This window comes from Rhizobium sp. AG207R, assembly GCF_027109195.1.
GTDB classification, from domain to species: Bacteria; Pseudomonadota; Alphaproteobacteria; order Rhizobiales; family Rhizobiaceae; genus Rhizobium; species Rhizobium dioscoreae.
Window position 1 is genome coordinate 113,194 of record NZ_JAEPVT010000009.1, and the last position, 56,874, is coordinate 170,067.

Here is a 56,874-nt window from a genome sequence, read left to right on the forward strand (position 1 = left end):
GCGGCCCTCGATAGCGTCGGACATTATTCATCTCCCGTTTTGTTGTAAAAACTTCAAAAATCCGGCATCAAGACTAAATTCGGTCACTTAGGATCGGCAGCCTCGTTCAGCCGAAAGCGTTCTTATAACATCGCGTGCGAGTCCAACAGGAGATAATGAATGTTCCGCTCGAGTCTTGCTGCTACCGTCGTTTCGGGCCTGAGCATTCTGTCACTGGGAACCTCGGCAGCCCATGCTGCCGGTCCGAGCGGGCTGATCGCGCATCGCGCCGTCTATGATCTTGAACTGAAGGATGCCTCCGATCGCTCCGGCATCTCCGGCATGGTCGGCCGCATGGTCTATGAGTTCGAAGGCTCCGATTGCACCGGATTCACCACCAATTTCCGCTTCGTGACGAAGATCGATACGGGGGACTCAACGCGCGTCAGCGACCAGCAGACGACGACCTTCGAGGATCTCGGCAAGCGGCTGTTCCGCTTCGAGACCAAGTCCTATACTGACAGCCAGCTCGACAAGGATGTGCGCGGCGCCGCAAGCGACGACCAGAAGGGCATCAAGGTCGACCTCACCCAGCCGCAGAACAAGCAGGTCCAGATCATCGAGAGCCGTTTCCCGACGGAGCACATGCTCGACATCATCCACAACGCCAAGCTCGGCAAGAACTTTTTCGAGGCGCAGGTTTTCGACGGTTCCGACGATGGGGACAAGCCGCTGATCGCCACCACCGTCGTCGGCAAGGAACAGACGCCGGCGACCGATGATCCCGATGCCGACAAGGCTGGCGCCTTCTCCAAGACGCCTTTTTGGCCGGTGACCGTGGCTTATTTCAACGAAAAGTCCACCGGCGACGCCATGCCCGTCTACCGGATGTCCTTCAAGCTCTACGAAAACGGTATCACGCGCGACCTCACCATGGATTATGGTGACTTCGTGCTGACCGGCAAGCTCACCAAGCTTGAAGTTCTCGGTACGAAGGCGTGCCAATAGACTCTCGTTCAACGTGCAAAACCTCTGTCATAAAACTGTGATCCAAGTTTCACTATTGTGTGAAACGATCGACACGCAGAAGTAAGTGCATATTCCCTCTGCTTCGATCTGAAATTGTAGTGGGGCGCGCGAGGGCATCGTCTTGGGGCGATTGGCAATTTTTGCGGTCGGCTCCCGAGTCTATGGACGAGAAAGCACGACCTATGAGCAATACCGGTATCTCCACGAGTTCCAATAACACGCTGCCGGTCGTCACGGCCGATCCGGCGGAAATCGCCCGCATCGGCGACAGCATAGATCTGACCGACAGGGCCGGCATTTCCGTCTATGGCGACCGTGCCCAGCAGGCCGTTTCCGATTATTCCGATCGTATCCTGCGCGAGGTGCGCAACCGCGATCTCGGCGAAGTCGGCAAGTTGCTGACCGATATCATCGTCAAGTCGAAGAAGCTCGATCCTGCCTCGTTGAAGGACGAGGGCTTTCTATCGCGGATGTTTTCCTCGTTCAGGGCGAAGCTGGAGCGTTTCAAGGAGCAGTTCGAGGACGTGGCTGGCCAGATCGACCGCATCGGACTGGAGCTTGATCGCCACAAAGACATTCTGCGCCGCGATATCGCTCTCCTCGATGACCTGCATGAGGAGACCAAGCAATCCATCGTACAGCTCGACGCCTATGTGCAGGCTGGAAAGACGTTTGCCGAGCGCTTCCGCGCGACGGAGCTTCCCCGGCTGAAAAGTGCCGCTGATGCGGCTTCGGCCAATCCCGGCGGCGGCATGCTGGAAGCGCAGGTCTATCAGGACAGCCTCCAGGCTCTCGACCGGTTGGAAAAGCGGGTCTTCTACCTGCAGCAGGCGCGCCAACTCGGCATTCAGCAATTGCCGCAGATCCGTATCGTTCAGGCCGGTGACGAAACCCTGATCGAGAACCTGCAGGCGACGTCGGCACTGACCGTGCCGGCCTGGAAGCAGAAGATGGTGATCCTGCTGGGCCTGACCCAGCAGAAGTCCGCGCTCGAACTGCAGAGGACCGTCACCGACGCCACCAACGACATGATCCGCCAGGCATCGAAAATGATGAAGGATCAGGCGATTGCCATAGAACAGCAATCGCAGCGCGGTATCGTCGACATCGACACGCTTGCTGCCGCCAACCGCGATCTGATCGACACGATCGGTGGCGTCCTGAAGGTGCAGGAGGATGGCCGCGCCAAGCGGGCCGAGGCCGAGCAGCGAATGCAGAAAATGACCATTGAGCTCAAGAAGGCGATGATCGAGGCGCGGTGAACCCATGGCAATCCGCACTTTTGCTACCGCGCTGACGCTGGCAGGCACACTCCTGTTGAGCAGCTGCAATGTCGGCGAGCAGGTCTCGAAATTCTCGATCATTTCCGGTTCTGAAAACACCGTCCTGCAGCCGATCGTCGAAGAGTTCTGCAAGGAGAAGAAGGCGACTTGCAGCTTCAGCTATGAGGGTACGCTGGATATCGGTCTGGCACTCCAGAGCGAACAGGGCGTCGAACAGGATGCCGTCTGGCCGGCGTCGAGCGTCTGGGTCGATATGTTCGACACCAAGCGTCGCGTGAAGTCGCTGACATCGGTCGCGCAGATGCCTGTTATTCTCGGCGTGCGCAAATCCAAAGCCGAGGCGCTCGGCTGGGTCGGCAAGCCGGTCTATATGAAGGACATACTGGCGGCAGTGAAAAGCGGTTCGCTGAAGTTTCTCATGACATCGGCCACGCAATCCAATTCCGGCGCCAGTGCCTATCTTGCCATGCTGTCGAGTGCGCTCGGCAACAAACCGGTGATAGAGCCGGGCGATCTCGACAAGCCGGATGTCCAGAGCACGGTTCGCGCGCTGCTTGGCGGTGTGGAGCGTTCTTCGGGCTCGTCGGGCTGGCTTGCAGATCTCTATACCGACTCCGCCGGCAAGGGTGTGCTTTACGACGCCATGTGGAATTACGAAGCGATTCTGAAGGAAACCAATGACAAGCTTGCCGGCATGGGCAAGGAGCCACTCTATGCCATCTACCCCGCCGATGGCGTCGTCGTCGCCGATTCGCCTATCGGCTTTGTCGATCATGGGCGAGGGCAGGAGCTCGAGACCTTCTTCAACCAGCTCGTCGACTATCTGCGTTCCGCGCCAGTGCAGAAACGCATTGCCGATACGGGTCGCCGCATCCCGCTCTCCGATATTGCCGCCAAGCCGGACCTGACTTGGAATTTCGATCCGACCCGGATCGTGACGGCCATCCGCATGCCGGAGCCTGCCATGATCCGCCAGGCGCTTGATCTTTATCAGGTGGCGCTGCGCAAGCCTTCGCTGACGGCTCTCTGCCTCGATTTTTCCGGCTCGATGGCGGGCAAGGGCGAAGAACAGCTTCAGGCGGCCATGCAATTCCTGTTCAACCCGGAAGAAACAGGCAAGGTCCTGGCGCAATGGACGCCAGCCGATCGCATCCTGGTCATTCCCTTTGACGCCAATGTGCGCACCACGATCGAGGCGACCGGGAGGCCCGATCAGCAAAAGATGTTGGTCGAAAGGGTCTCGCGTCAGCATGCGGGTGGAGGTACTGATATGTATGCCTGTGCGAGCAAGGCGCTCGACTGGATGAAGTCGACGCAAGAGCTGTCATCCTACTTGCCCGCGATCGTCATCATGACGGATGGAAAATCCGATGATGGCAATGGCTATTTCATGAGCCGCTGGGCATCTGTAAGCCCGCATGTGCCAGTGTTCGGCATCACCTTCGGCGATGCCGACAAGCGGCAGCTCGATGCCCTCGCGCAGGAGACCTCGGCGCGCGTCTTCGAGGGCCGTGGTGATCTGGTCAGCGCATTCCGGGCGGTGCGCGGCTATAACTAGAGCATTTCTGTTCTGACCGGAGTCACAGAAATGCTCTATCTCTTTCTTTTCACGCAATTCCAGCCAAACCGCTTCGCGCTTTTGCTGGAATTGCTCTAGGACGATAATGCGCAATTGGTTCGGCAATGACTGGAATTGGATCGTGGCGGGGCTTGCCGCCGCGATCGTCGTTCCCGTGCTCAGCTTTCTTGCCGGCATGCCGATATGGATTGCCGCCATCATCGGTCTTTTGGTCTTCGTCGGCCTGATTTTCGTCCTTGCACCTAAGCGCATGTTCGAGGGGCTGGATGCGAAGGCGATCGGCAGGGGGCGTCTGGAGTTCGCCCGCGACCTGTTGAGCACGGCTGCTCCCGCGGCCGAAAGGCTGGAAGCATCGGCCAACCAGATCGGCAGCAAGGATGTGGCAAAACGGGTGCGGCATCTGGCGGAGATCGCCGCGGACGTCTTTGCGAAGGTGGAAGCCAATCCGGAAAGCGCCGGCACCGTCAGGCGGTTCCTCAGCTACTATCTGCCGCGGGCCGCGGAGGTGGCGGAGGGCTTTGCCGTCATCGAAGCGAAACGCCAGCCGGATGTTGCGCGCCTTCAGGAGGTCGGTCTCGTTCTGACCAAACTGGAAGATGCTTTCGTACACTATTCCGACAGCCTGATCGAAGACAGGCTCGATACGCTTGATACGGAGCTGCGCCTCATACAGGCCTCACTCAAAGAGGATATAGGACGCTGATGGCCATTTCTCGCCGCGCTTTTGGAGTAGGGCTTCTTGCCGCCGGTGTCGCAGGGACCGGAGGCTATTTCGCCGTCAAGGACAGGCCGGAGCTGCAGGGGCTGCTCGGCAACAGCAGCAAGCTCTTCGGCTTCATCGGCGGCGAGAAGGAGGCATTCCTTGCCGATGCCGACGTGGTATCGGCACTGCACAGTCATGGCCTTGAGATCAACAGCCGCGTCGCAGGCTCCGTGGAAATGGTGCGGGAGCAGGCGCTTCTGTCGCAGAATCCCGCCTTCCTCTGGCCATCCTCGTCGATCATGGTCGATATCGCCCGGCAGAATAGCATTAAGATCCGCAACGACCGCGTCATCCTCAACACGCCCGTCGTCGTCTATTCCTGGCAGCCGGTCGTCGATGGATTGACCAAGGCGGGGCTCGTCAACACGACGCCGGAGGGGCAGCACCAGCTTGATCTCAAGGCGCTGCTGGATGCCGTGCTTGCCGGCACGAACTGGTCGAAGCTCGGTGTCAACTCGCTCTATGGCCAGGCCCGAATCGTGTCGACCGATCCGAATCGCTCCAATTCCGGCTTCATGTTTTCCGGCCTGGTGCTCAGCCTCCTGAGCGGCAACGTCGCAGGCCCGGACGCTCTGGCGCAGTTCGGGGACAAGGCCCAGGCGATCTTCCGCAACATGGGTTTCAAGTCGTCTTCGTCGGGCAAGTTGTTCGAACAGTATCTCGCGGGCGGCATTGGCGGCGAACCGATGATCGTCGGCTATGAGAATCAGCTGGTGGAATGGATCATCGCCGATCCGCAGCGTTGGAAGAGAGTTCAGGCGAGCAACAGCGCCAAGCCCGTCGTGCTCTATCCGCATCCAACCGTCTATTCCGCGCATCCGTTGATCGCGATCGACGAACAGGTCGATCGCATGATCGAAGCTCTCGTCAGCCCGCGATTGCAGGAGCTCGCCTGGACCAGGCACGGTTTCCGCGGACCGCTCGGCACCGCGACCGGCGATGCCGACAATGCCATCGCCGGCCTGCTGCCGGCCGAGATCGATGCCGTATTGCCTATGCCGGATGCCAATGTCATGCTGGCGCTTCTTGATAAATTGGCCAGCTGAGGGCATGGCGAGATTGCTTTTTTGATCCAAAAGCCTTGCATTGCAAGCGAATCGCAGGTATGGGCACCCGCATTCCACACGTAAGGCATGGGATTGTCCGGGAGAAATCCGGATTTTTCCGCCCGGTGGCATTCTCGAAGAGGATGCTGTTCGCCTTGCGGAGGTTCAACCGGAAAAGGATACAAAGGCATGGCATTGCCCGATTTTTCTATGCGCCAGCTTCTCGAAGCAGGTGTTCACTTCGGTCACCAGACGCACCGCTGGAACCCGAAGATGAAGCCGTACATTTTCGGCGATCGTAACAACATCCACATCATCGACCTCGCCCAGACGGTTCCGATGCTGAGCCGCGCTCTGCAGGTTGTCAGCGACACCGTTGCTCGCGGCGGCCGCGTCCTGTTCGTCGGCACCAAGCGCCAGGCGTCCGAACTGATCGCCGACAGCGCGAAGCGTTCGGCTCAGTACTACGTCAACGCCCGCTGGCTCGGCGGCATGATGACTAACTGGAAGACGATCTCCAACTCGATCCAGCGCCTGCGCAAGCTCGACGAAATCCTCTCCGGCGAAGCCCAGGGCTTCACCAAGAAGGAGCGTCTGAACCTCGAGCGCGAGCGCGAAAAGCTCGACAAGGCCCTCGGCGGTATCAAGGACATGGGCGGCACGCCGGACCTGATGTTCATCATCGACACCAACAAGGAAAAGATCGCAATCGACGAAGCCAAGCGCCTCGGCATCCCGGTCGTCGCCATCATCGACTCGAACTGCGATCCGGACCTGATCGACTATCCGATCCCGGGCAACGACGACGCCTCGCGCGCCATCGCTCTTTACTGCGACCTGATCTCGCGTGCTGCCATCGACGGTATCGCTCGCCAGCAGAGCGCATCGGGCCGTGACCTCGGCGCTTCCGAAGAAGCTCCGGTCGAGCCGACCCTGGCGGACGGCACCGAAGCCTGATCGCGCCAAGTGGCGGGCAGAAGATTGCCCGCCCAAGCGCATTGATATCCGGGATAAGGCCGTTTGCGACTTCAAGAAGTTCGAGCGGCCTTATCGCGTTTTTGATAACGCCTCGCCTGGGCGGAAAATCCAGGCATGTTCCAATCAAGAATTCCACAGTATGACGCGGTTTCATAACGCTGTCATACTTACGGGTACATTTCGTCCCTCAAATCGGTGCCGCTTCGGCTCAAGCCGTTTGCCGCACCGTATGAACCGACAAGAGGAAGCTTATGACCGAGATTACGGCTGCACTGGTGAAAGAACTGCGCGAAAAGTCTGGCGCAGGCATGATGGACTGCAAGAAGGCGCTGACCGAGACGAACGGCGATATCGAAGCCGCGATCGACTGGCTGCGCGCCAAGGGCATCTCCAAGGCCGACAAGAAGTCCGGCCGCACCGCCGCTGAAGGCCTGATCGCCATTGCCGGCGCTGGTCACAAGGCCGTTGTTGTCGAGCTCAACTCCGAAACCGACTTCGTTGCCCGTAACGATGCCTTCCAGGACCTCGCTCGCGGCATTGCCGAAGTTGCGCTGTCCACCGACGGTACCGTTGAAGCCATTTCGGCTGCGACCTATCCCGCATCCGGCAAGCCGGTCGCCGACGCCATCAAGGACGCGATTGCTACCATCGGCGAGAACATGACGCTCCGTCGTGCCGCCAAGCTGGAAGTCGAGCATGGCGTTGTGGCGACCTACATCCATAACGCTGCTGGCGACGGTATCGGCAAGCTCGGCGTTCTGGTCGCCCTGAAGTCGGTCGGTGACAAGGCTGTTCTGACCTCGATCGGCCGCCAGATCGCCATGCACATCGCTGCTACGAACCCGCTGGCTATCCGCGCCGAAGAAGTCGACGCAGCCGTCGCCGAGCGCGAACGCAACGTCTTCATCGAACAGTCCCGCGAATCCGGCAAGCCGGAAGCCATCATCGAAAAGATGGTCGAAGGCCGTATGCGCAAGTTCTTCGAGGAAGTCGCTCTTCTCTCGCAGGCTTTCGTCATCAATCCGGACCTGACGGTCGGTGCTGCCCTCAAGGAAGCTGAAAAGACCGCCGGCGCCCCGATCGAAATCACCGGCATGGCCCGCCTGCTGCTCGGCGAAGGCGTCGAGAAGGAAGAAAGTGACTTCGCCGCAGAAGTTGCGGCTGTCGCCAAAGGCTGATCTGAGGATTTCCAGGAAAATTGCGTAGCGGTTTTCCGTTCGGAATGCGTAAGGAAACAAAACGATAGGGCTTTTCCGCAATTTGAAGAGGTGCGGAAAAGCACGGTCGAAAAGAGACATATCTCGGTTTGGTGAAACCATATCAGGGAAAACGTATGGGCATCGCGTGACAACGCGGTGCCCTTCGTGTATCCGGCTTTCACAATCATTCCCCCGGTGATCACTTCAAGGAGCTACGATGTCCCAGCCGATCTACAAGCGCGTGTTGCTCAAGGCCTCTGGTGAAGCTCTGATGGGCAGCCAGGGTTTTGGTATCGATGTCACCGTCGCCGACCGGATTGCCGGTGATATCGCACAGGCGCGCGCCATGGGTGTCGAAGTCGGCGTCGTAGTCGGCGGCGGCAATATCTTCCGCGGGGTAGCCGTGGCTTCCAAGGGCGGTGACCGCGTGACCGGCGACCATATGGGCATGCTGGGCACCGTCATCAATGCGCTGGCGCTGGCGACCTCGCTGCGCAAGCTCAATATCGATACCGTCGTGCTCTCGGCCATCTCCATGCCGGAAATCTGCGAAAGCTTCTCGCAACGCGCCACGCTCTACCACCTCTCGCTCGGCCGCGTGGTCATCTTCGCCGGTGGCACCGGCAATCCGTTTTTCACGACGGATTCTGCAGCTGCGCTGCGTGCCGCCGAAATGGGCGCTGAAGCGATCTTTAAGGGAACGCAGGTCGATGGCATCTATTCCGCCGATCCGAAGAAGTTCCCCGATGCCGAACGCTTCGATCATCTGACCCATAGTCAGGTGCTCGAAAAGGGGCTGGCCGTCATGGACGTCGCCGCCGTGGCGCTTGCACGCGAAAACTCCATTCCGATCGTCGTCTTCTCCATACACGAGAAGGGCGGCTTTGCGGAAATCTTGACCGGCGGCGGCCGCAAGACCATCGTATCAGACAACTGACATTCCTGTGACGCCGGGTCAGCCCCGGTGTCGCCTCATTACAGGGGAGTATAGACATGAGTGAAGCCAGCGATCTCAAGGAACTGAAGCGCCGCATGGATGGCGCCATTGCGGCATTCAAGAGCGACATAGCCTCACTGCGCACCGGGCGCGCATCCGCCAACATCCTCGATCCTGTGACGATCGAAGCCTACGGCTCGCGCATGCCGCTGAACCAGGTGGCCAATATCACCGTGCCGGAGCCGCGCATGCTGACTGTGTCGGTGTGGGACAAATCGATGGTCAGCGCTGTCGAGCGCGCCATCCGCGAATCCAATCTCGGCCTCAATCCGATCGTCGATGGCCAGAACCTGCGCATCCCGCTGCCGGAACTCAACGAAGAGCGTCGCCGTTCGCTGGTGAAGGTCGCGCATGAATATGCCGAAAAGGCGAAGGTGGCGATTCGCCACGTGCGCCGTGATGGCATGGATGGCCTCAAAAAGGCCGAAAAGGATGGCGTAATCGGTCAGGACGAGAGCCGCTCTCTCTCTGAACGTGTGCAGAAGATGACGGATGAGACGATTTCGGAAATCGACCGCTTGCTAGCCGACAAAGAAAAGGAAATCATGCACGTCTGATCGCATGCTGGGGAGTGTCGCGCTTTCGATTTTCGCAATATTGAAAGCGGTGGCTGCGCCCTAGATTATGAGGCCAGAGCATCTTTCCGCCGAACGAAACCGGACCCATATGTCAGCTCCTACGTTCTCTGTCGTACCTGAACACGTTGCCATCATCATGGATGGCAACGGACGCTGGGCCAATGCGCGCGGTCTGCCGCGCACCATGGGCCACCGCAAGGGCGTGGAGGCGGTTCGGGAGACGGTGCGGGCTGCCGGCGATATCGGCATAAAATATCTGACGCTGTTCGCCTTCTCCTCGGAGAACTGGCGCCGGCCCGAGGCGGAGGTGAGCGATCTCCTCGGCCTCCTCAAGGCCTTCATCCGGAGGGACCTTGCCGAGCTTCATCGCCAGAATGTGCGCATCCGCGTCATCGGCGATCGCAGCGGCCTGCGTGGCGATATCCTGCCCTTGCTGCTCGAGGCAGAGGAGACCACTAGGAACAACACGGCCCTGACGCTGATCATTGCCTTCAACTATGGCTCGCGTGACGAAATCACGCGTGCCTTCGTAAGTCTTGCCAAGGATGTCGAAGCCGGAAGGCTGCGCCCGCAGGACATTACTTCGGACCTGGTCGATGCCCGTCTCGACACGGCCGGTATTCCCGATCCGGATCTCATCATTCGCACGAGCGGCGAAGAGCGGCTCTCGAATTTCCTGCTCTGGCAGGCCGCTTATTCGGAGTTCATGTTCGTGCCGGACTACTGGCCCGATTTCAGCCGCGAGCTCTTCTTCTCGGCGTTGGAGAAATATGCTGCGCGCGACCGGCGTTTTGGCGGCCTTTCCGCCAAGCAGGCGGCGGCCGTGGGGTCCTGATGAGCCGCGAACTCAGGCTGCGCATTATTTCCGGCATCATTCTCGCCGCCATCGTTCTTGCTGCCACCTGGTATGGCGGCTCAGGCTTTCGTCTGCTGGCCGCCGTGATCGGTCTGCTCGTCTATTATGAATGGTCGACGATATCGGATCTGCATGGCCGCGATCCTCAGGGAAACGCGCTCGGCTGGCTTGGGCTCGTATTGATCGCCGGTGCGACGGCTTTAAGCGAATCCGTCTACTCCATCGAGGTTCTGGCCGCCTTCGTTGCTGTTACCGCGATCATGGTCGCCATACGTGGAAAGAGCTGGTGGCTGCCGGGCGGCATATTCTATTCCGGATTGACGGCAATTGCCCTTGCCGAGATCCGTGATGACGATTTTCGCGGCTTCGTGCTGATGCTGTTCGTCTTTGCCACGGTATGGGCGACGGACATCTTTGCCTATTTCGTCGGCCGCGCTATCGGGGGGCCGAAGCTTGCGCCGAGCATATCGCCGGGCAAGACCTGGTCGGGCGCCATCGGCGGTGCTATCGCGGCCGTCATCGCGGGAACGGCGGTCGTGTGGAGCTTCTTTTCAGCCGAAGACCTGTGGATTCCTCTTCTTGCCCTGGTGCTTTCCGTCTGCAGTCAGATTGGTGACCTGTTCGAATCGTTCGTCAAGCGCAAGTTTGGTGTGAAAGACTCGAGCCATCTGATTCCCGGACATGGCGGCGTCATGGATCGGGTCGATGGACTAATTTTTGCTTGTTTTGCAGCGTTTTTGTTGGCTATCGTAATAACGCTGACAATGAGCGGCGAGACCTTTTCATTGGGTGGCGTTCTGCTCGGGGTCTGATACTGGAGCAATTCCAGGAAAAGTGCGCAGCGGTTTTCCGTCTGGAATTGCGAGAAAACAGAAAGATGGAATGGTTCGGAGCTTCCGTGAAAGCTGAACCGCTCTAACACGAACAGGATCGTTGCATGGGTAGCGCGGCTGGCTTCATCGGTTTCTTGACGAACAACGTCATCACATTTGTCTTTGTGCTGTCGTTGCTCGTTTTTGTGCACGAGATGGGCCACTATCTGGTCGGTCGTTGGTCGGGCATTCGCATCATGGCTTTTTCGATCGGCTTCGGGCCGGAGATTGCCGGATTTACCGATACACACGGTACGCGCTGGAAGCTCTCCCTCATTCCGCTCGGCGGTTATGTGCGATTCTTCGGCGACGAGGACGCCTCCAGCAAGACCGATGTGGATCAGCTCTCGGCGATGACGGAGGAGGAGCGCGCCCAATCCTTCGCCGGAGCCAGGCTCTGGAAGCGGGCTGCAACCGTTGCGGCCGGACCGATCGCCAATTTCCTGCTCGCCATTGTAATCTTCGCAGTCCTTTTCAGCGTTTACGGCCGCACGGTTGCCGATCCGGTCGTGGCCATGGTGACGCGCGACGGTGCTGCCGCGGAGGCTGGCATCGAGCCAGGCGACCGCCTGATCGCCGTCGATGGCAACAAGGTGACGACTTTCGATGAAGTGCAGCGCTATGTCGGCCTGCGCCCGGGCCGCACTATAGTACTGACCGTCGACCGCGACGGCCAGAATCGCGATTTCCGGATCGTTCCGAAACTGGTCGAGGACACCGATCAGTTCGGCAACAAGATGGAAATGGGTCGTATCGGTATCGCGCTCGTCGATCCGGTGGTGACTGCGGTGGAACCGGCCGGACCCGCGGCAAAGGCCGGTGTGCAGGCGGGAGACCGTCTGATTGCTGTCGATGGCAATAATGCCGCTACTTATTACGATATCGGCCGTTATATCGCCGAGCGCCCCGGCAAGAGCATCGTGCTGACCATCCAGCGCGATGGCGTGATCCGCGATTTGCCGATCGTGACCGCAACATTGACGGATACGGACGCATCCGGAAACAAGAAGGATGTCGGCAGTATCGGCATCGCCCCGATCGATCCGTTGATCGCGTCGATTGGGGCTGACAGTCCGGCTCAGACGGCGGGCTTGGAACTTGGTGACCGCATTCTTTCTGTGGATGGACGGGAGATCGGCTCTGTCGGCGAAGTGCAGCGTTATGCGGCTGCCCATGCCGACAAGCCCATGGCACTGTCGATCGAGCGTAATGGCCAGACCCGTGACGTATCGGTGACGCCGAGAAAGTCGGAGGAGACCGATGTCTTCGGCGCACGGACGGAGATTGCCACGATCGGCATCAGCGATGGTCAGAAGCCGATCAGGCTGCGTTACGAGGCTTATGGGCCGCTGCAGGCGCTTACCGAAGGTGTGAAGCAGACTGGCAGTATCGTTTCCGGCACTTTCGAATATCTCGGCAACGTCATCGGCGGATATATGAAGGCCGATCAGCTCGGCGGGCCGATCCGGGTTGCACAACTCTCCGGGCAAATGGCAACTCTGGGTTTTGCCGCGGTGCTCCAATTCGCCGCCATACTTTCTGTTTCAATAGGGTTATTAAATTTGATGCCCGTCCCGGTACTTGATGGCGGCCATCTGATGTTCTATGCGATTGAAGCCGTAAGGGGAAAACCTCTGGGTGCACGAGCGCAGGATATCGCTTTCCGGATTGGATTTGCGATGGTGCTCTCACTCATGGTGTTTGCAACCTGGAACGATATTAGTTCCAGAATAGGCTAGTGGGGCGACGAGAGGAAAATTACGATTTATTTACGATGTTTCAAAGCCGTAGTGGCGAATGAGCCACGCTTTGAAATGAAGTAAACAGAAATTAACGTGCTCCCTTGCTTGTATGTCAAAAGCGGGTAAAACGACACACGTGGCCGGAATCGGGTTCGCTCGGGGCTGGGGACGATTGAAAAAAGGTAAGAAGTGAAATGAAGGCTGGTTCAAAATTTTTGAACGCAGTGTCGGCGGTAGCGCTGTCTGCAGGTGTTGTTGCGTCGGGCGCTGGTGTGATCACCCTTGCCTCTGCTTCTGTCGCTGAAGCAGCTGTTATTCAGCGGGTTGACGTTCGCGGTGCTGGACGCGTCGGCGAGACAGCCGTTCGCGATAATATCACGATCAAGCCCGGCAAGAGCTTCTCCGCCAGTGACATTGATGCTTCGGTGAAGCAGCTCTATGCCACCGGATATTTCTCTGATGTCCACATTACCGTTTCGGGTAGCACGCTGGTTGTATCGGTCAGCGAAAACAAGCTCATCAACGCCGTGGTCTTCAACGGCAACCGCAAGATCAAGGACGACAAGCTTCAGGGCATCGTCCAGACACATGCTGCCGGCCCGTATAACGAGGCGACCATTCAGGCTGATGTCAAGACCATCAAGGATGCCTATGCATCCATTGGTCGTAACGATGTGCAGGTGACGACGCAGACCGCCGAAGTCGCGCCGGGTCGTCTGAACGTGGCTTTCGTCATCAACGAGGGCGAGCGTACCAAGATCGACAAAATCAATTTCTCGGGCAACCAGGCCTATGGCAGCGGTCGCCTTGCTTCGGTCATCGGCACGAAAAAGAGCAACTTCCTGTCGTTCCTGACGCGCAAGGACGTCTACAGCCCCGAACGTCTGCAGGCCGACCAGGATCAGCTGCGTCAGTTCTACTACAATCACGGTTATGCCGACTTCCGTGTCGTCAGTGCCGATGCGACGCTGAACGAGCAGAGCAACGAATACACGCTGAATTTCAACGTCGACGAAGGTCCGCGTTATACTTACGGCGATATCAACGTCATCTCGACCGTCGAAGGTATCAATGCCGACGAGCTGAAAGGCCTTGTCATCACCCACAAGGGCGATGTCTACAGCGCCAAGGATATCCAGACTTCGATCGAGAACATTTCCAAGCGCGTCGCGGCTGCCGGCTATCCGTTCGCCCGCATCACGCCGCGCGGTAACCGCGATCTGTCCGGCCACACCATCGGCATCGAATATCTGGTCGACCAGGGCGAGCGCGCCTATGTCGAGCGTATCGAAATCCGTGGCAACACCCGCACGCGTGACTACGTCATCCGCCGCGAGTTCGACCTGAACGAAGGCGATGCCTTCAACCAGGAAATGATCACGCGTGCGAAGCGTCGCCTCGACGCGCTCGGCTATTTCACCAAGGTCGATATCTCGACGGCTCAGGGCAGTGCTCCGGACCGCGTCGTCGTCATCGTCAACGTCGAAGACCAGCCGACGGGCTCCTTCGGTATCGGCGCCGGTTACGCCGTTGGCAACAATGGCGGCTTGCTTCTGGAAGCTTCAGTTGAAGAAAAGAACTTCCTCGGTCGCGGTCAGTATATCCGCCTCGCCGCAGGTGCCGGTACGGAAGGTAATCGTACCTACAACATCTCGTTCACTGAGCCTTATTTCCTCGGTTATCGTCTGGCTGCCGGTTTCGATATCTTCAAGAACCAGACGTCGAGCGACGATTACTACGACTATTCGGAAGAAGGCTTCTCGCTGCGCGTCACCGCGCCGATTACCGAGAACCTGGCAACGACACTGCGCTACAACTACAAGCGCTTGACTTACGACGGCACGAACGATTGGCAGAACAACCTTTCGGCTCCGTATCTCAACCTTGTTGAGAACGGTCCGTGGGTACAGTCGACGGTTTCGCAGACCTTCACCTACAACACACTTGATGATCAGAACCTTCCGCGTGAAGGCATCATCGCCAAGTTCACGCATGAATTTGCGGGCCTCGGCGGCGATTCTGACTTCTACAAGTTGAGCGGTAAGGCTCGTTACTACCAGATGATCAGCGATGAAGCCGATATCATCGGCTCGCTGACGGTGGGTGCCGGCTACGTGATGCCGACGAATGGCAAGCTGAACGTCTTCGATCAGTTTACGCTCGGCGGCCGTGAAATCCGCGGCTTCGAGAATGCTGGTATCGGTCCGCGTTCGTCGCATGGCGATCCGCTCGGTGGTACGACCTACTTCACCGCTTCGGCTGAAGCGAGCATGCCGATGCCGGGCGTTCCCCAGGATATCGGCCTGCGTATCGCAGCCTTCGCTGATGCAGGCACGCTCTACGGCAACAAGGCGAATCTCTTTGGCGATACGCTTCATAACGACAGCTCGATCCGTGCATCGCTCGGTGCCGGTCTGATCTGGTCTTCGCCGTTCGGTGTCATCCGTGTTGACTACGCCGTGCCGGTCTTGAAGGAAGATTACGACAAGACCGAGAATTTCCGGTTTGGCATCGCCAACCAGTTCTGATATCGGCAGTCCAGAACTGCGGGCTTGAACACCGTTCTGGAGCTGGTGCTTATGGAACATACTGGTTTTTTCCCGCCCCATGGTGGCGTCAGCTTGAAACAACTGGCTGAGCATCTTGGGGCGGAACTGGCTGATACGACCTCTTCGGAGGTCGTCATCAGATCTATCGCTCCCGTCTATCGGGCAGGCGAGGGTGACGTTTGTTATATCCTTTCCCGAAAGAATCGCGCCGAGCTGGAGACTTGCAAGGCTTCAGCCATCATTTGCCTTCCGGCGCTGAAGTCTTTCGTTCCCGATCACATCCCGGTACTTCTGTCGAAGAAGCCGCATACGGATTTCGCCATTGCCGGTGCGCTGCTGCATCCTCAAGCCATGCGGCCGGTTACGTTCACGGCGAATCCGCTCGTGATTTCCCCCGCTGCGACCATCGATGCGACCGCTAAGCTAGAGGCCAATATCGGCATCGAGCCCGGTGCGATCGTCGGCCCTGGTGCGGAGATCGGCGAGGGGACCTATATCGGCCCTAATGCCCTCATCGGGCCGGGTGTCAAGATTGGGCGTAATTGCAGCATCGGCGGCGGTGCGAGTGTGCTCTGTGCCTATCTCGGCAATGGCGTCATCATCCACAATGGCACGCGCATCGGCCAGGACGGTTTTGGCTATGCGCCGGGACCGCGCGGCATGGTCAAGATCGTGCAGATCGGCCGCGTGATCATCCAGGACAATGTCGAGATCGGCGCCAATACAACGATCGATCGCGGCACCATGGATGATACCGTGATCGGCGAAGGTACGAAGATCGACAATCAGGTCCAGATCGGACATAACGTCCGCATCGGTCGCCATTGTGCTATCGTCAGCCAGGTCGGCATTGCCGGCAGCACGGTGATCGGCGATGGCGTGCAGATCGGCGGGCAGGCGGGCCTCAACGGGCATATCCACATTGGCGACGGCGTGCAGATCGGTGCCAAGAGCGGCGTGATGAACAGCATCCCGGCGGGCGAGCGCTATGCGGGTCTACCTGCGCGGCCGCTATGGGATTTTCTAAGGGAATCGGCGGAGATCGCGAAGCGGTCAGGAGCCAGAGACAAGAAAGACGGGAGTGCGGAGCATGACTGAGGAAGCCAAGACGTCGCTGTCGTCGGCTGACATCATTGAAATTATGAAACTTTTGCCGCATCGCTACCCCTTCTTGATGGTCGACAAGATCATCGAGATCGATAGCGATAATTCCGCGATCGGCATCAAGAACGTGACGGCGAACGAGCCGCAATTCACCGGACATTTCCCGGAATCGCCGATCATGCCGGGCGTGTTGCTCATCGAGGGAATGGCGCAGACAGCCGGCGCGATCTGCGCCCGCAAGGACGGCATCGGCGGTAACCTCGTTTACTTCATGACGATCGACAACGCCCGCTTCCGCAGGCCGGTCGTTCCGGGCGACCGTGTCGAATTCCACGTCGTCAAGCAGAAGCAGCGTGGGACCATCTGGAAGTTCCATTGCGATGCCAAGGTCGACGGTTCTCTGGTCGCCGAGGCCGATATCGGTGCGATGATCGTACGGAAGGATCAGGAACAGGCATGAGCAGCATCGCAAAGAGCGCCCGCATTCATAAGCTGGCGGTTGTCGAAGACGGCGCGGTCATCGGCGAGAATGTTGTTGTCGGCCCGTTCTGCTATGTCGGTCCCAAGGTCGTGCTGCATGACGATATTCAGTTGCTCAATAATGCCGTTGTGACCGGTCGTACGACAATCGGCAAGGGAACGAAGATCTTTCCGATGGCTGTTGTCGGTGGCGATCCGCAGAGCGTCCATCATCACGGCGAGGAAACGACGCTTGATGTCGGCGAGAACTGCACGATCCGCGAAGGCGTGACGATCAATACCGGTACGGCCGATTACGGCGGCAGGACGATTGTCGGCAACAACAACCTGTTCCTTGCCAACTCGCATGTCGCTCACGACTGCCGCGTCGGAAACAATGTCATCATGTCGAATAACGTCATGTTGGCCGGACATGTCACCATCGAAGATCGCGCCATTCTTGGCGGCGGCTGCGCGGTGCACCAGTTCACCCGTATCGGCCGCCAGGCCTTCATTGGTGGTCTTACGGCTGCGAGCTACGATGTCATTCCCTATGGCATGCTGAACGGAAATCCGGGCGTGCTCTCCGGGCTGAATGTCGTCGGGATGAGCCGCGCAGGGATTGATCGTGCCGTCATCCACCGCGTTCGCCGCGCCTACAAGAGCATCTTCGAAGGCGAAGGTTCCATCCGCGACAATGCAGCGGCTATCCGCGAGGAATATGCCGATTGCAAGGAAGTGATGGAAATTCTCGATTTCATTGCTGCCGATAGCGATCGCGCGCTTTCATCGCCGAATCGCGGCAAGAGCTGAGGGTGGTTTCGACCAGCGAAAACGGCAAGGGTAGACTGGCGATCATCGCAGGCAGCGGGCTTTTGCCGGTTTACGTCGCCGACGCCGCTCGGCAGGCCGGTGAAAACCCCGTCATCATCGCTTTGACTGACGAGGCGGACCGCGATTGGTCCGCCTTCGATCATGCCAATCTCGGTGTCGGCAATTTTGCCGGTCTCGAAGCAATGTTCCGCCGACATGGCGTCGATCGCGTCGTCATGTCGGGCGGCGTGGCGCGGCGCCCCTCCTGGCGGCAGGTGCATCCGACCTGGCGCGTCATCAGGGAATTGCCCTCGACCATCCGCACGCTTCTTTCGGGCGGCGACAATGCCGTCCTGCAGATGGTCATTCGCCTGATCGAAGCCGGTGGCGTTCGCGTCGTTGGCGCGCATGAAATCGCGCCCGACCTTTTGGCGACGACCGGGCCGCTTGGAAAATTCTCGCCAGCGGAAGAGGATCTGCGCGATATTGCACAGGGTGCGAAGGCGGCCGATGCGCTGGGATTTCTGGATGTGGGGCAGGGCGCGGTCAGCGTCGGCGGCCGTGTCGTTGCGCTTGAAGGTGCCGAAGGCACGGACAAGATGATCGAGCGGGTTGCCGAACTGCGCGCGGCTGGGCGCATTTCCACCCGTCGGCGCGGTGTACTCGTCAAGCTCTGCAAGCCGCAGCAGGATATCCGGGCCGACTTGCCGTCAATCGGCGTCTCCACGATGTTGAATGCCAAGAAGGCAGGGTTAGCTGGTGTCGCCGTCGAAGCTGGCCGAGCTTTGATCCTCGATCGCCAGGCTGTGATCGCCGCTGCCGACGAGGCCGGTATTTTTGTCTGCGGCATCGATCGTGGCCTGAGCGCGGAGGGCTTCATGTGAGCGCAGCGCCCTTGAAGCTTGCCGTCGTTGCCGGCGAAGTCTCCGGCGATCTGCTGGGCGGCGATCTCGTCGCGGCCCTGAAGCGACGCCATGATGGTCCGGTCGAGCTGGTCGGGGTAGGCGGCGAGGCGCTGGAGGCGCAAGGTCTGCGCTCGCTCTTCGATTATTCCGAACTCTCAATCATGGGTTTCATCCAGGTCATCAAGCGATTGCCGAAGCTGCTGGCCCGCATCCGGCAGACGGCGGATGCGATTATTGCTGCAAAGCCGGACGTGCTTGTGATCATCGACAGCCCCGATTTCACGCATCGCGTTGCCAAGCGGGTGCGCAAGGCTTTGCCCGATCTGCCTGTTATCGATTACGTCTGCCCCAGCGTCTGGGCGTGGAAAGAATATCGCGCACAGCAGATGCTTGCCTATGTCGACCATGTGCTGGCCGTCTTGCCGTTCGAGCCTGCTGCCATGAAGCGCCTGGGCGGTCCGGCAACCACTTATGTCGGCCACCGCCTGACGGTCGACGCCAATCTTGCGGAGACGCGACGTCAGCGCGCCTTGCGCGGTCTGGCCGGCGCCGATGTGGCGAAGACGATCCTGCTTTTGCCCGGATCGCGTGCATCGGAGATCCGGCAACTCCTTCCGGTTTTTGAGCGGGCTACCGAAGAACTTAGCCGGAGAAATGATAATGTTCGTTTTCTGCTGCCGACCGTGCCGCGGCAGGAGGCGGTGGTTCGCTCTTTGACCGCCAATTGGCAGGTCAAGCCGGATATACTCGTCGGCCAAGATGCCAAATGGAGTGCCTTTGCCAAGGCGGATGCCGCCATGGCAGCCTCCGGAACGGTGATCCTGGAGCTGGGGCTTGCGGGCGTTCCGGTCGTCTCGACCTATAAGACGGAATGGCTGGCGAAATTCGTGCTGTCGCGCATCAAGATCTGGACGGCCGCCTTGCCGAACCTCATCGCCGACTATGCTGTACTGCCTGAGCTCATCAACGATGTTCTGCGGCCGGGCATGCTGGCACGTTATATGGAGCGCCTGTCGAGCGACACACCGGAGCGTGCGGCGATGCTTGCTGGCTACGATCTGGTCTGGGAACGGATGCAGACGGAGGAGCCGCCTGGCGACAAGGCTGCGCAGATTGTTCTGGACGTTCTAGCCCATAAAAAAACCGGTCATCTCTGACCGGTTTTTTTGTTTCAATACCGAAGCTTAGCGCTTGGAAACAGGCACATATTCGCGCAGCGGAGCGCCGGTGTAGAGCTGGCGCGGACGGCCGATGCGCTGATGCGGATCCTCGATCATTTCGTTCCACTGAGCGATCCAGCCGACGGTGCGGGCAAGAGCGAACAGAACGGTGAACATGGTCGTGGGGAAGCCGAGAGCCTTCAGCGTGATGCCGGAATAGAAGTCGACGTTCGGATACAGCTTCTTCTCGATGAAATATTCATCGGTCAGAGCGATACGCTCCAGTTCGATCGCGATGTCGAGCAGCGGATCGTCCTTGATGCCGAGCTCGCCGAGAACCTCGTGCGCCGTCTTCTGCATGATCTTGGCGCGCGGGTCGTAGTTCTTGTAGACGCGGTGGCCGAAACCCATCAGGCGGAACGGATCGTTCTTGTCCTTGGCGCGGGCGATGAATTCCGGAATGCGGTCGACCGTGCCGATTTCGTTCAGCATGTTCAGCGCAGCTTCGTTGGCGCCGCCGTGAGCCGGTCCCCAGAGGCAGGCAATGCCTGCAGCGATACAGGCAAACGGATTGGCGCCGGAAGAGCCTGCCAGACGAACCGTCGACGTCGAAGCGTTCTGCTCGTGATCGGCATGCAGGATAAAGATGCGGTCCATGGCGCGGGCAAGCACCGGATTGACGACGTATTCTTCGCACGGAACCGCAAAGCACATACGCAGGAAGTTCGACGCGTAGTCGAGATCGTTCTTCGGGTAAACAAAGGGTTGGCCGATATGGTACTTGTACGCCATGGCGGCGAGCGTCGGCATCTTGGCGATCATGCGCAGGCTTGCGACCATGCGCTGGTGCGGATCCGTAATGTCGGTCGAGTCGTGATAAAAGGCGGAAAGCGCGCCAACGCAGCCGCACATGACGGCCATCGGATGTGCGTCGCGGCGGAAGCCGGTGAAGAAGCGCGACATCTGCTCGTGCACCATCGTATGGTGGGTCACGCGATAGTCGAAGTCCTTCTTCTGCGCTGCCGTCGGCAGTTCACCGTAGAGAAGGAGGTAGCAAACTTCGAGGAAATCGCCGTGTTCGGCCAGCTGATCGATCGGATAGCCGCGGTGCAGCAGAACGCCTTCGTCGCCATCGATGTAGGTAATGCTCGACTCGCACGACGCGGTGGAGGTGAAACCAGGATCGTAAGTGAAAGTGGAGGTGTTCTTATAAAGGGCACCAATATCAATGACACTCGGGCCGATGGTTCCGGTCTTGACCGGCAGGTCCACCGTCTTTTCACCCCAAGTTAGTTTCGCGCTTTGTTCCGTCATGCTGATCCTCCAAGATTTGGCGGGATTGACGCCATAAAAAGCGCCAAAAGGTTAAGCGACTACCGACTAGCTATATGATCCCGAGCCTAATGCCAAGTTATCCTAACGCTGAATTGTGCAATGCAGTATCAACTTTTGGGCACTGCAGAAGCGCCTCTAATTATGCTAGGCGGCGAAACCGGCCCAATTGAGCCCTGTTTGCGTCGATTTTGGTTGAATTCATCGCCTGCTAACGGCAAAAATCGCGCAAAAGCTGTAGTTTTGCGTGGGGACGGCGGCGAGTGCCTAATTTGGAGGCATCCGAGCAGCGGAAAGAGGGTGGGGACGTTGCTGCGCTCTCGCAGCCTCGCCCTGTTGTTGCCACGAATATCTTGCCCGCCGAAGTGCCGCGACGGGAACGGACGCAGGACCAGACGCGGCTGACATCCCGGCTATTGCGGGTATCAAGCCGCATTCGGCTTGGCACCTTCGGATTGATCGAAGAGGAGGCGGCCCATGGTCGCGCGGTCCTGCTTGCGCCGATCTATATGGGCCTTGGTGCAATTTTCTGGTTCAAGGCTGGCAGCGATCCGCCTCCACAGGCTGTTCTTGTAGGCCTGTTGGTCTTCACCAGCGGCTTCGCGCTCATGCAGGAGGCAGGCAGGCTGTTTCGCCATCTGCTTTTGGCAGGCATGCTCCTTTGCCTGGGCATGGCGCTGGCGCAATGCGAGAGCTGGCGGGTTTCTACCGTCATGCTCGATTCGGCCGTGACCACGACCGTGACCGGTCAGATCGAACGACGGGAATCCTATGACAATGGACGCTGGCGCTATGTCGTTCGCGTCGAGGCAACGGAAAAACCTTCCATTCGCCGCGCGCCGCAGCGGGTTACGATCTTCGTGCGCAAGCAGGCGGAGCCGTTCGATCTCGGTGATCGCATCCAGGGTAGGGCGCGGTTGACGCCGCCGGCCGGACCGGCCTTGCTTGGTCTCAACGATTTCGCCTTCAGTTCTTATTTCAACGGTATCGGTGCGAACGGCTTTGCCTACGGAACACCGGAATTGCTGTCGCCATCCGGTGACAACGCGGCCGGCTCCTTATTGGATGCGGCCGATATTTGGCTTGCTGGCCTGCGCAACAGCATAGGCGACAGGATCAGGCAAACCTTGCCGGGAGATACCGGCGCCTTTGCCGCGGCGCTTGTCACCGATGAGAGACGCGCAATCTCCAAGAATACGACGGAAGCGCTGAGAATTGCCGGCCTGACCCATATCATTGCAATTTCCGGTCTGAACATGGCGTTGTCGGCCGGCATTTTCTACATCGGCCTACGCTACTTGTTCAGCCTGTTTCCCGGTGTCGCGCAGGCCTGGCCGACCAAGAAGTTCGCAGCCCTCGGTGCGCTTCTCACTGTAACTGCCTATTATCTCATCTCCGGCTTCGGTGTATCCGCCGAGCGGGCCTTCATCATGATGGCGATCATGCTTGTGGCCGTGCTTTTCGATCGGCCATCGATCAGTCTGCGCAATGTCGCACTTTCAGCGATCATCATTCTTGTACTGTCGCCGTCGCAAGTCCTCGGTCCGAGCTTCCAGATGTCCTATGCGGCGACACTGGCGCTGGTGTCGGGCTATTCGCTATGGAAGCGGCGGCGGCATCGCGAAAACATTTTGCCGCGCGTCCGTCTATTGAGTCCGCTATTGTTCGTCATGCGCTTCTTCGCAGGCGTGACGTCGACCTCGTTCATCGGCGGCGCGTCGACGGCTATCTTCTCGATCGAGCATTTTCACCGGTTGGCGACATATGGGCTCGCCGCCAATCTCGCTGCTATGCCCATCGTCTCCTTTATCGTCATGCCATTCGGCATGGCGGCGATGCTGCTCATGCCGCTCGGTCTCGACGGGCCTTTCTGGAAAGTAACCGGCGAGGGACTGGAACTCGTTATCGTGATCGCAAGAACCGTAGCTGGTTGGGGAGGCGACATTACCTTCGGTCGCCAGCCGGCCTGGCTGATGCCGACATTCATTATCGGCTTCCTGATCATGAGCATATTGCGGACCCGGCTTCGTCATCTGGGCCTGCTATTATCGCTCTTGTCCATGGGCTTGGCGGCATTCGGATCTGGCGTACCGAAACCCGACCTGATGATCTCCGAAGATGGCGTCCTAGTCGCATTGCGCCAGGACAATATACTCGCGACCAATCGCGAGAGACCGCAGGCCTTTATTTTCGAACAATGGCAAAAGGCACTGGTTGCGGCGGACCATCAGCCTCCGACCATGCTCCCGGCTGACAGCCGACTTCCACAAATCGGCAAGGCAGATCGTTATAAGCGATTGAACAGTGAAGAACAGAAGGCGGTCCGTATCGCAATGGAAGAAGCCTTGGACCGCACCATGCAAGGCAGTTTCGCCTGCCAGAAAGGAGCATGGTGCGCGGCCATGCTTGAAAACGGCGCGATATTGGTCACTATCGAAAACGCGGCCTACCTGCCTGCGGCTTGCGACACGGGGAACATTATCGTGACGCCAATCCGGCTACGGCTCGACCATTGCCGTTCCGGAGCGATGCTCATAACCGGTGCGACATTGCGTAAAACCGGCTCCATCGAAATGGTGCTTACCGGAGACAAGCCCATCCTCTCAACCGCATTCGAGAACCCGCAGCGTCCCTGGACCAGGCATCGAACCTACGATTGGCGCACCGGCAAATTCGACGCGCCAATTGCGCCCACGTCACCCGCCATCGACAATTCACCGGTCAGTGATAGCGGCGAATAAGGCCAACGAGCTTGCCTTGGACCTTCACGCGATCCGGTCCGAAGATGCGGGTTTCGTATGCCGGGTTTGCAGCCTCAAGCGCGATGGAAGCACCCTTGCGACGGAAGCGCTTCAGTGTCGCCTCTTCGTCATCGACCAGCGCCACGACGATGTCGCCGGGATTGGCCGTCGTCGAATTGCGGATGATGACCGTATCGCCGTCGAAGATGCCGGCATCGATCATCGAATCCCCTCGAACTTCAAGCGCATAATGTTCGCCGGATCCGAGCATGTCGGCGGGAACGGTAATGTCGTGCGTATTGTTCTGGATGGCCGAGATCGGAACACCGGCAGCGATGCGGCCCATCACGGGCACCGACGCCGAGCTATTGTGATCGTCATTTGCCACCTTCGACGGAGCGGGCGGGGCAACGGGCTGCGGCTTTCCGAGGCTGCCCTCGATAACGCTCGGAGAAAAGCCGCGGCGCTGCTGCAGGCTCGGATTATAGGCGTCGGGAAGCTTGATGACTTCGAGCGCTCTGGCCCGGTTCGGCAGCCGGCGGATAAAGCCCCGCTCCTCCAGTGCCGTAATCAGGCGATGAATACCGGATTTCGATGCCAGATCCAGTGCATCCTTCATCTCGTCGAAAGATGGCGGAACCCCGGATTCCTTCATGCGTTCGTGAATGAAGAGAAGCAGTTCCTGCTGCTTGCGCGTCAACATCGTCTTGGAACCCCAGAATCAAGAAAAGCTGTGAAACAAATCCAGAACGGACACTATATGTTCCATATGTGTTCCGCAAGTACTTAAATTTCGGTAAAGCCTTGTGAGGTCAGTTAAATAATTACCATTTGCGAATGGATCGGCTCCGAACATCGGCGCGCTGTGTCTCCGTTAACCTGCAGAAAAATAAGAGAAATGCCGCTCTACTCGCTTCCGAGACTTTGTCGTTCAGCCCGTGCGCCGAGCATTTGGATGAACGTGCCGCGCGGCTGCATGAGCCAGCCATGGCAGAGAATCAGCAATCACGTTTGCGAGATTGCCTTCGATCCATGTCGTGTGCTCCGGGTGTTCCATGCTTCCATCTTGAATTGCGCGGGGGATGGGCGCAAATCTGCTTCGGCAAGCAAACAGGAGAAGCCATGATTTCGTCTCCGCATCCGCTGGATCATCTCGTGCTGCCGACCGTCGATATCGCTCTGGCACGCGAGCGCCTCGGCAAGCTCGGTTTTACAGTGGCTCCAGATGCGCGCCATCCCTTTGGCACGCAGAATGCCTGCGTCTTCCTTGCCGATAAAACCTATCTCGAACCTCTGGGCGTCGCGTCTGCGGAGCAGTGCGAGAAGAGCATCATGGATGGCAATGTTTTTGTTGCCCGCGATCAAGCCTATCGCTTCCGGGTCGGCGAAAATGGCTTTTCGGCCGTGGTATTCGGTACGGATGACGCGGTGGCGGATGACGAGCGCTTCAAAGCAGCTGCGATTTCGGCGGGGCAGATGCTGGATTTCTCCCGTCCCATGAAGATGCCGGATGGAACGGAAACCACGGCCGGTTTTCGTCTTGCCTTCGCCGCCGATCTGCGCGCGCCGGATTTTCTCGCTTTCTGCTGTCAGCGCATCAATCCGCTGCCGGCTGACCGCAGTGTGCTCGAGCGTCACGAAAACGGCGTGACTGGTATCGCGCGGGTAGCGCTTTGCGCGCCGAAGCCGGCGGCCTATCGCGGCTTCTTCGAGGAGCTTGTCGGTGGCCCGCGCATTATGGAGCATTCCTTTGGCCTGACGATCAAGGCCGCCAATGCCGATCTGGAGATTTTGACGCCGGAAGGAATGGAGGCATTCTATGATCTACCTGTTCGCACGAATGATCCGGGGCTCAGAGCACGTGCAATCCTTTTCAAAACGCGCGATCTTTCCGTGACATCGTCGCATTTCACTGCTAACGGCGTCACCTATACGCGTAAGAACAATCGTCTATTGGCGAGGTTGGCACCCGGTCAGGGCGCATTGTTCGCCTTTGAGGAGATAATATGAGCACGAATTCGGAAGTCACCGTCGGCGAGGGTGCCTCCAAGGTCCTCTTTTCCAATACTGCAAAGCTGTCGCTGATTGCCGGCCCCTGCCAGATGGAAAGCCGCGACCATGCGTTCATGGTTGCCGGCGTCCTGAAGGAACTTTGCGGCAAGCTGGGCATCGGCCTTGTCTACAAGTCCTCCTTCGACAAGGCGAACCGCACATCGCTGTCAGGCAAGCGTGGCATCGGCCTGGAAAAGGCGCTGGAAGTCTTTGAAGACCTGAAGAAGGAATATGGCTTTCCGGTTCTGACCGATATCCATACGGAAGAGCAGTGCGCCATCGTTTCCAAGACGGTCGATATCCTGCAGATCCCTGCTTTTCTGTCACGCCAGACCGATCTTTTGGTTGCAGCCGCCAAGACCGGCCGCGTGGTCAACGTCAAGAAAGGCCAGTTCTTGGCGCCGTGGGACATGAAGAACGTGCTTGCCAAGCTGAACGACAGCGGCAACCCGAATATTCTTCTCTGCGAGCGCGGTGCCTCCTTCGGCTACAACACGCTGGTCTCGGATATGCGCTCGCTGCCGATCATGGCGGCGATGGGCGCGCCCGTCATCTTCGATGCGACCCATTCCGTGCAGCAGCCTGGTGGGCAGGGCGGTTCGACCGGCGGCGACCGCCGCTTCGTCGAGACGCTGGCGCGCGCGGCCGTCGCCGTCGGCGTTGCCGGTCTCTTCGTGGAGACGCATGAGGATCCCGACAATGCACCGTCCGACGGCCCAAACATGGTCTATTTGAAGGATATGCCACGGCTTCTGGAGAAGCTGCTGGCCTTCGACGCCATCGCCAAGGCTTGAAACGTAGCCGGCATTCAACAGGCTGACATGAATTTACGTTAGGGGCCTGCAGGAGTGCCAAATCGCGGCGCGGATCGCCATTGTAATTTCCGCGCCTTCGATTAAGACGATTTAAATCGATTTATAAACCAGCGAGCAGGAAGCTATCATGACCGCAATCACCGACATTATCGCCCGCGAGATACTCGACAGCCGTGGCAATCCGACTGTCGAGGTCGATGTCTACCTCGAAGATGGCAGCTTGGGCCGCGCGGCGGTTCCGTCGGGCGCGTCGACCGGCGCGCATGAAGCCGTCGAGCTTCGCGACGGCGGCAAGCGCTACCATGGCAAGGGTGTCGAGAAGGCCGTCGAAGCCGTCAATTCGGAAATCTTCGACGCCATCGGCGGCATGGACGCCGAAAACCAGATCCAGCTCGACAACATCATGATCGAGCTTGACGGCACGCCGAACAAGTCGCGCCTTGGTGCAAACGCTATCCTCGGCGTCTCGCTGGCCGTCGCCAAGGCTGCTGCCCAGAGCGCCAACCTGCCGCTCTACCGCTATGTCGGCGGCGCTCATGCCCGCCTGCTGCCGGTTCCGATGATGAACATCATCAACGGCGGCGCCCATGCCGATAACCCGATCGACTTCCAGGAATTCATGATCCTGCCGATCGGCGCTGACTCGATCCGCGAAGCTGTCCGCATGGGTTCGGAAGTTTTCCATGTGCTTAAGAAGGAACTGGCATCGCAGGGCCATAACACCAACGTCGGTGACGAAGGCGGTTTCGCACCCGGCCTTTCCAGCGCGCCGGCAGCTCTCGACTTCATCATGAAATCAATCGAAAAGGCCGGCTACAAGCCGGGCGACGAAATCGCTCTCGGCCTTGATTGCGCCTCGACCGAATTCTTCAAGGACGGCAAGTACGTTCTCGAAGGCGAAGGCCGCACGCTGGAATCCGGCGCCATGGCTGAATACCTCGCAGAACTCGCAGCCAAGTACCCGATTGTTTCGATCGAAGACGGCATGGCTGAAGACGACTGGGAAGGCTGGAAGACCCTGACTGACCTGATCGGCAAGAAGACCCAGCTCGTCGGCGACGACCTGTTCGTCACCAACTCCGCTCGCCTGCGCGACGGTATCCGCATGGGCGTTGCCAACTCGATCCTCGTCAAGGTCAACCAGATCGGCTCGCTGACCGAAACTCTCGACGCCGTCGAAACCGCACACAAGGCCAACTACACCGCCGTCATGTCGCACCGCTCGGGCGAAACGGAAGATTCCACGATCGCCGATCTCGCCGTTGCCACCAACTGCGGCCAGATCAAGACCGGCTCGCTGTCGCGTTCCGACCGTCTTGCCAAGTACAACCAGCTCATCCGCATCGAGGAAGCGCTCGGCCCACAGGCAAAATATGCCGGCCGCTCCATCCTTCGTGGCTGATATCTGACCTGTCGGATCCATCCGGATCCACGGCAAAATTATTACTTGGATTGAACCGCGCCTTCGGGCGCGGTTTTTTGTTGGTCCCGACTGTTAGAGTCAACGGACGGTTAATCTCTGCGGGTTAAATTAGTTCTAGGTGTTTGATTTGATGTGATCTTGTTCGAAGCGCATTGGCTTTGGGGAGATCGCGTAAAGCCAGAGCGTGACGAGCGAGTATGTGGACAAAGTATCATAAGAAGAGAAGGTTCGGCCGTCTCATCCTTCCCGCCATCACCATCGCTTTCGTGAGCTACTTCGGTTATCATTGCATTCATGGTGATTACGGCCTGAAGGCGACCGAAGTTTTCGAGCAGCGTCGCCTCGACCGCGCCAAGGAATTGGCTGATCTCGTCGCCAAACGCGAACACCTTGAAAAGGAGGTCGCGCTGTTGAGTGACGGCTCTCTGGATAAGGATATGCTCGATCAGTATGCACGCTATCAGTTGACCTATTCCAAAGCGAACGAGATCGTCATCTTCAACAAATAGCCATAATTAACCGAATTTCGGTTAATCGCGTTTTTGTAAGTTATATCAATGACTTGCGAAGAATATGAGCCATGCAATTATAGCATTGCTGTGGCGGGCAATCTTCCCTATGTTACGCCTCACCATAAAACGAGGCTACTCACACAGGGAGGGTTGAATGGCGCCGCGAAAAAACGCGACCGTTTCCAGCCGTAAGACAGCATCAAGGCCTGCCAAGGAAACCAATGGCGGCCCGATCGCAGATTTCGATCGTGATGCGGAGCTCAAGGCTTATCGTGAGATGCTCCTGATCCGCCGCTTTGAAGAGAAGGCCGGCCAGCTTTACGGCATGGGCTTCATCGGCGGCTTCTGTCACCTTTACATCGGCCAGGAAGCTGTCGTCGTCGGCATGCAGATGGCGCTGAAGGATGGCGATCAGGTCATCACCGGCTATCGCGACCACGGCCATATGCTGGCGACCGGCATGAGCGCCCGTGGCGTCATGGCCGAGCTCACCGGACGCCAGGGCGGCTATTCCCGAGGGAAGGGCGGCTCCATGCACATGTTCTCCAAGGAAAAGAATTTCTACGGCGGCCACGGCATCGTCGGCGCCCAGGTTTCGCTTGGCACCGGTCTCGGCTTTGCCAATTGGTACCGCGGCAATGACAATGTCAGCGTCGCCTATTTCGGTGACGGCGCCGCCAACCAGGGCCAGGTCTACGAAAGCTTCAACATGGCGCAGCTCTGGAAGCTGCCCGTGATCTTCGTGATCGAAAACAACCGCTACGCCATGGGCACCTCGACGGCTCGCGCCACCGCGCAGGCCGATTTCTCCAAGCGCGGTGCGTCCTTTGGCATTCCCGGCATCCAGGTCGACGGCATGGATGTTCGCGCCGTCAAGGCTGCGGCTGACGAAGCCGTTGCGCATTGCCGCTCCGGCAAGGGCCCGATCATTCTGGAAATGCTGACCTACCGCTACCGCGGTCACTCCATGTCCGACCCGGCGAAGTACCGTTCCAAGGATGAAGTGCAGAAAATGCGCTCCGAGCACGACCCGATCGAGCAGGTCCGTATCCGCCTGCTCGAAAAGGGCTGGGCAACCGAAGACGATCTGAAGGATATCGACAAGGATGTCCGCGACATCGTCGCCGACAGCGCCGATTTCGCCCAGAACGATCCAGAGCCGGATGCATCCGAGCTCTACACCGACATTCTGCTCTAAATCGGGGAGGGACACTATGCCCATCGACATTCTCATGCCCGCCCTTTCTCCGACGATGGAAGAGGGTACCCTTTCGAAATGGCTCAAGAAGGAAGGCGATAAGGTCGTTTCCGGTGACGTCATTGCCGAAATCGAAACCGACAAGGCCACCATGGAAGTGGAAGCCGTCGACGAAGGCACGATCGGCAAGCTGCTGATCGACGCCGGCACCGAAGGCGTCAAGGTCAACACCAAGATCGCCATCCTCTTGCAGGACGGCGAATCCGCTGACGCCATTTCGTCCGCCAAGGCTGCACCTGCCGCCGAACCGGCAAAGACCGAGGCGCCTGCCGCTGCTGCTCCGCCACCTGCTGCACCGGTTCCGGCTCAGCCGAAGACCGCTGCTCCTGCTGACCCGGAAATTCCGGCCGGCACCGAAATGGTGTCGATGACGGTGCGTGAAGCGCTGCGCGATGCCATGGCCGAAGAAATGCGCGCCAACCCGGACGTCTTCGTCATGGGTGAAGAAGTCGCCGAATATCAGGGCGCCTACAAGGTGACCCAGGGTCTGCTTCAGGAATTCGGCGCACGCCGTGTGATCGACACCCCGATCACCGAGCACGGCTTTGCCGGTATCGGTGTCGGTGCTGCGATGGCCGGCCTCCGCCCGATCGTCGAGTTCATGACCTTCAACTTCGCCATGCAGGCGATCGACCAGATCATCAACTCCGCCGCCAAGACGCTCTACATGTCCGGTGGCCAGATGGGCGCCCCGATCGTCTTCCGCGGTCCGAACGGTGCTGCTGCCCGCGTCGGCGCTCAGCACAGCCAGGATTATGCCGCTTGGTATAGCCACATTCCGGGCCTTAAGGTCGTCATGCCCTACACGGCAGCCGACGCCAAAGGCCTGCTCAAGGCTGCCATCCGCGATCCGAACCCGGTCATCTTCCTTGAAAACGAAATTCTCTACGGTCAGCATTTCGATGTGCCGAAGCTGGATAATTTCGTACTGCCGATCGGCAAGGCCCGCATCCACCGTCCGGGCAAGGATGTTACCGTCGTCTCCTTCGGCATCGGCATGACCTATGCCACCAAGGCCGTCGCCGAGCTGGAAGCCCAGGGCATCGATGTCGAACTCATCGATCTGCGCACCATACGCCCGATGGATCTTCCGACGATCATCGAATCGGTCAAGAAGACCGGCCGCCTGGTCACCGTCGAGGAAGGCTATCCGCAGTCCTCCGTCGGCACGGAAATCGCCACCCGCGTCATGCAGCAGGCTTTCGATTATCTCGATGCGCCGATCCTGACGATCGCTGGCAAGGACGTACCCATGCCATACGCCGCCAACCTCGAAAAGCTGGCGCTTCCGAGCGTCGCCGAAGTGGTCGATGCGGTGAAGGCCGTTTGCTACAAATAAGGGGAGGGCTCATCGATGCCTATCAACATCACCATGCCTGCCCTCTCGCCGACCATGGAAGAGGGCAACCTCGCCAAGTGGCTGGTCAAGGAAGGCGACAAGATCAAGTCCGGCGATGTCATCGCCGAGATCGAGACTGACAAGGCAACGATGGAAGTCGAGGCTGTCGATGAGGGCACCGTCGCCAAGATCGTCGTTCCTGCCGGCACCGAAGGCGTGAAGGTAAACGCCCTGATCGCTGTGCTTGCCGCCGATGGCGAAGATGTCGCTGCTGCAGCGTCCGGCGCTGGTGCCGCTGCTGCTCCGGCCGCGAAGGAAGCTCCGAAGGCGGAAGCAGCACCTGCTGCGGCCCCGGCTCCGGCAAGCGCTTCTGCTCCTGCCGCACCCGCTCCGGCTCCCGTTGCATCGGCTCCGGCAGCGAACGACGGTCATCGCACCTTCGCTTCGCCGCTCGCTCGCCGTCTTGCCAAGGAAGCCGGCATCGATGTGGCGGCCGTTTCCGGCACCGGCCCGCATGGCCGCGTGGTGAAGAAGGACATCGAAGCTGCGGTTTCCGGCGGCACGGCCAAAGCTGCGCCTGCAGCAGCACCGGCTGCTCAGCCGGCTGCCGCTGCTGCTCCGGCAGCGCCGAAGGGCATGTCCGACGACGCCGTCCTCAAGCTGTTCGAGCAGGGTTCCTACGAGCTCGTGCCGCATGACGGCATGCGCAAGACCATCGCCAAGCGCCTGCAGGAATCCAAGCAGACGATCCCGCACTTCTATGTCTCGGTCGATTGCGAACTCGATGCGCTGTTGGCGCTCCGTACGCAGCTCAATGATTCCGCTCCGAAGTCGAAGGACGGCGTGCCGGCCTACAAGCTCTCGGTCAACGACATGGTCATTAAGGCACTGGCGCTGGCACTGCGCGACGTTCCGGATGCCAACGTCTCCTGGACCGACAGCGCCATGGTCAAGCACAAGCATGCCGATGTCGGCGTTGCCGTCTCGATTCCGGGCGGCCTGATCACGCCGATCATTCGCAGCGCCGAGCAGAAGACGCTCTCCACCATCTCGAACGAGATGAAGGACTACGGCAAGCGCGCCAAGGAGCGCAAGCTCAAGCCCGAGGAGTATCAGGGCGGTACGACTGCGGTGTCGAACATGGGAATGATGGGCGTCAAGAACTTCGCCGCCGTCGTCAACCCGCCGCATGCAACCATCCTGGCCGTCGGCGCGGGCGAGCAGCGCGTCATCGTCAAGAAGGGCGAAATGGTAATTGCCAACGTGATGACCGTCACGCTGTCGACCGACCACCGCGCCGTCGACGGTGCGCTCGGCGCCGAGCTCCTGGCAGCCTTCAAGGGCTACATCGAAAATCCGATGGGGATGCTCGTCTGAGCTTTGGCAACACGGAGGGCATGAATGACCAAGACTGTTCTGTGTTACGGCGACTCGCTGACATGGGGCTACAGTGCCGAAACGGTCGGCCGTCATGCCTATGAAGATCGGTGGCCGAGTGTCTTGCAAAAGGCGCTCGGCAACCAAGTGCGCGTGATCCCAGAAGGATTGAACGGCCGCACGACCGCGTTCGACGATCATCTCGCCGATTGCGACCGCAACGGCGCGAGAATCCTGCCGACGATCCTGCAGTCTCACAATCCGCTGGATCTCGTCATCATCATGCTCGGCACCAACGACATGAAGCCGGTCGTCGCCGGTTCGGCCTTTGCCGCTCTGCAGGGCATCAGCCGCTTGGTCCAACTGGTGCGCAATCACGCCTGGGGGTTCGACTACGAGGTGCCCGATATCCTCATCGTCGCCCCGCCGGCAATCACCGAGACAGCCAATGCCGCTTTTGCGGCAAGCTTTCTCGGCGCGGTCAAGGAATCGAGCAAGCTGCCGACGCTCTATAGCGACCTGGCAGATGAACTGGGTTGCGGCTTTTTCGATGCCAATACGGTTGCCGTCACCACGCCGCTCGATGGCGTTCATCTCGATGCGGAAAACACCCGGGCGCTCGGTCGCGGCCTCGAGCCGATCGTGCGGATGATGCTCGGTCTCTGATAGATTCAAGGCGCCGGCTTCGATCCGCCGCCACCAATAAGGCAGGAAACACATGGCTGAGAATTACGACGTCATTATCATCGGCTCCGGCCCGGGCGGTTATGTCGCCGCCGTGCGCGCCGGTCAGCTTGGCCTGAAGACCGCGATCGTCGAGCGCGAGCACCTGGGCGGCATCTGCCTCAACTGGGGCTGCATTCCCACGAAGGCGCTGCTCCGTTCGGCTGAAATTCTCGATCATTCCAACCATCTGAAGGATTACGGCCTCGTTCTCGAAGGCAAGGTGAGCGCTGATGTGAAGGCCGTGGTTGCCCGCTCGCGCGGCGTCTCCGCTCGCCTCAATCAAGGCGTCGGTTTCCTCATGAAGAAGAACAAGGTCGATGTGATCTGGGGCGAAGCCAAGATCACCAAGCCCGGCGAAATCGTTGTCGGCAAGTCGACCAAGCCGGTCGTCGAGCCACAGCATCCGGTGCCGAAGAACGTCAAGGGCGAGGGCACCTACACCGCCAAGCACATCATCGTCGCGACCGGCGCCCGTCCGCGTGCACTGCCCGGCATCGAGCCGGATGGCAAGCTGATCTGGACCTATTTCGAAGCGTTGAAGCCGGATTTCCTGCCCAAGTCGCTGCTCGTCATGGGCTCGGGCGCGATCGGCATCGAATTCGCGAGCTTCTATCGCTCCATGGGCGTCGACGTTACCGTCGTCGAAGTCATGCCGACGATCATGCCGGTTGAAGATGCCGAAATCTCCGGCATCGCTCGCAAGCAGCTCGAAAAGCGCGGCCTGAAGATCTTCACCAAGGCGAAGGTCACGAAGGTCGATAAGGCGGCCAACAGCATCACCGCCCATGTCGAGACGGAAGACGGCAAGGTTCAGCAGATCATTGCTGACCGGATGATCTCCGCGGTTGGCGTACAGGGCAACATCGAGAATCTCGGCCTCGAGGCGCTCGGCGTGAAGACCGACCGTGGCTGCGTCGTCATCGATGGCTACGGCAAGACTAATGTCCCCGGCATTTACGCCATCGGCGACGTTGCCGGCCCGCCGATGCTCGCCCACAAGGCCGAGCACGAGGGCGTCGTCTGCATCGAGAAGATCGCCGGTCTGCCGAATGTTCATCCGACCGACAAGGGCAAGGTTCCGGGCTGCACCTATTGCCAGCCGCAGGTTGCCTCCGTCGGCCTGACCGAAGCCAAGGCCAAGGAACTCGGCCGCGATATCCGCGTCGGCCGCTTCTCCTTCGTTGCCAACGGCAAGGCGATCGCGCTCGGCGAGGATCAGGGCCTCTGCAAGGTCATCTTCGACAAGAAGACCGGCGAACTTCTGGGTGCGCACATGGTCGGCGCCGAGGTTACCGAACTTATCCAGGGTTTCGTCGTCGCCATGAATCTGGAGACGACGGAAGAAGAGCTGATGCACACGATCTTCCCGCATCCGACCGTTTCGGAAACGATGAAGGAAGCCGTACTGGACGCCTACGGCCGGGTGCTGAACGCTTGATAATTTCCTGCCATGCTCTTTATCCAAGGGGTGGAAAACAGGAAGGGAAATCAACATGTCTATCACGACGGAAGGTTGGATCGTCTTTCTTCTCATCGGCCTGGTCGCGGGTTTTCTCGCGAGCCTGATCGTTGGAGGAGGCGGGCTCATCAGTTGTCTGGTGAGCGGCGTGATCGGCGCTTTCGTGGGCGGTTTCCTGTTCCATTATTTCGGGATATCGCTCGGCATTGAAAATGCGCTTGTGGTGGAGATCATCCATGCCACGGTCGGCGCAATCATCGTGGTGCTCTTGGCGAGATTGATCGCCTAGAGCATCATCATTAAGACGCAAGGCGATGCCCGACGGAACTGTCCTGAAGGGCGCCCGAACGAGGGTTTGATGGAAAGCGTAGGTTGGCTGGGTCTGATCATCATCGGCGGTCTTGCGGGCTGGCTCGCGGGCAAGCTGATGGATGCGCGTTACGGCATCATCCTGAACATCATCCTCGGCATTGCCGGTTCGGTCGTGGCTGCAGCGCTAATGGTGGCCCTGCATGTCGGCGTTCCCGGCGGCCGTCTCGGCTTTTTCATCACCGGTTTCATCGGTGCATGCATTCTGATATTCCTCGCCAAATTCGCTCGGCGATGAAGGGCCGCATTTCAAGCGGCGGAAAGTAGACGTTCCATGGTCACTATTCTCGACACGATCAACCCGGACGCAAAGCGCGTGCGACACCCGGAAAAGGCGCATCGGCCGGATACGGAAGTCATGCGCAAGCCGGACTGGATCCGCGTGAAGGCGCCGACATCGAAGGGCTATGCCGAGACCCGCTCGATCGTGAAGGAGCACAAGCTCGTCACGGTCTGCGAGGAAGCCGGCTGCCCGAATATCGGCGAGTGCTGGGATAAGAAGCACGCCACCTTCATGATCATGGGCGAGATCTGCACACGCGCCTGTGCCTTCTGCAACGTCGCGACCGGCAAACCGAACGCGCTCGACATGGCCGAGCCGGAAAACGTCGCCAAGGCCGTCAAGCAGATGGGCCTTAGCCACGTCGTCATCACCTCCGTCGACCGCGACGATCTGGAAGACGGCGGCGCCGAGCACTTCGAGAAAGTCATCTGGGCGATCCGCGCCGCTTCGCCCTCGACCACGATCGAGATCCTGACGCCGGACTTTTTGAAGAAGCCGGGCGCTTTGGAGCGCGTCGTCGCCGCCAAGCCGGACGTCTTCAACCACAATCTGGAAACTGTGCCCGGCAATTACCTGACGGTTCGCCCCGGCGCGCGCTACTTCCACTCCGTCCGCCTCCTGCAGCGGGTCAAGGAACTAGACCCCACCATGTTCACCAAGTCCGGCATCATGGTCGGTCTCGGCGAGGAGCGGAATGAAGTGCTGCAGCTGATGGACGATCTGCGCACCGCTGACGTTGACTTCCTGACCATCGGCCAGTATCTGCAGCCGACGCGCAAGCATCATCAGGTCATGAGCTTCGTCACGCCGGAAGAGTTCAAGTCCTATGAGACGGTGGCCTACAGCAAGGGCTTTCTGATGGTCGCTTCCAGCCCGCTGACGCGCTCGTCCCATCATGCTGGTGACGATTTCGAGCGGCTTCGTGCTGCCCGCGAAAAGAAGCTGCTGCTGGCTGCCGAATAAACCGAACAAGATTCATTTTGGGATTCGAAAGAACCGCGGCGATTGTGCTGCGGTTTTTGTTCGCGCTGTCATCTCTTTGTCATTGACGCGGCCTAAGGAACACGCCGCCGTTTGTCACCGGTATCGGCGCTTTCGATTCGATTATGGAGCTGGACCGTGGAGCAGATCGTCGCGCCGCATGCGCTCGTCCGTGCCGTCGATATCGATGAGGCGGCACGCATCGTCGAAAAAGCAGATCGTATTCTCATCATTGGCTGTTCCGGCACAGGCAAGAGCACGCTCGCGCAGGCCATCGCGTCGCTGCGTGGGTTGACCTATGTTTCGATGGATCGCGATATCTTCTGGCTGCCCGGCTGGAAATCGCGCCCGCGCCCGGAAGCCATCGTGCTGATCGAGCAGGCGGTTGCCGGACCACGCTGGATCATGGACGGCAACAGCCCCGGAACCTTGCCCTTGCGGCTGCCGCGCACCGACCTCGTTATATGGCGACGCCCACCGCGATACGTGGCACTCCGCGGTGTGATTTCGCGCTGGCTGCGCTACCGCGGCCGGTCGCGGCCCGAAATGGCGCCCGGATGCCCCGAGCGGCTGGATTGGAAATTCCTTCGTTATATCTGGACGTTCGAGCGAGAAGAAGCACCGCAGTTTCAGGAGATGCTGGCACGGTACGGCAGCCATGTGCCTGTTGTGACGTTGAAATCCTACAGCGACGGTGAGGAATTGCTGTCACGCTTTCGAAGCAAGATCTGAGAGGCTGTGTGATGGATCAAGTGATGAATCCTGCGTTGCGTAGCGAAGTGTACGATCTCGCTGAAGCAGCCGATCATATCCGCAGGGCGAACCGAATCCTTGTCATGGGCTGCTCCGGCGGAGGAAAGTCGACCCTCTCGCAGCAGATAGTCACTCGGTTCGGTCTTACTTATGTGTCGATCGATCGCGACGTTTTGTGGCTGCCGGGCTGGGTTCAGCGCGACAGGGACGAGCAGCGCGCCATCATCGTCACCAAGGTGCAGGGCGAGCGATGGATCATGGACGGGACCAATCCCTCGACATTCGACATACGCCTGCCGCGTACTGATTTGGTCATATGGGTGCGGATGCCTCGCTTACTATGCATCTGGGGTGCTATTTCTCGCTGGATCAAGTGGATGGGCCGCACGCGCCCGGAAATGGCACCGGGCTGCATCGAGAAAGTCGATTGGGAGTTTCTGCGCTTTATTTGGACATTTGAGGAAAAATTCACGCCTAGAGTCCTTGCCGGGCTTGCCGAGCACGGCCCCAATGTGCCGGTTTTACAGCTGAAATCCCGTGGTGAAATGCGTCAGCTTCTTGATCTTCTCTGTCGTCCTGCTTAATTGCGGCTCATGCCTCAGTTCGAAACCCATCGCCCCGTTCCGCATTCGCCCGACCAGATGTTCGACCTCGTCGCCGATGTGGAGCGTTATCCGGAATTCCTGCCGCTTTGTGACGCGCTCACGGTTCGCAGCCGCAAGGAACGGGACGGTAAGACCTTGCTCGTTGCCGATATGACGGTCGGGTATAAGGCCATCCGCGAGACGTTCACCACACAGGTGCTGCTGAACAAAGCGGATCGCGCGATCGACGTGAAATACATCGATGGACCGTTCAAGTATCTCGACAATCGCTGGCGCTTTCAGCCGGCGGAGAATGGCGGCAGCGTCATCGACTTCTTCATCGACTACGAGTTCAAGAGCCGTATTCTCGGTGCTTTGATGGGATCGATGTTCGATCGGGCCTTCCGCATGTTCACGGATGCCTTTGAGACGCGCGCGAACAAAATCTATGCTTGAAGCCGCTCCCGCTCATTGAGCGAGCGTGACAAGCATCTCCAATGCCGTCCGTAACGTGGCGAGCCGAACCTTGTCGCGGCCGATGTCGCTGTAGCGCATTTCACGATGGATGATCCTGCCGCTTCGCCCCTTGGCGGCCAGATGAACGAGCCCGACGGGCTTTTCCGCGGAGCCGCCGCCGGGACCGGCGATACCCGTGACCGCCACGGCAAAATCGGCTCGAGAGCGGAAGAGGGCGCCATGCACCATCTGCAGCGCCGTTTCCTTCGACACCGCACCGAATTGCGCCAGCGTCTGCTCCTGAACGCCGAGCATCTCCATCTTGGCGGTATTGGTGTATGTGACGAAGCCGCGATCGACCACGGCGGACGAACCTGGAATCTCGGTGAGAGCGCCAGCAATTAACCCGCCGGTGCAGGATTCTGCCGTCGCGACCATCCAGCCTTTTGCGGTGAAGTCAGCCACGATCTTTTGCGCAAGCGCGATAATCTCATCGGGAAAGTGCATTATGCCTTGCCTCCGCGATAGACGACGGTGGCTGTCGCAATGGCGGCGATGCCTTCGCGGCGGCCGACGAAGCCGATCTTCTCGTTTGTCGTTGCCTTGACCGAACACCGATCGATGCTGATGCCGAGGAATTCGGAAAGCTTGGCGCGCATGACGTCACGATGCGGCCCGAGCTTCGGCGCCTCGGCGATCAGCGAGACATCCGCATTCATGATAGTGCCGCCGCGTTCGCGCACGATCTTTGCCGCGTGCTCGATGAAGATGCGCGACGGTGCACCCTTCCATTGCGGATCGGAGGGCGGAAAATGATCGCCAATATCGCCGGCGCCGCAGGTGGCAAGAAGCGCGTCCGTCAGCGCGTGCAGGGCAACATCAGCGTCCGAATGCCCCTTCAGCTTCTGGTCATGCGGAATGAACACGCCACAGAGGGTAACGCCATCGCCAGGCCCCAGTTGATGGACATCATAGCCGTTGCCGGTGCGCACGTCCGGCAGCAGCGCGGCACTGAGCTTTTCATCGGCCATGGCAATATCCCTCTTGATTGTCAGCTTCACATTGTCGGCGCTGCCGATTACCAATGTCACCGGTAGGTTACACCATTCCGCGATTGCCGCATCGTCGGTGAAATCAATCTTGCCGTCGGCTTCGGCCTTTTCATGCGCGGCAAGAATATCGGCCAAGCGGAAGGATTGCGGCGTTTGGGCGGCATGAAGCCCGGCGCGAGGCACGGTGTCGACGACCAGTCCATCGGCATTGCCGCGCTTCAGCGTGTCGGTGACAGGCATGGCCGGCAGCACCGCTGGCGCGCCACCCGCGAGCACTACGGCCACTCGGTCGAGCAGATCATGATCGAAGAACGGGCGCACGGCATCGTGGATCATCACGTGTGTGACATCGCTATCTCTCAACGCGCGCAGCCCGGCAAGCACGGATTGCTGGCGAGTCGCCCCACCGAAGGCGATCTTGATCTCAGGCAGGCCTGAAACCTGCTTCAGCGCCGCGCCCAGCAGCCCCTCATCATCGCGGTGGATGACGACGACGATCTTTGATGCCTGCGGCCATGTCACGAATTTTTCAAGCGTATGCGCAATAACCGCTCTGCCGCCGATCGGGCGATATTGCTTGGGGCCTTCTTCCGGAGAGCCAGCCCGCTCGCCGCGCCCGGCGGCAACGATCACGATTCCCACCGACAGCGGTTGCTTTGAATGCATTTGCGTCATAAACCCCCGAAGGATGAAAGGCTCCGTCTGCGGCATGGCTTTGAAAAGCGTAGAGCTTTTGAATAAGCACATGCTAAATAGATCGCCAAAACGGGATCCTGCTCCAGCAGGGTCTATCGCCTCGACCGATTATTTTCCAGCATCTGCCCAAAAAATATCGGGATTCTTCGAAACCCCTTGGCAAACTTTCAAAGCGTGTCTAAAAATAGTGCAGATGTATGGTGTGCCCGAAAGATAATCATTTGCTTTCTTCCAAGCTTGCAGCTCCATTTTCCATCGGCTCCGTATCCATCCGGAATCGCGTGATCCTGGCGCCGATGTCGGGCGTGACCGATCTTCCTTTCCGGCAGCTGGCTTTACGCTATGGCGCCGGCCTGGTCGTCACGGAAATGGTCGCTAGTCGTGAGCTAGTTCAGGATACTGCCGAATCCTGGGCGCGTTTGAAGAGCGCCGGCTTGAAGCCGCATATGGTGCAGCTCGCGGGCCGTGAAGCGCGTTGGATGGCCGAGGCTGCAAAGATCGCCGCGGATAATGGCGCCGATATCATCGATATCAATATGGGATGTCCGGCCAAGAAGGTGATTGGCGGCTATTCCGGCTCGGCACTGATGCGTGACCCGGACCATGCGCTGACATTGATCGAAGCGACCGTAAGTGCGGTGGACATCCCCGTGACGCTGAAGATGCGGCTCGGCTGGGACGAGAATTCCATCAATGCGCCTTATATCGCGCGGCGCGCCGAAGAGGCCGGTGTTCAACTCGTCACCATTCATGGCCGCACGCGCATGCAGTTCTACGAGGGCAGGGCGGATTGGGATGCGATCCGCGCCGTGCGCGACGCGATCTCCATTCCGCTTGTCGCCAATGGCGATGTCGAAACGGTTGAGGACGCGCAGGAAATCCTACGTCGCTCCGGCGCTGACGCCGTCATGATCGGCCGTGGCTGCCAGGGCCGTCCATGGCATGCGGGTGTGCTGGCAGGGCATCGCGAGCCCAGCCGCGATGAGATCGTCGAGATCGCGCTCGAACATTATCGCATGATGCTGGAGTTCTATGGCGAGGCGGTCGGCATTCGCCATGCCCGCAAGCATCTCGCCTGGTATCTCGACCGCTATGCGCCGGCGACAATGGGCGCCGACAAGGCAAAGATCATGACGTCGAAAGAGAGCGGCGAGGTTGCTGTATCCTTCCGAGCCGCGCTGCAGGCAGGCGCTGATCTCGCTCACCGCATTCAGGAGGCTGCATGACTTCGAAATCCAGCTCCGGTGCCGGTGATAGCCCGGCCAACTCCGTGGCCATGGCCGTTCTCAATGCGATCCAGAACCCCGTCGTCATGGTCGACGAGGCCGGCCTCATTGCCTTTGCCAACTGGGAGGCGGAAGCCTTCTTCGGCGCCAGCGCATCGCATCTGTCGCGCTACAAGATCTCCAGCTTCATTCCCTTCGGCAGCCCTTTGCTGGCGCTGATCGATCAGGTGCGCGAACGCCGCGCACCAGTGAATGAATATCGCGTCGATCTGAGCTCGCCACGTCTCGGACAGGACAAGCTGGTCGATCTCTATGTTGCGCCGGTTTCCAGCGACCCCGGCTCTGTGGTGGTGGTGTTCCAGGAGCGCTCCATGGCCGACAAGATCGACCGGCAATTGACACATCGTGCCGCAGCCCGCTCGGTCACGGGCCTTGCCTCCATGCTGGCGCATGAGATCAAGAACCCGCTGTCAGGTATTCGCGGCGCCGCGCAGTTGCTCGAACAATCGGTCGAGGACGACGATCGCGCGCTAACGCGCCTCATTTGCGACGAGACGGACCGCATCGTCTCGCTGGTCGACCGTATGGAGGTTTTCTCCGATGAACGGCCCGTCGATCGCGTTCCCGTCAATATCCATTCCGTGCTCGATCATGTGAAGGCCGTCGCCAAGGCCGGCTTTGCCCGAAATATCAAGATTTCGGAGAATTACGACCCCTCTCTGCCGGCGGTTTTCGCAAACCGGGATCAGCTCGTGCAGGTCTTCCTCAATCTGGTGAAGAACGCCGCTGAAGCGGTGGGCGACCGTCAGGATGGCGAGATCATGCTGACGACGGCCTATCGCCCCGGCATTCGGCTTTCGGTTGCTGGCACGCGCGAGAAGATCTCGCTGCCGCTGGAATTCTGCGTCATCGACAATGGTCCGGGCGTGCCGGCCGATCTCGTGCCGCATCTTTTCGATCCGTTCATCACCACCAAGACGAACGGAACCGGTCTCGGCCTTGCGCTGGTTGCCAAGATCATCGGCGACCACGGCGGCATCGTCGAATGCGACAGCCAGAACCATCGTACCACTTTCCGTGTTTTGATGCCTGCCTCCAAGGGCATCACCTCAGAAGATGCCCCACTTCCGAACTCTACAGGGACTACTCGATGACAGCCACGATCCTTGTCGCCGATGACGATGCGGCCATCCGCACCGTGCTCAACCAGGCTTTGAGCCGCGCGGGTTACGATGTACGCATCACATCGAACGCCGCCACGCTCTGGCGTTGGGTCTCCGCCGGCGAAGGCGACCTTGTCGTAACCGACGTCGTCATGCCCGACGAAAACGCATTCGATCTGCTGCCGCGCATCAAAAAGGCGAGGCCGGATTTGCCTGTTCTGGTCATGAGTGCGCAGAACACCTTCATGACGGCCATCAAGGCATCGGAGAAGGGCGCCTACGACTATCTTCCGAAGCCCTTCGACCTGACCGAGCTGATCGCGATCGTCGGTCGCGCGCTGTCGGAGCCGAAGCGCAAGCCGGCAAAAATCGATGATGACATGCAGGACGGTATGCCGCTCGTCGGCCGATCCGCCGCGATGCAGGAAATCTACCGCGTGCTCGCACGCCTGATGCAGACCGATTTGACGCTGATGATCACCGGCGAATCCGGTACCGGTAAGGAACTGGTAGCGCGTGCCCTGCATGATTACGGCAAGCGCCGTAACGGTCCCTTTGTGGCCATCAACATGGCGGCCATCCCGCGCGACCTGATCGAATCCGAACTGTTCGGCCACGAGAAGGGTGCCTTCACCGGCGCGCAGACCCGCTCGACGGGCCGCTTCGAGCAGGCAGAAGGCGGCACGCTGTTCCTCGACGAAATCGGCGATATGCCGATGGATGCGCAAACGCGCCTGCTGCGCGTGCTGCAGCAGGGCGAATATACCACCGTCGGCGGCCGTACCCCGATCCGCACTGACGTCCGCATCGTTGCCGCCACCAACAAGGACCTGAAGCAGGCTATCAACCAGGGCCTCTTCCGTGAGGATCTCTATTACCGCCTCAACGTCGTGCCGCTGCGCCTGCCGCCGCTGCGCGATCGTGCCGAGGATATTCCCGATCTGGTGCGTCATTTCATCCAGCAGGCTGAGAAAGAGGGGCTTGGTTCCAAGCGTTTCGATCAGGAAGCGCTCGAACTCATGAAGGCCTATCCCTGGCCCGGCAACGTTCGCGAGCTGGAAAATCTTATCCGCCGGCTGATGGCGCTTTATCCGCAGGATGTCATTACCAAGGAGATCATCGAAGCGGAGCTGCGTGCCGACGTGCCCGACAGCCCGATCGAGAAAGGCCCGGTCCGCACCGGCTCCATGACCATTGCGCAGGCGGTGGAGGAGAACATGCGGACCTATTTCGCCAGTTTCGGTGAGAACCTGCCGCCGCCGGGCCTCTACGACCGCGTATTGACCGAAATGGAATACCCGTTGATTCTCGCCGCCTTGACCGCCACACGCGGCAATCAGATCAAGGCGGCCGATCTTTTGGGCCTCAACCGCAATACGCTGCGCAAAAAGATCAGAGAACTGGGTGTTTCGGTTTACAGAAGCTCCCGCACGGCTTGACAATGCAATCCCATGCGTTGCATTTTCGCCACAATGCGTTGCTTAAAGGTCACGCAGCAGATTCGTCGTTTTTGCGGTGGCGATTCATCTGGCCGCTCTTGTAGGAACAGGAGTTCGTCTGGTTTTTCAACATGTTGCAGAAGTGACGTGAAATAAAGGTTTCGCTTCAGCGCGAAACCGAACGACAGTTTCCGCCTCTGCCTGTCTCTCGCACCCGTGCCATAGCGCTGTGCGATTCGACCAGGGCGCCGACCGTCGCTCGGGCGTGGAGATTGATGGGAATGATGCAGGACGCGGTGTCGCCGGCGGCGAGCGACGAGACGGTTGTTAAGGTGACGGACCGTCGTGCTTCCTTTGCCCTACCTGGTCTGATCTTGGCCGGCGGTGCGCTTTTGTGCGCTATCGCGACCTTGTTGATGCTTCTCGGGTTGACCCCGATTGCCCCGACCTCCTCGGTCGTCTTCACCTCTGTCGTCATTAACGGCCTGTTCGTGCTGGGGCTGATTGCTCTGATCGCTCGTGAAGTGGCGCGGCTGATGAAGGCGCGCAGCCGTGGCCGTGCGGCAGCCCGCCTGCATATACGCATCGTCGTTCTTTTCTCGATCGTCGCGATCACGCCGGCGATCCTCGTCGCCATCGTTGCCAGCCTGACGCTCAATGTCGGTCTGGATCGCTGGTTCGGCGTGCGCACGCAGCAGATCATCAGCTCCTCGCAGAACGTCGCGCAGGCCTATTTGATGGAGAATGCGAGCTATCTTCAGGGCCAGACCGTCTCGATGGCGAACGATCTGGAACGGAATCGCTCGCTCTTCAACCTCGATCGCACCGGTTTTGCCGATCTGATGACCCGGCAGGCGCGGGGACGCGGCTTGCTGGGCGCCTTTCTGGTGCGGCGCGATGGCACCGCTATCGTCCAGGCCGATATCAAGACCGAACGCCCACTGCCGGCCATCCCGAAGGATGCGTTGGACTCTTCAGCCAATGGCCAGCCGACGCTCATCCCGCCCGGTGTGACCAACCTCGTCGGCGCGGTCATCAAGCTGGACGAGCTTCCGGGTTCATTCCTCTACACCGTGCGCGCTGTCGACCCACGCGTCATGAATGCCATGCGTATGGTTGAAGACAACACCGTCGAATACAAGGCGATGGAAGCCGGCCGCATGTCGCTTCAGATTGCCTTCGCCGTCCTCTATATCGGCTTTGCTCTGATCGTGCTTTTGGCGGCAATCTGGACCGCGATTGCGATCGCTGACCGCATTGTGCGGCCGATCCGCCTTCTCATCAGCGCCGCAGACAATGTTGCCTCGGGCAACATGAACGTGCTGGTGCCGGTACGCTCGGCCGATGGCGATGTCGGCAGTCTCTCGCGCACCTTCAACAAGATGATTTCCGAAATTCGTACCCAGCGCGATGAGATTCTGGAAGCGAAGGATGAAGTCGACGATCGCCGCCGCTTCATCGAAGCCGTGCTGTCGGGTGTGACGGCAGCGGTGATCGGCGTCGAGCATGATCGGCGTATCACCATCGTCAACACCTCCGCCGAAGATCTGCTGACGCTCAAGAGCGACGAACTGATCGGCAAGAACTTGTCGGAGATCGCCCCCGAGGTCGAGCAGGTCGTTACCGAGGCGACAACGCGCCATCGCAGTGATTTCCGCAAGCAGATCAGTCTTGTTCGCGGCGGAACGGTACGCACGCTTAGTGTTCAGGTGACGCGCGAGGAATCGCGTGACGCCAATGAATCCTACGTTATTACCCTCGACGACATCACCGATCTGGTTATCGCGCAGCGTTCGACGGCCTGGGCCGACGTTGCACGCCGTATCGCGCATGAGATCAAAAACCCGTTGACGCCCATTCAGCTGTCGGCCGAGCGCATCCGCCGCCGTTTCGGCAAGAATATCGCCGACGCCGACCGCCCGGTTTTCGACCAATGCACGGATACTATCATCCGGCAGGTAGGCGATATCGGCCGCATGGTCGACGAGTTCTCCTCCTTCGCCCGCATGCCGAAGCCGACCATGGAGCCGACCGATCTGCGAGATATTCTACGCGATGCAGTCTTCCTGCGCGAAATGGGCAACAATCACGTCAAATTCGAGCGCGAACTGGGCGACGAACGGCTGGAAGGCATGTTCGATGCCCGTATGCTCGGCCAGGCCTTCGGCAACCTCATCAAGAATGCCGTCGAGGCGATCGAGGGTGTACCGAGCGATCAAGCGCGCGAGCAGCCGAAAATCCTGGTGCGTTCGTCTCTGGACCCGGATCGCGACCGCTTCACGGTCGATGTCATCGACAATGGCCGCGGTCTACCGGTCGAGAACCGGCACAGCATTCTCGAACCCTACATGACGATGCGCGAGAAGGGCACCGGCCTCGGCCTCGCCATCGTCAAGAAGATCATTGAAGACCATGGCGGGCAGATCGAACTCCACGACGCGCCGGCCGATTTCGACCAGGGCAGGGGGGCCATGATCCGCGTGCATCTGCCGCGCCGTGAGCAAGCCGCCGTCGCCCCGACAGCAAGTGACAAGGAAAGCGTCTATGGCATCTGACATTCTCGTAGTGGATGACGAGGAAGACATTCGCGAAATCGTTTCGGGAATTCTTTCGGATGAGGGCCACGAAACCCGCACCGCGCATGACAGCGACAGCGCGCTCGCCGCGATTTCCGATCGTGCGCCGCGGCTCATCTTCCTTGATATCTGGATGCAGGGCAGCAAGCTCGATGGTCTGGCGCTATTGGACGAGATCAAGGCGCGCCATCCCGAGCTGCCAGTCGTCATGATCTCCGGTCACGGCAATATCGAGACGGCCGTCTCCGCCATCAAGCGCGGCGCTTTCGACTTCATCGAAAAGCCGTTCAAGGCCGATCGCCTGATCCTGATCGCCGAGCGTGCGTTGGAAAATTCCAAGCTGAAGCGTGAGGTCTCCGAGCTGAAGCGCCGCACCGGCGACGCGGTGGAATTGATCGGCACGTCGGTTGCCGTTTCGCAGCTGCGCCAGACGATCGACAAGGTATCGCCGACCAACAGCCGCATCATGATCTTCGGTCCGTCGGGCTCCGGCAAGGAGCTCGTGGCCCGCATGATCCACAAGAAGTCGGCGCGTGCCAATGGTCCGTTCGTGGCGCTGAATGCCGCCACCATTACGCCGGAGCGCATGGAAATCGCCCTGTTCGGCACCGAAGGCTCGCCGGGCCAGGCGCGCAAGATCGGTGCCTTGGAGGAGGCTCATCGCGGCATTCTTTATCTCGACGAAGTCGGTGAAATGCCGCGCGAGACACAGAATAAGATCCTGCGCGTGCTCGTTGACCAGCAGTTCGAGCGCGTCGGCGGTTCCAAGCGCGTCAAGGTGGATGTGCGCATCATCTCGTCTACCGCCTATAACCTCGAGAGCCGCATTGCCGAGGGGCTGTTCCGCGAAGATCTCTATCATCGCCTCGCCGTCGTGCCTGTGCGCGTGCCGGCTCTTGCCGAGCGCCGCGAAGATATCCCCTTCCTCGTCGATCAGCTGATGCGTCAGATTTCGGAACAGGCGGGCATCCGTCCGCGCCGCATCGGTGATGATGCCATGGCCGTGCTGCAGGCGCACGACTGGCCAGGCAATATCCGCCAGCTTCGCAACAATATCGAGCGGCTGATGATCCTGGCCCGCTCCGATGGGGCGGAAACGCCGATCACGGCGGAAATGCTGCCGACCGACCTTGGCGATATGTTGCCGAAGGTCTCCGCCAAGAACGATTATCACATCATGACGCTACCACTGCGCGAAGCGCGCGAAATGTTCGAGCGCGATTATCTCATCGCTCAGATCAACCGCTTCGGCGGCAATATCTCGCGCACTGCAGAATTTGTCGGCATGGAGCGCTCGGCGCTGCACCGCAAGCTGAAGTCGTTGGGCGTCTGATCAGTCGCCCGACATTTCAAACATCATAGAATTCGGATCAGGGGCTTCCATGCCGAGAATAGCTTATGTCAACGGTCGCTACGTCAAGCACAGCGATGCCATGGTGCATATCGAGGACCGCGGCTATCAGTTCGCCGATGGGGTCTACGAGGTGTGCGAGGCCCGTCATGGCGTGATTGTCGACCTGACGCGCCATCTCGATCGCCTAAACCGTTCGCTGAGCGAGCTACGAATCGCCTGGCCGATGACGCGTCAGGCATTGGTGCTGGTGATTCGCGAGACGCTGCGCCGCAACCATGTCCGCAATGGCCTGTTCTACCTGCAGGTCACGCGTGGCGTCGCCCGCCGCGATCACGTCTTTCCGCCGGCCGGCACGCCGTCCTCGATCGTCGTCACTGCCAAGAGCACCGATCAGTCCGTCATCGCCATGAAGAACGCCAACGGCATCAAGGCGATCACCGTTCGCGACAATCGCTGGGATCGGGTGGATATCAAGTCGGTCGGCCTACTCCCGAACGCCATGGCCCGCCAGCAGGCCAAGGAGGCCGGCGCCCAGGAGGCGATCTATATCGACCACAATGGCATGGTGAAGGAAGGTGCGGCCACCAACGTCTGGATCGTTGATCATGACGGAAATCTCGTTACGCGCCCCGCCGAGCACGGCATCCTGCGCGGCATCACCCGGACGACGCTAATGGACGTCGCAGCCAAGCTCGATGTGACGATCGTCGAGCGATTCTTCTCGGTCGAGGAGATGATGAAGGCCCGCGAAGTCTTCATCACCGCGGCGACAAGTATCTGTTTTCCGGTCGTTTCTATCGATGGAGAGACGATAGCGAACGGTCATCCGGGCAGCATGTCACAGAAAATTCGTGAAGCCTTTTTCGACGTTGCGGAAAAGACTGCGATTTGATACCAACATTCGCTGGGGGGAGAGAATGAGGGTATCTCCCGTCCGGGACCTCTGTATACCATGACATTCAACCGGCTCAGGTCGGCAAAAAAGAAAGAAGCGGCGCGATGGCGGAACGTTCTCAGAACTTGCAGGACTTGTTTCTCAATACTGTTCGCAAGCAAAAGATTTCACTCACGATTTTCTTGATTAACGGCGTGAAGCTCACAGGTGTCGTAACCTCATTCGACAATTTCTGCGTCCTGCTCCGCCGTGATGGCCATTCGCAGCTCGTGTACAAGCATGCGATCTCGACGATCATGCCGGGTCAGCCGATGCAGATGTTCGAGAGCGAAGAAGCCGCATCCTAACTGGGACTTGCCGTTATCACGACACGCGATACCAAAAATGATTCCCTCATTCCGGAGACCGTAAAACACCGGGATGATATGCGCGCTGTTGTCGTCGTGCCTGTATTGAAGCAGGCGCGTGCTGCACGGACAGCTCAAGCCGACAATGCCATCTCTGTCACTCGACCGCCCGAAAGCCGGCTGGAAGAGGCCAAAGGCCTTGCGCTCGCCATCGACCTCGATGTCGTCAACGGCTCTATCGTTCCGATCAACGATCCGCGACCGGCAACCCTGCTGGGGACCGGCAAGATCGAAGAAATCCTCGCGCTGCTCGATGAGTTCAACGCCGGCCTCGTCATCGTCGATCATCCTCTGACGCCGGTGCAGCAGCGCAATCTTGAAAAGGCATGGAACGCCAAGGTCATCGACCGCACCGGCCTCATCCTCGAAATCTTCGGCCGCCGCGCCTCCACCAAGGAAGGTACGCTGCAGGTCGAGCTGGCGCATCTGAACTATCAGAAGGGCCGGCTGGTTCGAAGCTGGACCCACCTTGAACGCCAGCGCGGCGGTGCGGGCTTCATGGGCGGCCCGGGTGAAACCCAGATCGAAGCCGACCGGCGCATGCTGCAGGAGCGGATCATCCGGCTGGAGCGCGAACTGGAGCAGGTGGTTCGCACCCGCCAGCTTCATCGCGCCAAGCGCAAAAAGGTGCCGCATCCGATCGTAGCTCTCGTCGGCTATACCAATGCCGGTAAATCGACGCTGTTCAACCGCATTACCGGCGCCGGCGTACTGGCGGAAGACATGCTGTTTGCGACGCTCGATCCGACGCTGCGCCGCATGAAGCTGCCGCATGGCCGTACCGTCATTCTCTCAGACACCGTCGGCTTCATTTCCGACCTTCCGACTCACCTGGTGGCCGCCTTCCGCGCGACGCTGGAAGAGGTGCTGGAAGCTGACCTGATCTTGCATGTGCGGGACCTCTCCGATGATGACAATCAGGCCCAGAGTGCAGATGTCATGCGTATTCTCGGCGATCTCGGCATTGGCGAGGCCGAAGGCGCCGAGCGCATCCTCGAGGTCTGGAACAAGATCGACCGCCTTGAGCCGGAAGCGCATGACGCCATCGTCCAGAAGGCGTCGACCGCGGAAAACGTCATTGCCGTCTCAGCGATAACAGGCGAGGGCGTCGATCGTCTGATGGACGAAATCAGCCGGCGCCTCTCCGGCGTGCTGACGGAAACGACGATCACCTTGCCCGTCGAAAAGCTGGCGCTGCTGCCCTGGCTTTACAATCATGCCGTCGTCGACAACCGCGAAGACAACGAGGACGGCACGGTCACGCTCGACGTTCGCCTGACAGAGACCGAAGCGGCTGAATTGGAACGGCGCATGGGCAACGGTCCGAAGCCGCAGCGCGAAGACTGGGAATAGGTGTTTTAGGCCGTTTTGACTCCGGCAAGCTGCCGCTCGATAGCTTTTGCCGACTGCCAGATCTCTTCCATCCGCTCCAGCGAGGCGCCTTCCAGCGTCTCGCCTTCAGCCTCGAGCGTCGTTTCGATATGATGGAAGCGGCGGCGGAACTTGGTGTTTGTGCCGCGTAGCGCCTGTTCTGGATCGGCGTTCACATGCCGGCCGATATTCACGACGGCGAAGATCAGATCGCCGAGTTCATCACTGACCTTGGCCTTGTCGCCGCTTGCAAGGGCTGCCCGCAATTCTCCGATCTCCTCTTCGATCTTGTCGAGGATCGGCTCCGGCGCAGACCAGTCGAAACCGACCTTGGCGGCGCGCTCCTGCAGTTTCAAGGCTTCGGTCAGGGCAGGGAAGGTCCGCTGCACCGAGCCCAGGAAGCCGGCCTTGAAATCTTCGGTGATGCCACTCGTCGCCCGCCGTTCGGCCCGTTCGCGCTTCTCCTCGGCCTTGATCCGATCCCATTGCAGCGTCACCGCATCCTCGGTCTTGGCGTCCGAGACTGCGAAGACATGCGGATGGCGGCGGATCATCTTGCGGGTGATCGCATGCACGACATCCCCGAAGGAAAATGCGCCGGCCTCCTCGGCGATCCGTGCATGGAAAACGACCTGCAGAAGGAGATCGCCGAGCTCGTCGCAAAGATCGTCATTATCTTTGCGCTCGATCGCATCCGCGACCTCGTAGGCCTCTTCGATCGTATAGGGCTTGATGGTCTCGAAGGTCTGGACGATATCCCAGGGGCAACCACTCTCCGGGTTTCGCAGCGCCGCCATGATCTCGATCAGACGGGAAATGTCTCGCGATGCTTCCATCGTTGCCTCAAGTTTTGCTCTGTCACTTCAAGGGGATGTCGTTGCCGCTCTTCGATGCCTGGTAGTTCTCGGAAAGATCGGCATAGGCTTGCTTGATGCGCGCCGTCTGGTCCTTCAGCTCGCCTTTACGCGGATCGTCTTCCGTCTCCACGAGGTCGGAAATGGCAAAGCTGTTCCAGAATGCATTTTGGCGGCGATAGCCACCCGGCTCCAGACCGAAGACTTCTTTCAGGATCTTGAGATCGTGCGGGATCGCGAAGGCATCCCGGGAGTCCTCGTGGCTGAAGAAATAGTAGAAATTGTCGAAGCCCGCCCAGGTGATTGCAGACATGCACATGGTGCAGGGCTCATGCGTGGACAGGAAGATTAAATCCTTGGTCGCGGGCTTTTCGCCGAGTTCGTAGAAGCGCTTGAGGGTGTGAACCTCGCCATGCCAGAGCGGGTTTTCCAGTTCATTGTTGGTTTCCGCGATGACGAGCGAGAGATCGGACTTGCGCAGGATGGCTGCGCCGAAAATCTTGTTGCCGGCCGCGACGCCGTTGCGGGTCAGGGGCAGGATGTCATGCTCGACGACGTTGAGGAGGCGTGCAGCGATGCTATTGTCAGACAAGGGTTTTCTCCAACGATTTTCGCTGCAGTCTATCGGGATTGCAAATGCTGCGGTATGCGTAAATAACTTAAAGACTATGTTTGCCACAAGCAATAAAGCAGCTCGGCAACGGGGCCGAGTCATAAAAATCTATAGATTTTATAGGCTTATTGCAATCTGCTCGCCTGGTGAGTTTTGCTCAAATCCTTGTCATGTCGAGCAAAAGAATACGCGCATGCATGGGCATTAGAATTTCTGTTTCTTCAATCTCTTGGCCGCAGGGGCGATATTCGCCAAATCTCGAAGTGGAATAGTGATGCCTCCCAGGACTGAACAGCTTTCGGTGTTTCCCGCTTTCTTCCGCGTGGAAGGAAGGATGGCGGCTGTCTTCGGCAATGGTGACGAAGCTTTTGCCAAGGTGCGGCTGCTTTTGAACACACAGGCGAAAGTCGTTGCCTTTGCGCAGGCGCCGGAGGCTGATTATCACGCTTTCCTCATCGCCAACCGCATCGAAACCGTACGCGGTGATTTTTCACCCGATCAGGTCAAAGGCGCGACGCTTGTCTTTGCTGCTACTGGCGGTGCCGAGGCGGATCGCGCGATCGTCGATGCGGCTCGCGCTGAGCGCATCCCGGCAAACGCCGTCGACCAGCCCGACTATTGCGATTTCTATACGCCTGCGCTGGTCAATCGCGCTCCTGTGGCCGTTGCCATCGGCACGGAAGGCGCCGGTCCTGTCCTGGCGCAGATGATCCGCGCGCAGATCGATCAGATGCTGTCGCCGTCGCTCGGCAAGCTGGCGGAACTGGCGACGCGCTATCGCAAGCCGGTTGAGCGTTTCGTGGCGCGTGGTGTTGCTCGCCGCGTCTTCTGGCGGCAGTTCTTTTCCGGACCGGTCGCCGATGCCGTCAATGCAGGCCATGTCGCGCAGGCGGAGCGGGCGGCGGATGAGTTGCTGCAGTCGTCGCGTGAAATCGAGGGCCGTATCTGGCTGGTCGGCGCAGGTCCTGGCGCGGAAGATCTCCTGACGCTACGCGCACAGCGCGTCATGATGGAAGCCGATGTCATCGTCTATGATGCCCTCGTGCCGCAGGCGATCGTCGACATGGGCCGCCGCGATGCGGAGCGCCTCTCCGTCGGCAAGCGCAAGGGGTGCCACAGCAAATCGCAGGAAGAGATCAACGATCTGCTGGTGCAGCTCGGCCGTGAAGGCAAGCGCGTTGTGCGGCTGAAGTCCGGCGATCCGCTGGTTTACGGCCGTGCCGGCGAAGAAATGGCGGCTCTGCGCGCCGCCGGCATCGGCTATGAGATTGTTCCCGGCATCACCTCGGCTTTCGCCGCTGCTGCCGATTTCGAATTGCCGTTGACGCTGCGCGGCGTTGCGTCGTCCTTGGTTTTCACAACGGGTCACGATCTCACAGGCGATGTGTTGCCCGATTGGGCGAGTTTGGCCGTATCTGGCGCCACCATCGCTGTATATATGGGACGGACTGTCGCCGCTTCCGTTGCCGGCCGCCTCATGCAAGCCGGCCTGCCGCCCGAGACGACCGTCGCCATCATCGAAAATGCAAGCCGGCGCGATCGTCGCCTGATGCATGGTATTTTACGAGATCTTCCTGATCTCGAGCACCGCGATGAGTTGAGCGGGCCGGTCATGGTCATCATCGGCGATGCCGTCGCCGGTGCGAATTTTGAGCAATCCGAGCCGCTGGTCCGTCGCGAGACCGCTGCTCAAGACTATGCAAGGAACTGATTGATGGTCGACAAGGTTTTGACCGCAAACCGGCTCACCGATGGCGTCGCCGTCTGGCTGAACGCAAATGGTGAGTGGGTGACATCGCTGCAGGAGGCGCTGGTCGCTCGCCATGCGGAAGCGGAAGCCGCACTGGAAGCGATCGGCAAGCAGGCCTATGCTGACAACAAGGTCGTCGATGTCAATCTGATCGACGTGCAGGAAACCGGCGGCAAGCTTTGGCCGCTGCGCCTGCGCGAGCGCATCCGCGCCGAAGGCCCCACCATGGAATATGCGCCGGGCTATGCCGCGGCCGATCCCGATTTCATTGCAGTCTGAGAAGTCCCGAGGAAGTCATGTATCGTTACGATGAATTCGACCACGCCTTTGTTGCGGAACGGGTTGCCCAGTTCCGCGATCAGGTGGAGCGACGCCTCTCGGGTGAGCTTTCGGAAGATGCCTTCAAGCCGCTGCGCTTGATGAACGGCGTCTATCTGCAGCTGCATGCCTATATGCTGCGCATCGCTATTCCCTATGGCACGTTGAGCTCGCGTCAGATGCGCATGCTCGCCCATATCGCGCGCACCTATGACCGCGGCTATGGCCACTTCACCACGCGCCAGAATCTGCAGTTCAACTGGCCGAAACTTTCCGAGATGCCCGATGCACTGGCCGATTTGGCCTCCGTCGAGATGCACGCGATCCAGACTTCGGGCAATTGCATTCGCAACGTGACGGCCGATCATTTCGCCGGCGCTGCGGCCGACGAAGTCGCCGATCCCAGGCCCTACGCCGAAATCCTCCGCCAGTGGTCGTCCGTTCATCCGGAATTTTCCTTCCTGCCGCGCAAGTTCAAGATCGCCGTCACCGGCGCCGAGCGCGACCGCGCTGCGATCCAGGTGCATGATATCGGCCTGCATTTGAAGAAGAACGACAAGGGCGAGATCGGCTTTGCCGTTTACGTCGGAGGCGGGCAGGGGCGCACGCCCCTGGTTGCCAAGCTCATCCGTGACTTCCTGCCGGAAGAGGATCTCCTGTCCTACACCACGGCGATCATGCGCGTTTACAATCTGCATGGCCGCCGCGACAACAAGTACAAGGCCCGTATCAAAATCCTCGTGCATGAAACCGGCGCCGAAGAACTGGCGCGTCAGGTCGAGGCCGAGTTCGACAAGCTGCGAGACACCGAACTGAAGCTGCCGGAAGCCGACGTTCAGGCAATCTCAGCCTATTTTGCACCACCGGCGCTGCCAGAGCGCCCAGAAGGTTGGGAAAGCCTGGCACGCTGGAAGAAGGCCGATCCGGCTTTTGCGCGCTGGGTGCAGCAGAATGTGCAGCCCCACAAGAACCCCGATTATGGCATGGTGACAATCTCGCTGAAGCCGATCGGCGGCATTCCTGGCGATGCGACGGATGTCCAGATGGAAGCTGTCGCGGATATCGCCGAGGAATATGCCTTCGACGAAATCCGCGTCAGCCATGAGCAGAATCTTATCCTGCCGCATGTTGCTCTGGCCGACCTCGAGGCCGTTTATCGTGGTCTGGTGGCCAACGGCCTGGAAACGGCGAATGCCGGCCTGATCACGGATATTATCGCTTGTCCCGGTCTCGATTATTGCGCTCTTGCCAATGCGCGTTCCATTCCGGTCGCGCAGGAGATCTCCAGGCGTTTCGGTTCGCCCGAGCGCCAGGCGGAGATCGGCGAGCTGAAGATCAAGATTTCCGGCTGCATCAACGCCTGCGGCCATCACCATGTCGGTCATATCGGCCTGCTCGGCGTCGAGAAGAAGGGTGCGGAACTCTATCAGATCACGCTCGGCGGCTCCGGCGACGAGAATACCTCGATCGGCGAGATCATTGGCCGAGGCTTCGAGCCCGACAAGGTGACCGACGCCATCGAAACCATCGTCAATACCTATCTCGGTCTTCGCCTCGATCCTTCCGAAACCTTCCTCGCCGCTTATCGCCGCGTCGGGCCGCAGCCGTTCAAGACGGCGCTCTACGGCGCGTCCTCGTCGGCAGCGGAAGCGGCGTAAGGAGATTGACCATGACCAAGATCTGGCGTGAAACAGGTTTCGTGGACAATGATCAATGGGTCATCGAGACCGATGAGGTCAAGGCGACCGAGACGCAGAAGCCGCTGCTTAGCCTTGATGCACTGATCGCGAAGGCGGAAGAGAGCAATGAGGCAGGCCTCGGCGTTCTCATCAAGCCTGCCGATGACGTAACCCGGCTGCAGCCCTATCTCGACCGTCTCGATATCGTCGCGGTCGCGTTTCCGGCATTCAACGACGGCCGCGCCTTCAGCCATGCCTCGCTGCTGCGTCAGCGCCTCGGCTATGCCAATGAGCTGCGTGCGGTTGGCGACGTGCTGATCGATCAGATTCCGCTGATGCTGCGCGTGGGTATCGATAGTTTCGCGGTCACCAACGCAACAGCGCTGAAGCGCCTGTCGGAAAATCGCCTTCCGGGCATTCCGCACTATTATCAGCCGACCGCTCGGCGTGCCGAAGGCGGACAGGCCTATAGCTGGCGGCGATTGCCGGCAAAGTCGGCCTGATGTGGAAAGGCTCACTGTTGCGGCAATTTGACAGTGTCGGATTGCCGTATTCAAGCCTCTCGAAGGATATAATGTCGGCAATCTGGAAACTTGACTGAAAAATGCATATTTCAGTCCTGTACTGCCGGTTGGAATGGAATGCCTTTCAAAACCGGCTATATTATTATATCAGCGTCGCGAAATGAGCCTGCCGGGAAAAACGTGCCCAGGAAAACGCGTAAGACTAATACGGGATCCGAGACAGAATGAACGCCCCCGCAAAGACAGATGAATTTGCTTCAGCAGTACCCGCAGGCGTCTTCGCCGAGAAGGTGCTGAGCGTCACGCATTATACCGACCGGCTCTTTCGTTTCACCATGACCCGGCCGCAAGGCTTCCGCTTCCGTTCAGGCGAGTTCGCCATGATCGGCCTAATGGTCGAGGGCAAGCCGCTGTATCGCGCCTATTCGATCGCGAGCCCTGCCTGGGCCGATGAGCTTGAATTCTTTTCCATCAAGGTGCCGGACGGTCCGCTGACCTCGCACCTGCAGAACATCAAGCCTGGCGATGAAGTGCTGATGCGCAAGAAGCCGACCGGTACGCTGGTTCTGGACGCGCTGACCCCTGGCCGCCGTCTCTACATGTTCT

54 protein-coding genes (2 of these 54 cut by a window edge) are annotated in these 56,874 nt (G+C 59.4%); 47 read left to right on the plus strand and 7 right to left on the minus strand.

Annotated elements, in window-relative coordinates; genetic code table 11:
• Positions 1-24: the start of a RidA family protein gene (locus JJQ51_RS21790; RefSeq protein ID WP_092715564.1), read on the minus strand. The gene continues 444 nt to the left of window position 1, outside the view; 24 of the gene's 468 nt are visible here — the first part of the coding sequence; its start codon is at positions 22-24; the stop codon falls past the left edge of the window.
• Between the two features lie 135 nt (positions 25-159).
• Between JJQ51_RS21790 and JJQ51_RS21795 the strand changes: the two genes are divergently transcribed.
• The 18 genes from JJQ51_RS21795 (at position 160) to lpxB (ending at position 19,888) form a co-directional block, all read left to right on the plus strand.
• The gene (locus tag JJQ51_RS21795) at positions 160-987 is read left to right on the plus strand and encodes a cell envelope integrity EipB family protein (protein ID WP_113333708.1); all 828 of its coding nucleotides are present in this window, start codon (positions 160-162) and stop codon (positions 985-987) included.
• Between the two features lie 203 nt (positions 988-1,190).
• Positions 1,191-2,270: a toxic anion resistance protein gene (locus JJQ51_RS21800; protein WP_113352598.1), complete on the plus strand. Its 1,080-nt coding sequence runs from the start codon at positions 1,191-1,193 to the stop codon at positions 2,268-2,270.
• Positions 2,271-2,274: 4 nt separating this feature from the next.
• Positions 2,275-3,849: a VWA domain-containing protein gene (locus tag JJQ51_RS21805; protein WP_269245327.1), complete on the plus strand. Its 1,575-nt coding sequence runs from the start codon at positions 2,275-2,277 to the stop codon at positions 3,847-3,849.
• A 106-nt stretch (positions 3,850-3,955) separates the two neighbouring features.
• Positions 3,956-4,573, plus strand: coding sequence for a 5-bromo-4-chloroindolyl phosphate hydrolysis family protein (locus tag JJQ51_RS21810; protein WP_113352596.1), 618 nt, complete (start codon positions 3,956-3,958; stop codon positions 4,571-4,573).
• Positions 4,573-5,679: a substrate-binding domain-containing protein gene (locus JJQ51_RS21815; RefSeq protein ID WP_113352595.1), complete on the plus strand. Its 1,107-nt coding sequence runs from the start codon at positions 4,573-4,575 to the stop codon at positions 5,677-5,679. The genes JJQ51_RS21810 and JJQ51_RS21815 overlap by 1 nt, the downstream gene beginning before the upstream one ends.
• 189 nt (positions 5,680-5,868) lie before the next feature.
• The gene (rpsB, locus tag JJQ51_RS21820; protein ID WP_047633284.1) at positions 5,869-6,636 is read left to right on the plus strand and encodes a 30S ribosomal protein S2; all 768 of its coding nucleotides are present in this window, start codon (positions 5,869-5,871) and stop codon (positions 6,634-6,636) included.
• A gap of 272 nt (positions 6,637-6,908) precedes the next feature.
• Positions 6,909-7,835: a translation elongation factor Ts gene (gene tsf, locus JJQ51_RS21825; RefSeq protein ID WP_069612087.1), complete on the plus strand. Its 927-nt coding sequence runs from the start codon at positions 6,909-6,911 to the stop codon at positions 7,833-7,835.
• 238 nt (positions 7,836-8,073) lie between these two features.
• Complete coding sequence (pyrH, locus tag JJQ51_RS21830; RefSeq protein WP_069612088.1) at positions 8,074-8,793, plus strand: UMP kinase; 720 nt, start codon at positions 8,074-8,076, stop codon at positions 8,791-8,793.
• Positions 8,794-8,849: 56 nt separating this feature from the next.
• Positions 8,850-9,410 carry a ribosome recycling factor gene (gene frr, locus JJQ51_RS21835; protein WP_095434804.1) on the plus strand — a complete coding sequence of 187 codons (561 nt, stop codon included), beginning with the start codon at positions 8,850-8,852 and terminating at the stop codon, positions 9,408-9,410.
• Positions 9,411-9,477: 67 nt separating this feature from the next.
• On the plus strand, positions 9,478-10,266 hold the full coding sequence (locus tag JJQ51_RS21840) for an isoprenyl transferase (RefSeq protein ID WP_267904002.1): 789 nt from the start codon (positions 9,478-9,480) through the stop codon (positions 10,264-10,266).
• Positions 10,266-11,099 carry a phosphatidate cytidylyltransferase gene (locus tag JJQ51_RS21845; RefSeq protein ID WP_113352593.1) on the plus strand — a complete coding sequence of 278 codons (834 nt, stop codon included), beginning with the start codon at positions 10,266-10,268 and terminating at the stop codon, positions 11,097-11,099. Before JJQ51_RS21840 ends, JJQ51_RS21845 begins: the two co-directional genes overlap by 1 nt.
• Positions 11,100-11,224: 125 nt before the next feature.
• The gene (rseP, locus tag JJQ51_RS21850; protein ID WP_113352592.1) at positions 11,225-12,898 is read left to right on the plus strand and encodes an RIP metalloprotease RseP; all 1,674 of its coding nucleotides are present in this window, start codon (positions 11,225-11,227) and stop codon (positions 12,896-12,898) included.
• A gap of 197 nt (positions 12,899-13,095) precedes the next feature.
• Positions 13,096-15,429 carry an outer membrane protein assembly factor BamA gene (bamA, locus tag JJQ51_RS21855; RefSeq protein WP_113352591.1) on the plus strand — a complete coding sequence of 778 codons (2,334 nt, stop codon included), beginning with the start codon at positions 13,096-13,098 and terminating at the stop codon, positions 15,427-15,429.
• Positions 15,430-15,480: 51 nt separating this feature from the next.
• The gene (lpxD, locus tag JJQ51_RS21860; RefSeq protein ID WP_113352590.1) at positions 15,481-16,548 is read left to right on the plus strand and encodes a UDP-3-O-(3-hydroxymyristoyl)glucosamine N-acyltransferase; all 1,068 of its coding nucleotides are present in this window, start codon (positions 15,481-15,483) and stop codon (positions 16,546-16,548) included.
• Positions 16,541-17,014 carry a 3-hydroxyacyl-ACP dehydratase FabZ gene (gene fabZ, locus JJQ51_RS21865; RefSeq protein WP_069612095.1) on the plus strand — a complete coding sequence of 158 codons (474 nt, stop codon included), beginning with the start codon at positions 16,541-16,543 and terminating at the stop codon, positions 17,012-17,014. The genes lpxD and fabZ overlap by 8 nt, the downstream gene beginning before the upstream one ends.
• On the plus strand, positions 17,011-17,826 hold the full coding sequence (gene lpxA, locus JJQ51_RS21870; RefSeq protein WP_113352589.1) for an acyl-ACP--UDP-N-acetylglucosamine O-acyltransferase: 816 nt from the start codon (positions 17,011-17,013) through the stop codon (positions 17,824-17,826). Before fabZ ends, lpxA begins: the two co-directional genes overlap by 4 nt.
• 2 nt (positions 17,827-17,828) lie before the next feature.
• Positions 17,829-18,710, plus strand: a complete 882-nt coding sequence (locus JJQ51_RS21875; RefSeq protein ID WP_113352588.1) for an LpxI family protein — start codon at positions 17,829-17,831, stop codon at positions 18,708-18,710.
• Entirely contained in the window at positions 18,707-19,888 is a 1,182-nt protein-coding gene (lpxB, locus tag JJQ51_RS21880; RefSeq protein WP_113352587.1) for a lipid-A-disaccharide synthase, read from the plus strand. The genes JJQ51_RS21875 and lpxB overlap by 4 nt, the downstream gene beginning before the upstream one ends.
• Positions 19,889-19,915: 27 nt before the next feature.
• On the opposite strand, the gene gltA is transcribed toward lpxB, so the two are convergent.
• A complete protein-coding gene (gene gltA / locus JJQ51_RS21885) occupies positions 19,916-21,205 on the minus strand; it encodes a citrate synthase (RefSeq protein WP_015339806.1) in 1,290 nt (429 codons plus the stop codon).
• 281 nt (positions 21,206-21,486) lie between these two features.
• On the opposite strand from gltA, the gene JJQ51_RS21890 reads away from it, so the two are divergent.
• Positions 21,487-23,964: a ComEC/Rec2 family competence protein gene (locus JJQ51_RS21890; protein WP_269245328.1), complete on the plus strand. Its 2,478-nt coding sequence runs from the start codon at positions 21,487-21,489 to the stop codon at positions 23,962-23,964.
• On the opposite strand, the gene lexA is transcribed toward JJQ51_RS21890, so the two are convergent.
• Complete coding sequence (gene lexA / locus JJQ51_RS21895; protein WP_113352585.1) at positions 23,945-24,667, minus strand: transcriptional repressor LexA; 723 nt, start codon at positions 24,665-24,667, stop codon at positions 23,945-23,947. The genes JJQ51_RS21890 and lexA overlap by 20 nt on opposite strands.
• 419 nt (positions 24,668-25,086) lie before the next feature.
• Between lexA and JJQ51_RS21900 the strand changes: the two genes are divergently transcribed.
• The 15 genes from JJQ51_RS21900 (at position 25,087) to JJQ51_RS21970 (ending at position 38,351) form a co-directional block, all read left to right on the plus strand.
• Positions 25,087-25,974, plus strand: coding sequence for a VOC family protein (locus JJQ51_RS21900; protein ID WP_113352584.1), 888 nt, complete (start codon positions 25,087-25,089; stop codon positions 25,972-25,974).
• A complete protein-coding gene (gene kdsA / locus JJQ51_RS21905) occupies positions 25,971-26,810 on the plus strand; it encodes a 3-deoxy-8-phosphooctulonate synthase (RefSeq protein WP_113352583.1) in 840 nt (279 codons plus the stop codon). Before JJQ51_RS21900 ends, kdsA begins: the two co-directional genes overlap by 4 nt.
• Positions 26,811-26,958: 148 nt before the next feature.
• Positions 26,959-28,233, plus strand: a complete 1,275-nt coding sequence (gene eno, locus JJQ51_RS21910) for a phosphopyruvate hydratase (protein WP_095434816.1) — start codon at positions 26,959-26,961, stop codon at positions 28,231-28,233.
• 218 nt (positions 28,234-28,451) lie between these two features.
• Entirely contained in the window at positions 28,452-28,763 is a 312-nt protein-coding gene (locus tag JJQ51_RS21915) for an FtsB family cell division protein (protein WP_113333723.1), read from the plus strand.
• Between the two features lie 157 nt (positions 28,764-28,920).
• On the plus strand, positions 28,921-29,964 hold the full coding sequence (gene pdhA, locus JJQ51_RS21920; RefSeq protein WP_113333724.1) for a pyruvate dehydrogenase (acetyl-transferring) E1 component subunit alpha: 1,044 nt from the start codon (positions 28,921-28,923) through the stop codon (positions 29,962-29,964).
• Positions 29,965-29,980: 16 nt separating this feature from the next.
• Complete coding sequence (locus JJQ51_RS21925) at positions 29,981-31,363, plus strand: pyruvate dehydrogenase complex E1 component subunit beta (RefSeq protein WP_269245329.1); 1,383 nt, start codon at positions 29,981-29,983, stop codon at positions 31,361-31,363.
• 15 nt (positions 31,364-31,378) lie between these two features.
• A complete protein-coding gene (locus JJQ51_RS21930; protein WP_113352582.1) occupies positions 31,379-32,740 on the plus strand; it encodes a pyruvate dehydrogenase complex dihydrolipoamide acetyltransferase in 1,362 nt (453 codons plus the stop codon).
• Positions 32,741-32,764: 24 nt separating this feature from the next.
• On the plus strand, positions 32,765-33,406 hold the full coding sequence (locus JJQ51_RS21935) for an SGNH/GDSL hydrolase family protein (RefSeq protein ID WP_113352581.1): 642 nt from the start codon (positions 32,765-32,767) through the stop codon (positions 33,404-33,406).
• 52 nt (positions 33,407-33,458) lie between these two features.
• The gene (gene lpdA / locus JJQ51_RS21940) at positions 33,459-34,904 is read left to right on the plus strand and encodes a dihydrolipoyl dehydrogenase (RefSeq protein WP_113352580.1); all 1,446 of its coding nucleotides are present in this window, start codon (positions 33,459-33,461) and stop codon (positions 34,902-34,904) included.
• 55 nt (positions 34,905-34,959) lie between these two features.
• A complete protein-coding gene (locus tag JJQ51_RS21945) occupies positions 34,960-35,214 on the plus strand; it encodes a GlsB/YeaQ/YmgE family stress response membrane protein (protein ID WP_112340824.1) in 255 nt (84 codons plus the stop codon).
• Between the two features lie 69 nt (positions 35,215-35,283).
• Complete coding sequence (locus JJQ51_RS21950; RefSeq protein ID WP_037201967.1) at positions 35,284-35,532, plus strand: GlsB/YeaQ/YmgE family stress response membrane protein; 249 nt, start codon at positions 35,284-35,286, stop codon at positions 35,530-35,532.
• Between the two features lie 36 nt (positions 35,533-35,568).
• Positions 35,569-36,540: a lipoyl synthase gene (lipA, locus tag JJQ51_RS21955; protein WP_113333730.1), complete on the plus strand. Its 972-nt coding sequence runs from the start codon at positions 35,569-35,571 to the stop codon at positions 36,538-36,540.
• Positions 36,541-36,696: 156 nt separating this feature from the next.
• Positions 36,697-37,290 (plus strand): AAA family ATPase, encoded by a 594-nt coding sequence (locus JJQ51_RS21960; protein ID WP_113352579.1) that lies wholly within the window; start codon positions 36,697-36,699, stop codon positions 37,288-37,290.
• A 23-nt stretch (positions 37,291-37,313) separates the two neighbouring features.
• Positions 37,314-37,895: an AAA family ATPase gene (locus JJQ51_RS21965; protein ID WP_442967344.1), complete on the plus strand. Its 582-nt coding sequence runs from the start codon at positions 37,314-37,316 to the stop codon at positions 37,893-37,895.
• 9 nt (positions 37,896-37,904) lie between these two features.
• The gene (locus JJQ51_RS21970) at positions 37,905-38,351 is read left to right on the plus strand and encodes a type II toxin-antitoxin system RatA family toxin (protein WP_113333733.1); all 447 of its coding nucleotides are present in this window, start codon (positions 37,905-37,907) and stop codon (positions 38,349-38,351) included.
• 12 nt (positions 38,352-38,363) lie between these two features.
• On the opposite strand, the gene JJQ51_RS21975 is transcribed toward JJQ51_RS21970, so the two are convergent.
• Entirely contained in the window at positions 38,364-38,858 is a 495-nt protein-coding gene (locus JJQ51_RS21975; RefSeq protein WP_371864919.1) for a CinA family protein, read from the minus strand.
• On the minus strand, positions 38,858-40,078 hold the full coding sequence (locus JJQ51_RS21980) for a bifunctional 2-C-methyl-D-erythritol 4-phosphate cytidylyltransferase/2-C-methyl-D-erythritol 2,4-cyclodiphosphate synthase (RefSeq protein WP_113352682.1): 1,221 nt from the start codon (positions 40,076-40,078) through the stop codon (positions 38,858-38,860). Before JJQ51_RS21980 ends, JJQ51_RS21975 begins: the two co-directional genes overlap by 1 nt.
• A 218-nt stretch (positions 40,079-40,296) precedes the next feature.
• Here JJQ51_RS21980 and dusB point away from each other — a divergent pair, with 218 nt between their 5' ends.
• The 8 genes from dusB to hflX all read left to right on the plus strand — a co-directional run bounded on the left by dusB (position 40,297) and on the right by hflX (position 50,512).
• Positions 40,297-41,325 (plus strand): tRNA dihydrouridine synthase DusB, encoded by a 1,029-nt coding sequence (dusB, locus tag JJQ51_RS21985; protein WP_113352577.1) that lies wholly within the window; start codon positions 40,297-40,299, stop codon positions 41,323-41,325.
• The gene (locus JJQ51_RS21990) at positions 41,322-42,479 is read left to right on the plus strand and encodes a two-component system sensor histidine kinase NtrB (protein ID WP_113352576.1); all 1,158 of its coding nucleotides are present in this window, start codon (positions 41,322-41,324) and stop codon (positions 42,477-42,479) included. The genes dusB and JJQ51_RS21990 overlap by 4 nt, the downstream gene beginning before the upstream one ends.
• Positions 42,476-43,927, plus strand: coding sequence for a nitrogen regulation protein NR(I) (gene ntrC / locus JJQ51_RS21995; protein ID WP_113352575.1), 1,452 nt, complete (start codon positions 42,476-42,478; stop codon positions 43,925-43,927). Before JJQ51_RS21990 ends, ntrC begins: the two co-directional genes overlap by 4 nt.
• Positions 43,928-44,208: 281 nt before the next feature.
• Complete coding sequence (locus JJQ51_RS22000; RefSeq protein ID WP_113333736.1) at positions 44,209-46,482, plus strand: sensor histidine kinase NtrY-like; 2,274 nt, start codon at positions 44,209-44,211, stop codon at positions 46,480-46,482.
• Positions 46,472-47,836 carry a nitrogen assimilation response regulator NtrX gene (gene ntrX / locus JJQ51_RS22005; RefSeq protein WP_113352573.1) on the plus strand — a complete coding sequence of 455 codons (1,365 nt, stop codon included), beginning with the start codon at positions 46,472-46,474 and terminating at the stop codon, positions 47,834-47,836. Before JJQ51_RS22000 ends, ntrX begins: the two co-directional genes overlap by 11 nt.
• A gap of 49 nt (positions 47,837-47,885) precedes the next feature.
• Positions 47,886-48,749, plus strand: a complete 864-nt coding sequence (locus tag JJQ51_RS22010) for a D-amino-acid transaminase (RefSeq protein ID WP_152096167.1) — start codon at positions 47,886-47,888, stop codon at positions 48,747-48,749.
• Positions 48,750-48,856: 107 nt separating this feature from the next.
• Entirely contained in the window at positions 48,857-49,099 is a 243-nt protein-coding gene (gene hfq, locus JJQ51_RS22015; RefSeq protein WP_003539403.1) for an RNA chaperone Hfq, read from the plus strand.
• 78 nt (positions 49,100-49,177) lie between these two features.
• The gene (gene hflX / locus JJQ51_RS22020; protein WP_113352571.1) at positions 49,178-50,512 is read left to right on the plus strand and encodes a GTPase HflX; all 1,335 of its coding nucleotides are present in this window, start codon (positions 49,178-49,180) and stop codon (positions 50,510-50,512) included.
• A 5-nt stretch (positions 50,513-50,517) separates the two neighbouring features.
• On the opposite strand, the gene mazG is transcribed toward hflX, so the two are convergent.
• On the minus strand, positions 50,518-51,366 hold the full coding sequence (gene mazG, locus JJQ51_RS22025) for a nucleoside triphosphate pyrophosphohydrolase (RefSeq protein WP_152094194.1): 849 nt from the start codon (positions 51,364-51,366) through the stop codon (positions 50,518-50,520).
• A 22-nt stretch (positions 51,367-51,388) separates the two neighbouring features.
• The gene (locus tag JJQ51_RS22030) at positions 51,389-51,976 is read right to left on the minus strand and encodes a nucleoside deaminase (protein ID WP_152096166.1); all 588 of its coding nucleotides are present in this window, start codon (positions 51,974-51,976) and stop codon (positions 51,389-51,391) included.
• Positions 51,977-52,271: 295 nt separating this feature from the next.
• Here JJQ51_RS22030 and cysG point away from each other — a divergent pair, with 295 nt between their 5' ends.
• The 5 genes from cysG to JJQ51_RS22055 all read left to right on the plus strand — a co-directional run.
• Entirely contained in the window at positions 52,272-53,708 is a 1,437-nt protein-coding gene (cysG, locus tag JJQ51_RS22035; RefSeq protein ID WP_269245330.1) for a siroheme synthase CysG, read from the plus strand.
• Between the two features lie 3 nt (positions 53,709-53,711).
• Positions 53,712-54,026 carry a DUF2849 domain-containing protein gene (locus JJQ51_RS22040; RefSeq protein ID WP_015339836.1) on the plus strand — a complete coding sequence of 105 codons (315 nt, stop codon included), beginning with the start codon at positions 53,712-53,714 and terminating at the stop codon, positions 54,024-54,026.
• Positions 54,027-54,043: 17 nt separating this feature from the next.
• On the plus strand, positions 54,044-55,723 hold the full coding sequence (locus JJQ51_RS22045) for a nitrite/sulfite reductase (RefSeq protein ID WP_113352567.1): 1,680 nt from the start codon (positions 54,044-54,046) through the stop codon (positions 55,721-55,723).
• An 11-nt stretch (positions 55,724-55,734) separates the two neighbouring features.
• The gene (locus tag JJQ51_RS22050; RefSeq protein ID WP_113333743.1) at positions 55,735-56,247 is read left to right on the plus strand and encodes a DUF934 domain-containing protein; all 513 of its coding nucleotides are present in this window, start codon (positions 55,735-55,737) and stop codon (positions 56,245-56,247) included.
• A 245-nt stretch (positions 56,248-56,492) separates the two neighbouring features.
• Positions 56,493-56,874: the beginning of a ferredoxin--NADP reductase gene (locus tag JJQ51_RS22055; RefSeq protein WP_069612125.1), read on the plus strand. Its footprint extends 431 nt past the window's final position; 382 of the gene's 813 nt are visible here — the first part of the coding sequence; it begins with the start codon at positions 56,493-56,495; its stop codon lies off the right edge, out of view.

Excerpts from the sequence above, each read along its gene's own strand:
- JJQ51_RS21795 (WP_113333708.1), top strand. The coding sequence starts at position 160 with ATGTTCCGCTCGAGTCTTGCTGCTACCGTCGTTTCGGGCCTGAGCATT.
- JJQ51_RS21800 (WP_113352598.1), top strand. The coding sequence starts at position 1,191 with ATGAGCAATACCGGTATCTCCACGAGTTCCAATAACACGCTGCCGGTC.
- JJQ51_RS21805 (WP_269245327.1), top strand. The coding sequence starts at position 2,275 with ATGGCAATCCGCACTTTTGCTACCGCGCTGACGCTGGCAGGCACACTC.
- JJQ51_RS21810 (WP_113352596.1), top strand. The coding sequence starts at position 3,956 with ATGCGCAATTGGTTCGGCAATGACTGGAATTGGATCGTGGCGGGGCTT.
- JJQ51_RS21815 (WP_113352595.1), top strand. The coding sequence starts at position 4,573 with ATGGCCATTTCTCGCCGCGCTTTTGGAGTAGGGCTTCTTGCCGCCGGT.
- rpsB (WP_047633284.1), top strand. The coding sequence starts at position 5,869 with ATGGCATTGCCCGATTTTTCTATGCGCCAGCTTCTCGAAGCAGGTGTT.
- tsf (WP_069612087.1), top strand. The coding sequence starts at position 6,909 with ATGACCGAGATTACGGCTGCACTGGTGAAAGAACTGCGCGAAAAGTCT.
- pyrH (WP_069612088.1), top strand. The coding sequence starts at position 8,074 with ATGTCCCAGCCGATCTACAAGCGCGTGTTGCTCAAGGCCTCTGGTGAA.
- frr (WP_095434804.1), top strand. The coding sequence starts at position 8,850 with ATGAGTGAAGCCAGCGATCTCAAGGAACTGAAGCGCCGCATGGATGGC.
- JJQ51_RS21840 (WP_267904002.1), top strand. The coding sequence starts at position 9,478 with ATGAGGCCAGAGCATCTTTCCGCCGAACGAAACCGGACCCATATGTCA.
- JJQ51_RS21845 (WP_113352593.1), top strand. The coding sequence starts at position 10,266 with ATGAGCCGCGAACTCAGGCTGCGCATTATTTCCGGCATCATTCTCGCC.
- rseP (WP_113352592.1), top strand. The coding sequence starts at position 11,225 with ATGGGTAGCGCGGCTGGCTTCATCGGTTTCTTGACGAACAACGTCATC.
- bamA (WP_113352591.1), top strand. The coding sequence starts at position 13,096 with ATGAAGGCTGGTTCAAAATTTTTGAACGCAGTGTCGGCGGTAGCGCTG.
- lpxD (WP_113352590.1), top strand. The coding sequence starts at position 15,481 with ATGGAACATACTGGTTTTTTCCCGCCCCATGGTGGCGTCAGCTTGAAA.
- fabZ (WP_069612095.1), top strand. The coding sequence starts at position 16,541 with ATGACTGAGGAAGCCAAGACGTCGCTGTCGTCGGCTGACATCATTGAA.
- lpxA (WP_113352589.1), top strand. The coding sequence starts at position 17,011 with ATGAGCAGCATCGCAAAGAGCGCCCGCATTCATAAGCTGGCGGTTGTC.
- gltA (WP_015339806.1), bottom strand. The coding sequence starts at position 21,205 with ATGACGGAACAAAGCGCGAAACTAACTTGGGGTGAAAAGACGGTGGAC.
- lexA (WP_113352585.1), bottom strand. The coding sequence starts at position 24,667 with ATGTTGACGCGCAAGCAGCAGGAACTGCTTCTCTTCATTCACGAACGC.
- JJQ51_RS21900 (WP_113352584.1), top strand. The coding sequence starts at position 25,087 with ATGATTTCGTCTCCGCATCCGCTGGATCATCTCGTGCTGCCGACCGTC.
- kdsA (WP_113352583.1), top strand. The coding sequence starts at position 25,971 with ATGAGCACGAATTCGGAAGTCACCGTCGGCGAGGGTGCCTCCAAGGTC.
- eno (WP_095434816.1), top strand. The coding sequence starts at position 26,959 with ATGACCGCAATCACCGACATTATCGCCCGCGAGATACTCGACAGCCGT.
- JJQ51_RS21915 (WP_113333723.1), top strand. The coding sequence starts at position 28,452 with ATGTGGACAAAGTATCATAAGAAGAGAAGGTTCGGCCGTCTCATCCTT.
- pdhA (WP_113333724.1), top strand. The coding sequence starts at position 28,921 with ATGGCGCCGCGAAAAAACGCGACCGTTTCCAGCCGTAAGACAGCATCA.
- JJQ51_RS21925 (WP_269245329.1), top strand. The coding sequence starts at position 29,981 with ATGCCCATCGACATTCTCATGCCCGCCCTTTCTCCGACGATGGAAGAG.
- JJQ51_RS21930 (WP_113352582.1), top strand. The coding sequence starts at position 31,379 with ATGCCTATCAACATCACCATGCCTGCCCTCTCGCCGACCATGGAAGAG.
- JJQ51_RS21935 (WP_113352581.1), top strand. The coding sequence starts at position 32,765 with ATGACCAAGACTGTTCTGTGTTACGGCGACTCGCTGACATGGGGCTAC.
- lpdA (WP_113352580.1), top strand. The coding sequence starts at position 33,459 with ATGGCTGAGAATTACGACGTCATTATCATCGGCTCCGGCCCGGGCGGT.
- JJQ51_RS21945 (WP_112340824.1), top strand. The coding sequence starts at position 34,960 with ATGTCTATCACGACGGAAGGTTGGATCGTCTTTCTTCTCATCGGCCTG.
- JJQ51_RS21950 (WP_037201967.1), top strand. The coding sequence starts at position 35,284 with ATGGAAAGCGTAGGTTGGCTGGGTCTGATCATCATCGGCGGTCTTGCG.
- lipA (WP_113333730.1), top strand. The coding sequence starts at position 35,569 with ATGGTCACTATTCTCGACACGATCAACCCGGACGCAAAGCGCGTGCGA.
- JJQ51_RS21965 (WP_442967344.1), top strand. The coding sequence starts at position 37,314 with ATGAATCCTGCGTTGCGTAGCGAAGTGTACGATCTCGCTGAAGCAGCC.
- JJQ51_RS21970 (WP_113333733.1), top strand. The coding sequence starts at position 37,905 with ATGCCTCAGTTCGAAACCCATCGCCCCGTTCCGCATTCGCCCGACCAG.
- JJQ51_RS21975 (WP_371864919.1), bottom strand. The coding sequence starts at position 38,858 with ATGCACTTTCCCGATGAGATTATCGCGCTTGCGCAAAAGATCGTGGCT.
- JJQ51_RS21980 (WP_113352682.1), bottom strand. The coding sequence starts at position 40,078 with ATGACGCAAATGCATTCAAAGCAACCGCTGTCGGTGGGAATCGTGATC.
- dusB (WP_113352577.1), top strand. The coding sequence starts at position 40,297 with ATGGTGTGCCCGAAAGATAATCATTTGCTTTCTTCCAAGCTTGCAGCT.
- JJQ51_RS21990 (WP_113352576.1), top strand. The coding sequence starts at position 41,322 with ATGACTTCGAAATCCAGCTCCGGTGCCGGTGATAGCCCGGCCAACTCC.
- ntrC (WP_113352575.1), top strand. The coding sequence starts at position 42,476 with ATGACAGCCACGATCCTTGTCGCCGATGACGATGCGGCCATCCGCACC.
- JJQ51_RS22000 (WP_113333736.1), top strand. The coding sequence starts at position 44,209 with ATGATGCAGGACGCGGTGTCGCCGGCGGCGAGCGACGAGACGGTTGTT.
- ntrX (WP_113352573.1), top strand. The coding sequence starts at position 46,472 with ATGGCATCTGACATTCTCGTAGTGGATGACGAGGAAGACATTCGCGAA.
- JJQ51_RS22010 (WP_152096167.1), top strand. The coding sequence starts at position 47,886 with ATGCCGAGAATAGCTTATGTCAACGGTCGCTACGTCAAGCACAGCGAT.
- hfq (WP_003539403.1), top strand. The coding sequence starts at position 48,857 with ATGGCGGAACGTTCTCAGAACTTGCAGGACTTGTTTCTCAATACTGTT.
- hflX (WP_113352571.1), top strand. The coding sequence starts at position 49,178 with ATGCGCGCTGTTGTCGTCGTGCCTGTATTGAAGCAGGCGCGTGCTGCA.
- mazG (WP_152094194.1), bottom strand. The coding sequence starts at position 51,366 with ATGGAAGCATCGCGAGACATTTCCCGTCTGATCGAGATCATGGCGGCG.
- cysG (WP_269245330.1), top strand. The coding sequence starts at position 52,272 with ATGCCTCCCAGGACTGAACAGCTTTCGGTGTTTCCCGCTTTCTTCCGC.
- JJQ51_RS22040 (WP_015339836.1), top strand. The coding sequence starts at position 53,712 with ATGGTCGACAAGGTTTTGACCGCAAACCGGCTCACCGATGGCGTCGCC.
- JJQ51_RS22045 (WP_113352567.1), top strand. The coding sequence starts at position 54,044 with ATGTATCGTTACGATGAATTCGACCACGCCTTTGTTGCGGAACGGGTT.
- JJQ51_RS22050 (WP_113333743.1), top strand. The coding sequence starts at position 55,735 with ATGACCAAGATCTGGCGTGAAACAGGTTTCGTGGACAATGATCAATGG.